Origin of the sequence: Campylobacter sp. 2457A, assembly GCF_020135895.1 — a bacterium.
Taxonomy (GTDB): Bacteria; Campylobacterota; Campylobacteria; order Campylobacterales; family Campylobacteraceae; genus Campylobacter_D; species Campylobacter_D taeniopygiae.
In genome coordinates this window covers 1-57671 of the sequence record NZ_JACHTO010000002.1, presented here as the reverse complement: position 1 = coordinate 57671, position 57671 = coordinate 1, and the positions used below count along the sequence as shown (strand labels likewise).

58 protein-coding genes and 3 pseudogenes (1 of these 61 running past the window's edge) are annotated in these 57671 nt (G+C 30.3%); 49 read left to right on the top strand and 12 right to left on the bottom strand.

Features of this window, described 5'->3' with window-relative positions; all coding sequences use genetic code 11:
• The 12 genes from H2280_RS01120 to H2280_RS01065 form a co-directional block, all read left to right on the top strand.
• Positions 1–185, top strand: the end of a protein-coding gene (locus H2280_RS01120; RefSeq protein WP_337215419.1) for an integral memnbrane protein. 199 nt of this gene lie to the left of the window's left edge; only the last 185 of its 384 coding nucleotides appear in the window; its start codon lies beyond the left edge, outside the window; its stop codon occupies positions 183–185.
• Positions 182–1108, top strand: coding sequence for a hydroxymethylbilane synthase (gene hemC / locus H2280_RS01115; protein WP_337215418.1), 927 nt, complete (start codon positions 182–184; stop codon positions 1106–1108). Before H2280_RS01120 ends, hemC begins: the two co-directional genes overlap by 4 nt.
• Entirely contained in the window at positions 1105–2910 is a 1806-nt protein-coding gene (locus tag H2280_RS01110) for a menaquinone biosynthesis decarboxylase (RefSeq protein ID WP_337215417.1), read from the top strand. Before hemC ends, H2280_RS01110 begins: the two co-directional genes overlap by 4 nt.
• Positions 2911–3065: 155 nt before the next feature.
• Entirely contained in the window at positions 3066–3428 is a 363-nt protein-coding gene (locus tag H2280_RS01105; protein ID WP_137623538.1) for a FlaG family protein, read from the top strand.
• A 2-nt stretch (positions 3429–3430) separates the two neighbouring features.
• Positions 3431–5422 (top strand): flagellar filament capping protein FliD, encoded by a 1992-nt coding sequence (fliD, locus tag H2280_RS01100; RefSeq protein ID WP_337215416.1) that lies wholly within the window; start codon positions 3431–3433, stop codon positions 5420–5422.
• 11 nt (positions 5423–5433) lie between these two features.
• Entirely contained in the window at positions 5434–5817 is a 384-nt protein-coding gene (gene fliS / locus H2280_RS01095) for a flagellar export chaperone FliS (protein WP_137623536.1), read from the top strand.
• A complete protein-coding gene (locus H2280_RS01090; RefSeq protein ID WP_337215415.1) occupies positions 5801–6076 on the top strand; it encodes a hypothetical protein in 276 nt (91 codons plus the stop codon). The genes fliS and H2280_RS01090 overlap by 17 nt, the downstream gene beginning before the upstream one ends.
• Positions 6077–6164: 88 nt before the next feature.
• Positions 6165–6845 (top strand): F0F1 ATP synthase subunit A, encoded by a 681-nt coding sequence (locus H2280_RS01085; protein ID WP_137623534.1) that lies wholly within the window; start codon positions 6165–6167, stop codon positions 6843–6845.
• The gene (locus H2280_RS01080) at positions 6842–7039 is read left to right on the top strand and encodes a hypothetical protein (RefSeq protein WP_337195329.1); all 198 of its coding nucleotides are present in this window, start codon (positions 6842–6844) and stop codon (positions 7037–7039) included. Before H2280_RS01085 ends, H2280_RS01080 begins: the two co-directional genes overlap by 4 nt.
• 92 nt (positions 7040–7131) lie before the next feature.
• A complete protein-coding gene (gene gatB, locus H2280_RS01075; protein WP_337215414.1) occupies positions 7132–8550 on the top strand; it encodes an Asp-tRNA(Asn)/Glu-tRNA(Gln) amidotransferase subunit GatB in 1419 nt (472 codons plus the stop codon).
• Positions 8550–9446 (top strand): NAD(P)H-dependent glycerol-3-phosphate dehydrogenase, encoded by an 897-nt coding sequence (locus H2280_RS01070; RefSeq protein WP_337195328.1) that lies wholly within the window; start codon positions 8550–8552, stop codon positions 9444–9446. The genes gatB and H2280_RS01070 overlap by 1 nt, the downstream gene beginning before the upstream one ends.
• 8 nt (positions 9447–9454) lie before the next feature.
• Positions 9455–10624 (top strand): metal-dependent hydrolase, encoded by a 1170-nt coding sequence (locus H2280_RS01065; protein ID WP_337215413.1) that lies wholly within the window; start codon positions 9455–9457, stop codon positions 10622–10624.
• A 43-nt stretch (positions 10625–10667) separates the two neighbouring features.
• On the opposite strand, the gene H2280_RS01060 is transcribed toward H2280_RS01065, so the two are convergent.
• Positions 10668–12194: an inorganic phosphate transporter gene (locus tag H2280_RS01060; RefSeq protein ID WP_137623529.1), complete on the bottom strand. Its 1527-nt coding sequence runs from the start codon at positions 12192–12194 to the stop codon at positions 10668–10670.
• Between the two features lie 150 nt (positions 12195–12344).
• Here H2280_RS01060 and H2280_RS01055 point away from each other — a divergent pair, with 150 nt between their 5' ends.
• Positions 12345–13124: an inverse autotransporter beta domain-containing protein gene (locus tag H2280_RS01055; protein ID WP_337195325.1), complete on the top strand. Its 780-nt coding sequence runs from the start codon at positions 12345–12347 to the stop codon at positions 13122–13124.
• Here H2280_RS01055 and H2280_RS01050 read toward each other — a convergent pair.
• The gene (locus tag H2280_RS01050; protein ID WP_337195324.1) at positions 13121–14497 is read right to left on the bottom strand and encodes a cation:dicarboxylate symporter family transporter; all 1377 of its coding nucleotides are present in this window, start codon (positions 14495–14497) and stop codon (positions 13121–13123) included. The two genes, H2280_RS01055 and H2280_RS01050, sit on opposite strands and share 4 nt — an antisense overlap.
• Before the next feature lie 244 nt (positions 14498–14741).
• Here H2280_RS01050 and cetC point away from each other — a divergent pair, with 244 nt between their 5' ends.
• From cetC to argS, 17 genes are all read left to right on the top strand, one after another.
• Complete coding sequence (cetC, locus tag H2280_RS01045; protein ID WP_137623526.1) at positions 14742–15236, top strand: energy taxis response protein CetC; 495 nt, start codon at positions 14742–14744, stop codon at positions 15234–15236.
• A 134-nt stretch (positions 15237–15370) separates the two neighbouring features.
• Complete coding sequence (gene cetA, locus H2280_RS01040) at positions 15371–16747, top strand: bipartate energy taxis response protein CetA (protein WP_337195323.1); 1377 nt, start codon at positions 15371–15373, stop codon at positions 16745–16747.
• Between the two features lie 10 nt (positions 16748–16757).
• Positions 16758–17252: a bipartate energy taxis response protein CetB gene (gene cetB, locus H2280_RS01035; protein ID WP_137623524.1), complete on the top strand. Its 495-nt coding sequence runs from the start codon at positions 16758–16760 to the stop codon at positions 17250–17252.
• Positions 17253–17349: 97 nt separating this feature from the next.
• Positions 17350–19209 (top strand): tRNA uridine-5-carboxymethylaminomethyl(34) synthesis enzyme MnmG, encoded by a 1860-nt coding sequence (gene mnmG, locus H2280_RS01030; protein ID WP_137623523.1) that lies wholly within the window; start codon positions 17350–17352, stop codon positions 19207–19209.
• Positions 19209–20474, top strand: coding sequence for an arsenic transporter (locus tag H2280_RS01025; protein ID WP_337215412.1), 1266 nt, complete (start codon positions 19209–19211; stop codon positions 20472–20474). The genes mnmG and H2280_RS01025 overlap by 1 nt, the downstream gene beginning before the upstream one ends.
• A gap of 88 nt (positions 20475–20562) precedes the next feature.
• Positions 20563–21066: a ubiquinol-cytochrome c reductase iron-sulfur subunit gene (gene petA, locus H2280_RS01020; protein ID WP_137623521.1), complete on the top strand. Its 504-nt coding sequence runs from the start codon at positions 20563–20565 to the stop codon at positions 21064–21066.
• A 2-nt stretch (positions 21067–21068) separates the two neighbouring features.
• Positions 21069–22316 carry a cytochrome b gene (locus H2280_RS01015; RefSeq protein WP_337195320.1) on the top strand — a complete coding sequence of 416 codons (1248 nt, stop codon included), beginning with the start codon at positions 21069–21071 and terminating at the stop codon, positions 22314–22316.
• Complete coding sequence (locus H2280_RS01010; protein ID WP_337215411.1) at positions 22316–23428, top strand: c-type cytochrome; 1113 nt, start codon at positions 22316–22318, stop codon at positions 23426–23428. Before H2280_RS01015 ends, H2280_RS01010 begins: the two co-directional genes overlap by 1 nt.
• A 122-nt stretch (positions 23429–23550) precedes the next feature.
• Positions 23551–24714 (top strand): SAM-dependent methyltransferase, encoded by a 1164-nt coding sequence (locus H2280_RS01005; protein ID WP_137623518.1) that lies wholly within the window; start codon positions 23551–23553, stop codon positions 24712–24714.
• 115 nt (positions 24715–24829) lie between these two features.
• A complete protein-coding gene (gene rpsB, locus H2280_RS01000) occupies positions 24830–25621 on the top strand; it encodes a 30S ribosomal protein S2 (RefSeq protein ID WP_137623517.1) in 792 nt (263 codons plus the stop codon).
• On the top strand, positions 25621–26694 hold the full coding sequence (gene tsf / locus H2280_RS00995; RefSeq protein WP_337215410.1) for a translation elongation factor Ts: 1074 nt from the start codon (positions 25621–25623) through the stop codon (positions 26692–26694). The genes rpsB and tsf overlap by 1 nt, the downstream gene beginning before the upstream one ends.
• Before the next feature lie 11 nt (positions 26695–26705).
• Entirely contained in the window at positions 26706–27341 is a 636-nt protein-coding gene (locus tag H2280_RS00990; RefSeq protein ID WP_137623515.1) for an ABC transporter ATP-binding protein, read from the top strand.
• On the top strand, positions 27328–28095 hold the full coding sequence (gene fliR / locus H2280_RS00985; protein WP_137623514.1) for a flagellar biosynthetic protein FliR: 768 nt from the start codon (positions 27328–27330) through the stop codon (positions 28093–28095). Before H2280_RS00990 ends, fliR begins: the two co-directional genes overlap by 14 nt.
• Before the next feature lie 53 nt (positions 28096–28148).
• Entirely contained in the window at positions 28149–29639 is a 1491-nt protein-coding gene (locus tag H2280_RS00980) for a hypothetical protein (RefSeq protein WP_337215409.1), read from the top strand.
• A gap of 3 nt (positions 29640–29642) precedes the next feature.
• Positions 29643–30260, top strand: a complete 618-nt coding sequence (gene gmk / locus H2280_RS00975; protein WP_137623512.1) for a guanylate kinase — start codon at positions 29643–29645, stop codon at positions 30258–30260.
• Position 30261: 1 nt separating this feature from the next.
• A complete protein-coding gene (locus tag H2280_RS00970) occupies positions 30262–30501 on the top strand; it encodes a Sec-independent protein translocase subunit TatA/TatB (RefSeq protein WP_337195317.1) in 240 nt (79 codons plus the stop codon).
• Positions 30502–30510: 9 nt separating this feature from the next.
• A complete protein-coding gene (gene argS, locus H2280_RS00965; protein ID WP_137623510.1) occupies positions 30511–32103 on the top strand; it encodes an arginine--tRNA ligase in 1593 nt (530 codons plus the stop codon).
• 7 nt (positions 32104–32110) lie between these two features.
• Here the strand turns inward: argS and H2280_RS00960 are convergent, their stop codons facing one another.
• Both H2280_RS00960 and H2280_RS00955 read right to left on the bottom strand, forming a co-directional pair.
• Positions 32111–32425, bottom strand: a complete 315-nt coding sequence (locus H2280_RS00960) for a DMT family transporter (RefSeq protein WP_442862333.1) — start codon at positions 32423–32425, stop codon at positions 32111–32113.
• Positions 32422–32763, bottom strand: a complete 342-nt coding sequence (locus H2280_RS00955) for a DMT family transporter (RefSeq protein ID WP_337195315.1) — start codon at positions 32761–32763, stop codon at positions 32422–32424. Before H2280_RS00955 ends, H2280_RS00960 begins: the two co-directional genes overlap by 4 nt.
• Before the next feature lie 108 nt (positions 32764–32871).
• Between H2280_RS00955 and H2280_RS00950 the strand changes: the two genes are divergently transcribed.
• The 9 genes from H2280_RS00950 (at position 32872) to H2280_RS00910 (ending at position 40536) form a co-directional block, all read left to right on the top strand.
• Entirely contained in the window at positions 32872–33579 is a 708-nt protein-coding gene (locus H2280_RS00950; RefSeq protein ID WP_337195314.1) for a YebC/PmpR family DNA-binding transcriptional regulator, read from the top strand.
• A gap of 9 nt (positions 33580–33588) precedes the next feature.
• Positions 33589–34071: a peptidylprolyl isomerase gene (locus H2280_RS00945; RefSeq protein ID WP_337195313.1), complete on the top strand. Its 483-nt coding sequence runs from the start codon at positions 33589–33591 to the stop codon at positions 34069–34071.
• Between the two features lie 81 nt (positions 34072–34152).
• On the top strand, positions 34153–35574 hold the full coding sequence (gene omp50, locus H2280_RS00940) for an outer membrane tyrosine kinase (protein WP_337215408.1): 1422 nt from the start codon (positions 34153–34155) through the stop codon (positions 35572–35574).
• A gap of 12 nt (positions 35575–35586) precedes the next feature.
• Complete coding sequence (locus tag H2280_RS00935) at positions 35587–35814, top strand: hypothetical protein (protein WP_137623505.1); 228 nt, start codon at positions 35587–35589, stop codon at positions 35812–35814.
• 128 nt (positions 35815–35942) lie between these two features.
• The gene (locus tag H2280_RS00930) at positions 35943–36719 is read left to right on the top strand and encodes a threonine/serine ThrE exporter family protein (RefSeq protein WP_137623504.1); all 777 of its coding nucleotides are present in this window, start codon (positions 35943–35945) and stop codon (positions 36717–36719) included.
• On the top strand, positions 36716–37210 hold the full coding sequence (locus H2280_RS00925; protein ID WP_137623503.1) for a threonine/serine exporter family protein: 495 nt from the start codon (positions 36716–36718) through the stop codon (positions 37208–37210). The genes H2280_RS00930 and H2280_RS00925 overlap by 4 nt, the downstream gene beginning before the upstream one ends.
• 82 nt (positions 37211–37292) lie before the next feature.
• Positions 37293–38237, top strand: a complete 945-nt coding sequence (locus H2280_RS00920; RefSeq protein WP_337215407.1) for a cation diffusion facilitator family transporter — start codon at positions 37293–37295, stop codon at positions 38235–38237.
• Positions 38234–38428, top strand: coding sequence for a heavy-metal-associated domain-containing protein (locus H2280_RS00915; RefSeq protein WP_337215406.1), 195 nt, complete (start codon positions 38234–38236; stop codon positions 38426–38428). Before H2280_RS00920 ends, H2280_RS00915 begins: the two co-directional genes overlap by 4 nt.
• 2 nt (positions 38429–38430) lie before the next feature.
• Positions 38431–40536: a heavy metal translocating P-type ATPase gene (locus tag H2280_RS00910; RefSeq protein WP_337215405.1), complete on the top strand. Its 2106-nt coding sequence runs from the start codon at positions 38431–38433 to the stop codon at positions 40534–40536.
• Here H2280_RS00910 and H2280_RS00905 read toward each other — a convergent pair whose 3' ends face one another.
• Positions 40537–42066 carry a DNA polymerase III subunit gamma/tau gene (locus tag H2280_RS00905; RefSeq protein ID WP_337215404.1) on the bottom strand — a complete coding sequence of 510 codons (1530 nt, stop codon included), beginning with the start codon at positions 42064–42066 and terminating at the stop codon, positions 40537–40539.
• 2 nt (positions 42067–42068) lie between these two features.
• Positions 42069–43367, bottom strand: a complete 1299-nt coding sequence (gene rho, locus H2280_RS00900) for a transcription termination factor Rho (RefSeq protein WP_137623498.1) — start codon at positions 43365–43367, stop codon at positions 42069–42071.
• A 137-nt stretch (positions 43368–43504) separates the two neighbouring features.
• On the opposite strand from rho, the gene H2280_RS00895 reads away from it, so the two are divergent.
• Complete coding sequence (locus tag H2280_RS00895) at positions 43505–45865, top strand: heavy metal translocating P-type ATPase (protein ID WP_337215403.1); 2361 nt, start codon at positions 43505–43507, stop codon at positions 45863–45865.
• The gene (locus H2280_RS00890) at positions 45858–46061 is read left to right on the top strand and encodes a cbb3-type cytochrome oxidase assembly protein (RefSeq protein WP_137623496.1); all 204 of its coding nucleotides are present in this window, start codon (positions 45858–45860) and stop codon (positions 46059–46061) included. The genes H2280_RS00895 and H2280_RS00890 overlap by 8 nt, the downstream gene beginning before the upstream one ends.
• Positions 46062–46091: 30 nt before the next feature.
• Here H2280_RS00890 and H2280_RS00885 read toward each other — a convergent pair whose 3' ends face one another.
• Complete coding sequence (locus H2280_RS00885) at positions 46092–46394, bottom strand: c-type cytochrome (RefSeq protein ID WP_137623495.1); 303 nt, start codon at positions 46392–46394, stop codon at positions 46092–46094.
• 137 nt (positions 46395–46531) lie between these two features.
• Between H2280_RS00885 and H2280_RS00880 the strand changes: the two are divergent.
• The 5 genes and pseudogenes from H2280_RS00880 to H2280_RS00860 all read left to right on the top strand — a co-directional run bounded on the left by H2280_RS00880 (position 46532) and on the right by H2280_RS00860 (position 50717).
• Positions 46532–47066 (top strand): annotated as a pseudogene (locus tag H2280_RS00880) (D-glycero-alpha-D-manno-heptose-1,7-bisphosphate 7-phosphatase).
• On the top strand, positions 47067–48017 hold the full coding sequence (gene rfaD, locus H2280_RS00875) for an ADP-glyceromanno-heptose 6-epimerase (RefSeq protein ID WP_337195305.1): 951 nt from the start codon (positions 47067–47069) through the stop codon (positions 48015–48017). It begins immediately after the preceding pseudogene.
• A complete protein-coding gene (gene rfaE1 / locus H2280_RS00870) occupies positions 48010–49389 on the top strand; it encodes a D-glycero-beta-D-manno-heptose-7-phosphate kinase (protein WP_337215401.1) in 1380 nt (459 codons plus the stop codon). The genes rfaD and rfaE1 overlap by 8 nt, the downstream gene beginning before the upstream one ends.
• A gap of 1 nt (position 49390) precedes the next feature.
• Entirely contained in the window at positions 49391–49951 is a 561-nt protein-coding gene (gene gmhA, locus H2280_RS00865) for a D-sedoheptulose 7-phosphate isomerase (RefSeq protein ID WP_137623491.1), read from the top strand.
• Positions 49951–50717, top strand: a pseudogene (locus H2280_RS00860) (glycosyltransferase family 25 protein). The gene gmhA and the pseudogene H2280_RS00860 overlap by 1 nt, the downstream one beginning before the upstream one ends.
• On the opposite strand, the gene waaF reads toward H2280_RS00860, so the two are convergent.
• Positions 50707–51645, bottom strand: a complete 939-nt coding sequence (gene waaF / locus H2280_RS00855) for a lipopolysaccharide heptosyltransferase II (protein WP_337215400.1) — start codon at positions 51643–51645, stop codon at positions 50707–50709. The pseudogene H2280_RS00860 and the gene waaF sit on opposite strands and share 11 nt — an antisense overlap.
• Before the next feature lie 58 nt (positions 51646–51703).
• Here waaF and H2280_RS00850 point away from each other — a divergent pair, with 58 nt between their 5' ends.
• Positions 51704–52507: a glycosyltransferase family 2 protein gene (locus H2280_RS00850; protein WP_337215399.1), complete on the top strand. Its 804-nt coding sequence runs from the start codon at positions 51704–51706 to the stop codon at positions 52505–52507.
• Here H2280_RS00850 and H2280_RS00845 read toward each other — a convergent pair.
• From H2280_RS00845 to H2280_RS00830, 4 genes are read right to left on the bottom strand one after another with little or no spacing between them, the layout of a single operon-like run.
• The gene (locus H2280_RS00845) at positions 52490–53161 is read right to left on the bottom strand and encodes an acylneuraminate cytidylyltransferase family protein (RefSeq protein ID WP_337215398.1); all 672 of its coding nucleotides are present in this window, start codon (positions 53159–53161) and stop codon (positions 52490–52492) included. The two genes, H2280_RS00850 and H2280_RS00845, sit on opposite strands and share 18 nt — an antisense overlap.
• The gene (gene neuC / locus H2280_RS00840; protein ID WP_337215397.1) at positions 53158–54273 is read right to left on the bottom strand and encodes a UDP-N-acetylglucosamine 2-epimerase; all 1116 of its coding nucleotides are present in this window, start codon (positions 54271–54273) and stop codon (positions 53158–53160) included. The genes H2280_RS00845 and neuC overlap by 4 nt, the downstream gene beginning before the upstream one ends.
• Positions 54270–55301 (bottom strand): N-acetylneuraminate synthase, encoded by a 1032-nt coding sequence (neuB, locus tag H2280_RS00835; protein ID WP_337215396.1) that lies wholly within the window; start codon positions 55299–55301, stop codon positions 54270–54272. Before neuB ends, neuC begins: the two co-directional genes overlap by 4 nt.
• Positions 55282–56556, bottom strand: a complete 1275-nt coding sequence (locus H2280_RS00830) for an alpha-2,3-sialyltransferase (protein ID WP_337215395.1) — start codon at positions 56554–56556, stop codon at positions 55282–55284. Before H2280_RS00830 ends, neuB begins: the two co-directional genes overlap by 20 nt.
• An 82-nt stretch (positions 56557–56638) precedes the next feature.
• Between H2280_RS00830 and H2280_RS00825 the strand changes: the two are divergent.
• A pseudogene (locus H2280_RS00825) lies at positions 56639–57419 on the top strand (glycosyltransferase).
• An 18-nt stretch (positions 57420–57437) separates the two neighbouring features.
• Positions 57438–57671: glycosyltransferase family 2 protein (locus H2280_RS00820; RefSeq protein ID WP_337215394.1), on the top strand; the 234-nt coding region annotated here is incomplete at its 3' end.

The following is a 57671-nucleotide window of genomic DNA, read 5'->3' as shown; positions in this document are numbered from 1 at the left end:
TTTCTTTTGTTATTGCTGGATTTTTGCTTGTTTTTCCAGGAGTTTTAACAAGTTTTTTAGGGTTTTTAGTTTTTTTATTTGGTATTTTTTTAAAAATAGTTACTAAAACAAAATACACCCATAAACAAAATCGAAATTCGAGTGAAGAAATCATTGATGTTGAAATTATAGAGGATGAAAAATGAATCAATTAATCATAGCCACAAGAAAAAGCGCTTTAGCTCTTTGGCAAAGTGAGCACATCGCACAAATTTTAAAAAATCAACACAATATAGATGTTGTATTGCAAGGGTTTAAAACAAAAGGGGATATTTTGCTTGATTCTCCTTTGGCTAAGATTGGTGGTAAGGGGCTTTTTACAAAAGAACTTGAAGAGAGTATGCTTAGAAATGAAGCGCATTTAGCGGTACATAGTTTAAAAGATGTCCCGAGTTTTTTTCCAAAAGGTTTAGTTTTAGCAGCAGTTAGCAAAAGAGAAAAAAGTAATGATGCCATGTTGAGTCAAAAATATGAAAATTTTCTCTCTTTACCTAAAGGAGCAAAAATAGGCACTACAAGTCTTAGGCGAAAAATGCAACTTTTGTTATTAAGACCTGATTTAGAGATTATTTCTTTACGTGGAAATGTAAATTCTCGCATAGAAAAATTAAAAAAAGGTGATTTTGATGCTATTATACTTGCTTTAGCAGGTATTAAACGTTTGGAATTAGACAAAGAGGTTAATTTTATCTATGAATTTAGCAAAGATGAACTCATTCCTGCAGCCTCTCAAGGCGCTTTAGGTATAGAGAGTATTGAAAATGTAAAAATTTTAAATTTATTAAAATGTTTAAATGATGAAAATACTTTAATAGAAACGACTATAGAGAGAGAATTTATCGCTACTTTAGAGGGTGGATGTCAAGTTCCTATAGGGATCAATGCTGAACTTAACGAAGATATGATTTGTGTCCGTGCTATACTTGGTTTGCCTGATGGGAGTGAAATTTTAAAAGATAAGAGAATGATCAAAAAAAATGAATTTAAAGGATTTGGTGAAATTTTAGCTAAAGAATTTATAAGCAAAGGAGCTAAAGAACTATTAAAAAAAGCAGAGGATATGATATGAAAAATTTTATCCAAGTTTTAAAGGAAAATAATTTATTAAAAATTATCGAAGAGCCTGTGGATGTAGATCTTGAAATCGCACATTTAGCTTATATTGAGGCAAAAAAAGAAGAAAATGGTAAGGCTTTGCTTTTTAAAAATCCTGTTGATAAAAAATTAGAAAAAAAATACAAATTTCCGGTTTTAATGAATACTTTTTGCAATCAAAAAGCTTTAAATTTAGCCTTTGGAAGAGATTTTAATGAAGTGGCTGATGAAATTTCAAAATTAACCAAACTTCATATTCCTACTAATTTTAGAGCCAAAATTGATTTTTTTATGAATTTATTGAGTTTTAAAAATGTCCCACCTAAAAGATTAGGCGTAAATAAGGCACTTTATAATTATGAAATTTTAAATTCTCTTAAAGAGCTTCCTATACTTAAAACTTGGGAGGATGATGCAGGTAAATTTATCACTATGGGGCAAGTTTATACTCATAATTTAGATAAAACTCAAAACAATCTTGGAATGTATCGTTTGCAAGTAAGCGGTGACAATGAACTTTTAATGCATTGGCAAATCCATAAAGATGGCGCTAATTTTTATCATGAGTATAAAAAAGCAGGTTTTAAAAAAATGCCTGTTAGTGTAGCTATTGGTGGAGATCCACTTTATATCTGGTGCTCTCAAGCTCCACTACCAAAAGGAATTTTTGAACTTTTACTTTATGGTTTTATCAAAAAAACTCCCGCTAAATTGACACCTTGCGATAATGGTGTTTTTGTCCCTTTTGATAGTGATATTGTTATAGAGGGTTATGTGGATTTGGAGGAATTTAAAATAGAAGGTCCTTTTGGCGATCATACGGGTTTTTATACTCCTGCAGAACTTTTTCCAGTCATGAAAGTTGAAAAAATTTATGCTAAAAAAGACGCGATTTATCAAGCAACCGTTGTAGGAAAACCTCCTTTAGAAGATAGGATTATGGGGCTTGGAACTGAACGTATTTTCTTGCCTCTTTTGCAAACTTCTGTTCCGGATTTGATCGATTATAAAATGCCTGAAAATGGAGTTTTTCACAATCTAATTTTAGCTAAAATTGATACAAAATACCCCGCACATGCACAGCAGATCATGCATGCTTTTTGGGGCGTGGGGCAAATGAGTTTTGTTAAACATGCGATTTTTGTTGATAAAGATGCACCTAGTTTAGATGATTATGATGCGCTAATTCCTTATATTCTCAATCGTTTTTGCGTGCAAAAATTACTTATAAGCGAAGGAATTTGTGATCAGCTTGATCATGCGTCGCCTAATTCTTGTTTTGGTGGAAAAGCAGGACTTGATGCTTGTGATAAAAATGAGATAGAAGAGCTTGAAATTTTAGAGGATGAAAAATTATTTGAACTTTTTAATTCTGAAGTAGAGCTTTTTGCTTTAAAGCAGTTTTATAAAGAATGTAAAAGTCCTATAGTTTGTATTTTACTTGATAAAAAAGAAAGAAATTCTCAAGTTTTTGAAAGATTATTGAAATTTAAAAAGCATTTTAGAATTTTAGTCTTTTTAGATACAAACAATAAATTAGAAAATCCATACATGTTAGTGTGGCGAGTAGTAAATAATATCGATGCAAAAAGAGATTTATTTATAAAAGAGGATAGATTAGCTATTGATGCGAGTGCTAAAAATGAAACTGAAGGTTATACAAGAGCTTGGCCTCGGCAAACTGATTGCAATGAAAATGTTATAAAAGATCTAATTTTGCGTAATATTTTAGATAATGATCCGCAGTTATTTAAAAAATTTGAAATTATGGGTTAAGAAAAATAAGTTTGTTTTTTACTTGGCACACTTTTTGCTTATAAAAAATTAAGTAAAAATTTTAAAATTTTTATTAAAAAAGTATTCATAAAATTATTTTTTTGCCGATGTAGAGTTTAACTAGCAATAGAAGAAATTTTAAAAAGGATTTTAAAATGGAAATTTCGAAGGCAAATGAAAAAATGGATATGGTTTTGACTCAAATGAGTCAAAGAACAGATAAGGCGCAAAAAGCTAGTTCGGATATTCACGCTGAAAAACAAAGCCAAGGAGGCGATGATAATCAGCAAAATTTGAATGATAAATTAGCAGATGTTACGAAAAAATTAAATGAACAAATGGATTCTTTGGATACCAATGTTCGTTTTGGTTATAGTGATAAAACCGGTTCTATGTATATCAGCGTAACTGAAAAAAGCACAGGAAGAGAAATTCGTAAAATTCCTAGTGAAGAGGCTATGAGATTAGCAGAATATTTTAAAGATGTAATCGGTATGATTTTTGATAAGGAGAGTTGAAAATGGCGTTCGGTAGTTTATCAAGTTTGGGTTTTGGATCTGGAGTTTTAACTCAAGATACTTTGGATAAGTTAAAACAGGCAGAGGAAAAAGCTAGAGTAGATCCTTATACAAAAAAAATCGAAGAAAATACAACTAAACAAAAAGATTTAACTGAAATAAAAACAAAATTGCTTACATTCCAAACCGCAGTTTCTTCTTTGGCGGATGCAACAGCTTTTGCAAAGAGAAAAGTAAGTGCGAGTGTAACTACAAATCCTCCAGCAAGTTTAACTGCTGATAGTGGGGTATCTTTACAAAGTATGAAGATCAATGTAACTCAACTCGCACAAAAAGATGTTTATCAAAGTAAAGGTTTGGCAAACGATGGAGGTTATGTTGATCCTAACTTAGAGGGTGATGCCTCTTTTACTCTTATGCAAAATGGAAAGCAATATACTATTACTTATAATAAAAACACAACCTATAGAGACTTAGCCGATAAGATCAATGAAGCTACGGGTGGTGAGATCGTTGCAAAGATTGTAAATACGGGAGAAAAAGATGCTCCTTATCGTTTAACCTTAACCAGTAAAGAAACCGGAGAAGATAGTGCTATTAGTTTCTTTGATGGATATAAAGATGATAAAGGAAGATATGTAGTTGATCAAAATGCCTCTAAACTTTTTTCAAATCTTGGATGGGAGTTAGATAAACCTTTATCAGATACTGCGGGTAGAGATGGTGAAAACTATGTTCTTACTCTTGATCCAGAAACTTTCAAAGGATATGGCATTAAGGATGATAAAGATAATCCTTTACATATACAAAAAGCACAAAATGCTGAATTTACCCTTGATGGAATCAAAATGATACGTCAAAGCAATACCGTAACCGATCTAGGCGTTGGTTTAACTTTGACTTTAAATAAAACAGGAGAAATTGATTTTGATGTTCAGCAAGATAATGAAGCTGTAACTAAAGCTATGCAAGAATTAGTTGATGCTTATAATGATTTAGTAACCAATCTTAATGCTGCAACAGATTATAATGCTGAAACAGGAACTAAAGGAACTTTACAAGGTGTAACTGAAGTTAACTCTATACGCTCAAGTATCATTTCAGCTTTATTTGATTCTCAATCAGTTAGTGGAACTGTTGAAGATGAAAATGGTAATAAAGTTAGCACTACGGTTATGCTTTCTATGCAAGATTTTGGTTTAACTTTAAATGATGCTGGAACTTTAAGTTTTGATTCCTCTAAATTTGAAAGCAAGGTAAAAGAAAATCCTGATTTTGCGGAAAGCTTTTTTTCAGGTATCACGCAATATCAAGATATTTCTCATACTGGAGATTTGATTAAAAAAGGTAGTTTAGATAAATATTTAACTAAAGAAGATGCTAAAACAAGAGATGGAGAAGAAAATCAAGGGATTAAATTCGAATCTGGAAAATTTAGCATAGTTTATAATGGTCAAACCTATGATCTATCAAAAACAACAGATGGGACAAATTTTGTACTTACAGGTAAAACTGAAGAAGAAATGCTTAAAAATTTGGCCAGTCATATCAATAGTCTTAATATTGATGGATTAAAAGTTAAAGTTGAAGAATATGATAAAAATAATGAAAAAGGTTTTAAACTTAATTTTAGCGGCGATGGTGGATCTGATTTTGCTATCAAAGGAGATAAAGATTTTCTTAAGATGTTTGGTTTAAGTGAGACAACGATTGCTGCAAAGCCTATAGAAGGTAAGGGTATTTTTTCTCAACTTAAGGCAACTCTTCAAGGAATGACAGGAACAAATGGTTCATTAACTAAATATGATGAAAGTTTGACTAATGATACTAAATCTCTAAATGAGTCAAAAAAATCAGCTCAAGATATGATTGATGCAAGATATGATACTATGGCAAATCAGTGGTTGCAATATGAAAGTATCTTAAATAAACTTAATCAGCAATTAACCACAGTTACAAATATGATTAATGCTGCAAATAATTCAAATAATTAAGGAAAAGATCGATGCAAAATAGTTTAGCTTATAATGCTTATTCCCAAAATCAAGTAGGGATAGAATCTTCTCAAAAATTGATTGAAATGCTCTATGAGGGCATTTTACGTTTTTGTGCTAGAGCTAAAGTAGCTATTAAAAATGAAGATATAGAGCAAAGAGTTTATTTTATTAAAAGAACTACAGCTATCTTTATAGAACTAATCAACACCTTAGATTATGAAAAAGGCGGAGAAGTGGCACATTATTTAAGTGGGCTTTATACGAGAGAAATTCAACTTCTATCTTTGGCAAATTTAGAAAATAATGAAGCAAGAATCGATGAGGTTATCAATGTAACCAAAGGCTTATTGGAAGCTTGGAGAGATGTGCATAGCAATGAAGAAATGGCTTGATGATTTTAAACTCGCTTTAATACAAGAAAATATAGAAAATTTAGAAAGCCTTTTAGATGATTTAGATCTAAAAGACTTTGCAATCAACGCAGCAAAAAAATCCAAAAATGATGACGAGCTTAGAGAAAATATAAATGATACTTTAATTCAAATTCAAGCTTTGTTACAAGAAGCTACAAATTTAATCATAGCAAAAAAAGACAATAAAGCTCATGATATTCAAAAATTTCAAAAAGCTTTAAAATATTTTAATTCTTAATTTTAAGGATTAAAATAAAATTTATTTTCATTAAATTATAAGCAAGACAGTGCTAGAATAAGCTTTTATAAAAAATTCTGAGGAAATTATGAAAGATTTATTTTTATTCAGTTCTTTATTTGATTCAAGTCATACTTTTTCTTATTTTTTTCATTTAGGCTTAGTGGCTTTTATCGCAGTAATCATTGCTTATAGAGCTACTAGTTCTATGCAATTTATCCCTCGTGGTTTGCAAAATTTAGGAGAAGCTTTTTTAGAAGGCGTTCTTTCTATGGGGCGTGATACTTTAGGAGATGAAAAAAGTGCTAGAAAATACCTTCCTTTAGTGGCTACTTTGGGTATTATTATATTTTTTAGTAATGTTATAGGTATTATCCCTGGTTTTCATTCACCAACAGCAAGTTTAAATTTAACTTTATCTTTGGCTATTATTGTTTTTGTTTATTATCATTTTGAAGGAATAAGAACTCAAGGCGTGGTGAAATATTTTTCTCATTTCATGGGACCTATTAAATTTTTAGCTCCTTTGATGTTTCCAATTGAAATTGTTTCGCATTTTTCTCGTGTGATTTCTTTATCTTTTCGTCTTTTTGGTAATATCAAAGGCGATGATTTATTTTTAATGGTTATCTTAGCTCTTGTTCCTTATGTGGCACCACTTCCTGCTTACGTACTTTTAACTTTTATGGCATTTTTACAAGCCTTTATTTTTATGATTTTAACCTATGTGTATTTAGCAGGTGCTGTTAAGATAGAGGAAGATCATTGATTTATATTTTAGAATTTTTCAAAGGTGCATCCTTGGCTTTAATGCTTTTTGGTGCATTTTTGATGTTTCTTAAATTTAATTCTTATGTATATTTATGCCTAGGGCTTACTCCGGGTTTGCTTTTAACTCTAATTTTTATTTTACTGATAGAAAATTACCAACTTAAAAATAAGTTAAATAATACTTCTCATTAATATTTAATCTTACTTTTTATTTTTTAAAGTCATTTTGAAAGAAAATAATGTTAAAATAATGCCAAAGATAATTTAAGTATCAAGGAAATTTAATGTTTGAAGTAGTTATAGGACTTGAAGTTCATACCCAACTTAATACTAAAACAAAGATTTTTTGCTCTTGTGCAACTTCTTTTGGGGAAACTCCTAATACTAATGTTTGTCCTACTTGCTTAGCTTTGCCAGGTGCTTTACCTGTTTTAAATGAAGAAGCAGTTAAAAAAGCGATTTTTTTTGGAAAAGCTGTAAATGCCACTATCAATAAAAAAAGTGTTTTTAATCGTAAAAATTATTTTTATCCTGATTTACCTAAGGCTTATCAAATTTCTCAATTTGATATTCCTATAGTGGAAAATGGGGAACTTTTTATTAATGTAAATGGAGAAAATAAACGTATAGGTATTACTAGGGTACATTTGGAAGAAGATGCAGGAAAAAACATCCATGAAAGCAATTTTTCAAAAGTGGATTTAAATCGTGCAGGAACTCCTTTGCTTGAGATTGTAAGCGAACCTGAATTAAGAAGCAGTGATGAAGCGGTCGCTTATCTTAAAAAACTTCATTCTATCATACGTTTTTTAGATATTTCAGATGCAAATATGCAAGAAGGAAGTTTTAGATGTGATGCAAACGTGAGTATTCGTCCTAAAGGAGATACTAAACTTTATACAAGGGTTGAAATTAAAAATCTTAACTCTTTTCGTTTTATACAAAAAGCGATCGATTATGAAGTGAAGCGTCAAAGTGAGGCTTGGGAAGATGGAACCTATGAAAAAGAAGTTGTTCAAGAAACAAGACTTTTTGATACAAGTAGTTTAACCACTCGCTCAATGAGAGGAAAAGAAGAAGCTGCAGAATACCGTTATTTTCCAGATCCTGATCTTTTGCCAGTCTTGCTTAAAGATGAATTTTTAGAACTTAAAATTCCAGAATTGCCTGATGAAAAGAAAAAACGTTATATGCAAGAATTAGGCATTAAAGAGAGTGATGCAGAAGTTCTTATTAGTTCGCTTGAGATGAGTCGTTTTTTTGAAAATTTAATTACTCAAAAATTAAATCCTAAACTTTGTGTTAATTGGCTAAATACAGAACTAATGGGACTCTTAAAGGGAGAATTAACTATAGAAAATTCTCCAGTAGATGCACAAAAACTTGGAAATCTAATAAAACGCATAGAAGAAGGCGTTATTAGTGCTAAAGCAGGTAAAGAGGTTTTAGCCTATGTGTTTGAAAATACTCAAATAAACATTGATGAAGCCATTGATAAATTAGGCTTAAAACAAGTAAGTGATGATTCTGCAATTGAAGCAGTGATTGAAAAAATTTTAAAAGAAAATGATGATAAAGTTGCAGAATATAAAAGCGGTAAAGATAAGCTTTTTGGGTTTTTTGTAGGTCAAGTGATGAAAGAGGGTAAAGGAGCCTTTAATCCTTCAAAAGTGAATGAAATCTTAAAATCAAAGCTAGGTTAATGAGTAAAATTGCAGTTATTGGAGCGGGAAAATGGGGCAGTGCTTTATACCATGCTTTCAATGTTAAAAATACTTGCCTAATCACTTCTCGTTCGCAGCGAAATTTAACTCATTTTGTTGATTTAGATACTGCTTTAAAATGTGATTATCTCGTTTTTGCTTTAAGTTCTCAAGGAATTCATAAGTGGCTTAAAGAACATTTTAAAAATCAAGGCCAAAAAATTTTAATCGCTTCCAAAGGGATAGAAACTTCAACTTGTAAATTTTTAGATGAAATTTTTTTAGAATTTGTCAGTCAAGATCAAGTATGCGTTTTAAGTGGCCCTTCATTTGCAGCAGAGGTTGAGGAGAAATTGCCTTGTGCTTTAGTCATTAGTGGTTTTAATCTTAAAATTTGTGAAGAATTTGCAGCTTTTTTCCCTGATTTTATAAAAACTTATGTAGGCAATGATGTAAGGGGTGCAGAAATTTGTGGAGCTTATAAGAATGTTTTAGCTATTGCTAGTGGGGTGAGCGATGGTTTAAACTTGGGTAATAATGCAAGAGCATCACTTATTTCAAGGGGACTTATAGAAATGCATCGTTTTGGAAATTTTTTTGGAGCGAAAGAAGAAACTTTTTTAGGGCTTAGCGGCGCAGGAGATTTGTTTTTAACTGCTTCAAGTCAGCTTTCTAGAAATTATCGCGTAGGTTTAGCACTTGCTAAAAATCAAAAATTAGATGATATTTTAAAAGATCTAGGCGAAGTCGCTGAAGGAGTTAAAACAGCTTATGCTATAGAAAAAATAGCTTTAAAAAATCAGATTTATACGCCTATAGTGCGTGAAGTTGTACAAATTTTACAAGGAAAAGATGTAAAAAAAGCAGTGCAGGAACTATTAAAAGCTAAAAAATAGGAGTTAAAATGCTTATTAAAAATGCTAAAATTTATGGTCAAGAATTACAGGATGTTTTAATTCAAAATGGAAAAATCGCAAAAATAGATACTAACTTAGAAGGCGATGAAATTTTAGACGCTAAAGGAATGACTTTATTACCTTCTTTTGTAGATTTAGGCGTTAGTTTAAAAGACGATAAATTTTCCTTAGATCATTTATCATCTTTAGAACAAGAGTGTATAGAAAATGGTTTTAGCGCTGTTGTCTTGCGTGATTGTATGGATTTTGATGAAGAGATTTTTTCACTTTTTTTACAAAATCTAAATTCTAAAAAAATAAAAATTTTTCCAAATATACGTGCTTTAGATTCTCAAGGAAAAATTAAAAATTTAGCCACACTTTTAAATAAAGGAGCTAATGCTTTAGAGCTTAAAAGTTCTAGCGATACGAATATTTTACGCGTAGTTATGCAATATGCTTTAATGAAAGATAGTTTCGTTTTTACTCGTTGCAATGATAGTGATTTTGATGATAGAGGGGTAATGAATGATTGCGAAACTAGCTTTAATTTAGGTCTTATAGGAATGAGTTTAGTTGCTGAAACAAGCGAAGTGGCAAAGATGAAGGAAATTGCTCAATTTTATGGAGTTAAGATTGTTTTTGATTTATTGAGTCTTAAAAGATCTATTGAAATTTTAGATAAAGATGATCTTAAGCTAGTGAGTATTCATCATTTGATCAAAGATGATAGCGCTTGTGAAAATTTTAATACAGCAGCTAAACTAAACCCTCCTTTAAGAAGTACTCAAGATAAAGAATCTTTAAGAACTTTTTTAAAAGAGGGAAAAATTCAATTTTTAACTTCCATGCATAGCCCTAAATCTTCTTCTTTGAAAGATTTGGCTTTTGATGAAGCGGCTTTTGGAATTGATGGAATATCTGATTTTATAAGTCTTTGTTATACTTTTTTCATCAAAAATGGTTTTTTAACTTGGAAAGAACTTTGTAATTTTACCAGTAAAAATCCTAGTGAATTGTTAGGTTTAAATGCTGGAGTTATTGAAGTAGGAAAAGATGCTAATTTGATACTTGTTGATGAAAACGAAGAAATTTCTACTCCAAAGAGTCCTCTTTATAATAATGATAAATTATTTGCAAAAGTTAAAATGCATATAATTAAAGGTGTAAAACTTTAATCAATATTAGTTTTAAATAATAAATTTTTATTTTAGCAATTTATTAAATTGCTAAAATAAATTTAAATCCTAAGAATATAATTGCAGCCATAATTCCTGCAGCCGGTAAAGTGATAATCCATGCTAAGCCTATCGGTTTCATTAAAGCCCAATTTGCATTTTTATTATACACACCAATGCCTAAGATCGCACCAATTAAAATATGAGTAGAACTTACCGGAATTCCAAATTGAGTCGCTAAAAGTATAACGATACTAGCACCAAGTTCTGCACTAAAGCCTGTAGTTGGCTTAATGGTGGCTAATTTTGATCCTACTGTAGCGATCACTTCTTTTCCTAAAAACCAAAGACCAGCAACTAAAGCAACTCCAAACATAGCCATTGCTGCAAAAGGTATAGGTGAATTAGCATTAATGGTAGCATTTTTAAGAACATCTAAAATTGCCGCAAAAGGCCCAATGGCATTAGCTATATCATTGGCTCCATGAGAGAAAGCAAAACTTGAAGCGGTAAAAATTTGAAACCATGAAAAAAGTCTATCGGTTGTTTTGTTTAACTCATTTTTCTTGACAATTTTTACAATAGCAAATGTTATAACATAGCTAATTATTCCTAAAATTCCCATAATCCAAAAATTTTGTAAAATATCTAAAGTACTTACATTATTCAAGCCTTTAAATAAAAACATCGCTGCAATGATTGCTGCACTGATACATGCAACTATAGGCATGTGAGTTTTTAAGACAGAATATATATCTATATTCTTTTCTCTTTCTTTAAATTCTTTAATTTTATTTTTGTAAAAATTATTTTCTTGCTCTTCATCATCTAGAGCAATTGCTGAGAGCTCTTTGATTTGTTCTTCAGTTGATTTATTTTTAAGATTTAGAAAATAATTTTCTTTAAATTTTCTTTTTTCTTTTTTTATATTTTTTAAATCTTCACTTAGTTTTTCAGAAGGTTTGAGTATTTTTTTATCAATGTAAGAATAAATCAAATAAGCAACCAATCCTCCAAGCAAAGGAGAGGCAATCCAAGATATAACAATTCTTACAATTTCACTCCATTTAACCATAGAAAGAGTTTGAGAACCATCGAATTTTAAAAGCCCCATCATGATACTTGCGCCAACAATTCCACCTACTATGCTATGCGTGGTTGATACTGGCAAACCTTTTTTAGTGGCTATAAAGATCCAAAGTCCAGAGCTAAGAAGAGCGGCTAGCATAATGGAAACAAAAAGCATAGGATTAAATTCTTTAGGAAAAACTACAATCCCGCTACGTATGGTTTGAGTAACCTCTGCACCTGCAAAAATAGCTCCGCTTAATTCAAAAACTGCAGCAATAAGAAGAGCTTGTTTTATAGTAACTGTTTTAGCTCCAACGCTTGTCCCAAAAGAGTTAGCAACATCATTACCACCAATATTGAAAGCCATAAATATACCAAAAATCGAGGCGAGTATAAAAAGTATTAATTGGTGTTGAGATATATAACCAAACCCCCAAATAATAAAAGCCGCAACGCTTATGATAAATATAACAAAAGCTATAATATTATCTTTTTGCATAAAAACCCTTTTTTAAATTTTTAAGTTTGCTTTTAATTATACCTTATAATTTTAAAATTGCAAATATTTTATCTTGAGTTGATATAGTATTTATTTTATTTTTTTATAATATTTTTAAACTTAAATATGTAGTTAGGAAAAGCTGATTTAATGAAAAATGCTTTTTGTATATTTCTCTTATTTTCTTTACTTAATGCAAGTGAAACAAATTGTTCATGGCATCAATTTGATTTTCAAGCTGTTAAAAAGGCTCCTAAAATTCAAGAGGAAAATTTAGATTTTCAAAAAGCTTTAAATAGTTTATTATCAAATACTTTAGAAAATGAAAATGGTATTGATACAACCGATGGTGTTTTAGATTTTCAAAATGAAAATATCCGCGTTAAAAATTTAAGTTCAATTTACGAAGGAGAAAATGATTCCTTATTATTTCAAAAAGAACTTTTTATCGCTCAAGATGGGTATAATTATTCTAGCGGCTTAATCAATCGTTATAAAAAAGATAATTTTTTATTTGGTTTTAATGGGTTTGTAGATAAACAAGAAGAGCAAAAAAATGCTAAAAGTTTTGGAGCCGAATTTGGTTATGGTGACTTTGTTAAAGCTTATAGTAATTATTATGTTTTAGATGAAATTAATAAAAGTTTTCAATTAGGAATTAGTTTTATTGATCCTGCTTATAATAAATTTACATTTGATGTGATCAAAGATGAAGAAAAAACTAATTACCAGTTAATTTATTCTCCTTATAGTATTTTAAATTTGAATATATCTCGTCGCATTTTTAATGCTAATACAAATGAAAATGATATCGCAGTTCAAATCGGATTTAATTTTAGTTTTGATAAAAGTTTCTCAAGACAACTTCATAAACAAGATAATATTTTCCAAGAAATCAATCGTTATGATTTCTTGGAGAGAATTTATTAATTCATCCCTGCATTATGGAATTTTTCCGGATTATCCATAGCATAACGGAATTTTTCCCAATCAATTTGTTTATCCCAAATGGAAACAATTAAGGCTGCAACGCTATTTCCACAAAGATTTCCCACAGCTCTCATTTCTGACATAAATTTATCAACGCCTAGAAGTATTCCTATGGCTGCAACAGGTAGAACTTCTGCTAAGGTAGCATTTGCTTCAGATATTTCCATATTTCCTAAAGCAGCTAGGGTGCTACCTAAAACTATAAATCCTGATCCTGTTACTCCAACAGCACCTTTTGAGGCTATCATAAGAACGATTAAAATACTGATTTCATGTGCTAGACTTAGATTAACATTGAAGGCCTGTGCTAAAAAAATCAAACTCATAGCTAGATAAATATTAGTGCAATCAAGATTAAAACTATAGCCTGTTGGTAAAACAAGTCCAACGGTAGCTTTAGAAAGACCCGCTTTTTCTAATTTTCTCATCAAAGGAGCGAGTGCAGATTCGCTTGAACTTGTTGCAAAGACGATTAAAACTTCACGAGCTATAAATCTCATAAATTTAAATATATTAACCTTAGCAAAATAACAAATTATTCCTAAAATACCAAATATAAATACTAAACAAGAAATTAGCATAACTAAAAGCAAATAAGCAAGGTTAATCAAAGAACCAATGCCATATTGTGCAATTAAAACAGCCATAGCTGAAAAAGCGGCAATAGGGCTAAAATACATTATAATTTGTAGAATTTTAAAAACAAAATTTTGAAGAACTTCTAAAACTCTTTGAATGGCTTGTTTATCTTCTGTTCTCATTAAAGAAATAATTAAAGCCGTAACAATAGCAATCACTAAAACTTGTATGGTTTTTCCTTCGGTAAAAGGAGTAATAATATCGGTTGGCATAGCATCTTTTAAAATATGCATAATCTCTGAACCAGCGCTAATTTCTGTTGTTTGTGAAATATATTTTTGCACACTTTGAGTATCTAATTGATCCGGATTTAGATTCATCCCGTGGCCTGGTTGCATTACATTAGCCATAAAAATACCTATAGCTAAAGCCAAGGTGCTTACAACTTCAAAATATATCACAGCCTTAGCTCCTATACTTCCAACCTTTTTTAAGCTTTCAAGGCTAATAATTCCTAAAACTAAAGTTACAAATATAATAGGTCCAATTAAAACTTTTAAAGATTTTATAAAATATTCCACACCTGGCTTACTTGCAATTGCCCATTCTTTATCAATATATCCAAGTGTAACACCGGCAATAATTCCTATAATTACCCAAAAACCTAAACTTTTTAGGATTCTTTTGTATAAGGGAGGTTTTATCTCTGCAAAAGTTTGACTTAAAGTTTCCAAAAAAACTCCTTAATTTTATTTCAATTGGTAACATCTTAACAAACAAAGAATAAAATAGAAATTAAATATTTTAATTCTTGGCTTTTATAAAAAATCATTTGGGTTACAATGTTACGTAATTTCTCATTTTATAATAAATTAAATATATTTATGTTAGCATAGATTAAATAATGCTTTGGTGGTTATTTTAAAATCCCAATGCTGTTTTTAAGTTTTTTAAAAGTGATAGAAAGAGTTTAGGGTCATGGAAGAAATAATAGTAGATAATAATGCTTTAATTACTTCAAAAACAGATCTTAGAGGGAATATTATTTATGCAAATAATGATTTTGCTAAATATGCAGGATATACAATTGATGAGTTATTAAATCGACCCCATAGTATCGTAAGACATGAAGATATGCCAAGAACAGTATTTAAATGTCTATGGGACTATATACAAAGAGGCGATGAAATTTTTGCTTTTGTTAAAAATAAAGCTAAAGATGGAAGGTATTATTGGGTTTTTACTAATGTAACTCCTTCTTATGGCATACATGGTAATATTATTAATTATTATTCAGTTCGCAGAGCTCCAAATCGTAAAATTTTACCTATGATAGAAGAAATTTATAAAATTTTAAGAGAAAAAGAACAAAAAGGTGGAATTCAAGCAGGTGTAAAAGCTTTAATGGAAATTGTTAATTCTTATAAAATAAGTTATAATGAACTTATTTTTAATTTACAGCATGAAATTTAAAGACAAATTAATATTAATAATTGTAGAATATATCAGATCTTTGTAATTTATCTTACAAAGGTTAGTTCTATCTTTTTTTTGATTTAAAATCATAAAAAATAAATATTTATTGTAAGAAAGGGAGACCTAATTCAATGAAAAATGGATTATTTTTGGCTATTTTTCTGGGTATTTTAAGTATCTTTGGAACGATTTTTGTTCATGCTTATGTTGGAGCAGTGATTATATTACTTGCTATTGCGCTTATGATTTATCTTTTTATATATTACAAAGATGAACAAATAATGATAGATAAGCTATATGATCTTTGCAAGGAGTTAAGAGAAGGAAATTTCGAAAATAGGGTTGTTTATATAAAAACCAAAAGTCAAAAATTCGCAGAAATTTCAGATAATCTTAATAATACTTTAGACAATCTTGAAGCTTATTTAAGAGAGATCAGCACTTCTATAGCTTGTTCGCAAAAAGGAGAATTTTATCGTAAAGCTTTACCTGAAGGTCTTAAGGGTATTTTTGCTCATAATATTGAATTTATCAATAAAGCTTTAGCTAATGTGGAAAATACTTCAAAATCTGTCTTTAAAAATGCTTTATCAAGAGCTTTGATGGATCTTAGCCTTGGAAATCAAAATAAAGATATGTCACAAATTTCAGTCTCTTTAAATAAAGATATTGATGTTATGAAAGATGTGCATGATGTGGTTAATTCTATCACTCATACAGCAACAGAAAATGGTAGCGAGGTTGATTCTTTACAAAATGCTATGGCTTCTTTAATGGAAGTGGTTAATTCAAGCAAAGAAACCGTTCAAACTTTTGTTGCTAATTCTCAAAATATTACTTCTGTAGTTGAGGTAATTAGAGATATTGCTGATCAAACAAATTTACTTGCACTCAATGCAGCAATAGAAGCCGCACGTGCAGGAGAGCATGGGCGAGGATTTGCGGTGGTTGCTGATGAAGTTAGAAAATTAGCCGAAAGAACTCAAAGATCTACAAGTGAAATTTCTATAGCAATTCAAACTATGCAACAAGATTTTATCAATATTCAAAATGGCAGTGAGCAAGTTTTTAATATCGTAAGCCAATCAGAAGAAAGAATCCAAAAATTCTCTCAAGCTTTTAGAGGCTTAGAGGAAAATAGTTCTACTTTGGGTAAAGATTTTTCAGAACTTGCTAATAGATTAGCATTATCAGTTATAAAACTTGATCATATTTTATATAAATCAAATATATATTTAAATCTCAATGGAGCACAAGAATTTGATTTATCTAGCGTGGATCCAATTTCTAATTTATGTCTTGATGATAGAATCAAAAATATTATCAATCATTTTGTATCGGATGAAGAATTAGATTCTACGAAGCAACTAATCAAATCAAATGCGAAAAAAGCTATAGAGGAATCAAAAGCAAGTTATATTGATCAAAGAGTATATGATACTATTGTCAATGATATAAAAGTTTTAGAACACAAAAGTACTGAGATTTTAGATAAATTAAAAATTTAAGGAAGTTTAAATGTCAAAAGAAATTTTTTTACAAAAAGATAGTTTGATAACTTCAAAAACAGATTTAAAAGGTTTAATAGTTTATGCAAATGATGATTTTTTAAAATATGCGGATTATACCATGAAAGAAGTATTATATCAACCGCATAATATAGTAAGACATCAAGATATGCCAAAAACTGTTTTCAAATTTTTATGGGATTACATGAAAGAAGGCAAAGAAATCTTCGCTTATGTAAAGAATAAAACTAAAAATAATGATTATTATTGGGTTTTTGCTAATGTAACACCTTCTTTAGATACTAGAAATAATATTATCGGATATTATTCTGTTAGGCGTATGCCAAATCGTAAAGCGTTAGAAACTATAGAAAATCTTTACAACGACTTATTAAGAGCTGAAAAACAGAGCATTCATAAAGGTGTGGAAATGTTAAAAGATTTCTGTAAAAGCATGGGTAAAAGCTACAATGAATTAATATTCTCTCTTCAAGAAGACAAATAAAAATTTATAGACTTAAAACAATCTTTGTTTTAAGTCTTGATGTTATATAATCTCTATTCATTGTTTTTAAAAAACTTCATTTATTATAGGAAAAAATATGTTCGATATTATTGTCATAGGTGGCGGACATGCTGGTATCGAAGCGAGTGCTGTTGCTGCTAAAATGGGCAAAAAAACTTTACTTTTAACAACCCTTATAGAACAAATCGGTGCGGCAAGTTGCAACCCCGCTATTGGAGGACTTGCTAAGGGACATTTGGTTAAAGAACTTGATGCCATGGGTGGTTTAATGGGTGAAATTACCGATAGCGCAGGCATACAATTTCGTATTTTAAATGAAAGCAAAGGTGTAGCAGTAAGGGGCAGTAGAGCACAAATTGATATGGATAAATACCGTATTGTTGCACGTAACAAACTTTTAAAGCTTGAAAATTTAGAAATTTCACAAGAACAAGTTTGCGAGTTGATATTTGACAAAGATAGAGTTATTGGAGTAAAAACTAACTTAAATAATGAATACAAAGCTCAAAAAATTATTTTAACAACAGGAACTTTTTTAAATGGACTTATTCATATAGGAGAAAATAAACTTGAAGCAGGGAGGGTTGGAGAACTTGCTTCTGTAAAATTAGGAAAAAATTTATCTCATACTAATTTGAAAATGGGACGTTTAAAAACAGGAACTTGTCCTAGAGTGGATGCAAAAACTATCGATTTTAATGCCCTTGAAATTCAATACGGAGATGAAAACCCTAAGGCTTTTAGTTTTAAAACTAGAGATTTTAATCCCACTCAATTACCATGTTATATAGCAAGAACCAATTTAAAAACTCATGAAATTATTAAAAATAATTTTTATCGTGCTCCACTTTTTACGGGACAAATTGAAGGAGTGGGGCCAAGATATTGTCCATCTATAGAAGATAAAATCAATCGTTTTGCAGAGAAAGAAAGCCATCATCTTTTTATAGAACCTCAAACCATTGATGCTACTGAGTATTATATCAATGGATTTTCTACTTCTTTACCTTACGAAGTTCAACAAGAAATGCTTTCTTCTATAAAAGGATTTGAAAAAGCTAAAATTACACGTTTTGGTTATGCAATCGAGTATGATTATATTGATCCAACAGAACTTTACCATACTTTAGAAACTAAAAAGATTAAAAATCTTTATTGCGCTGGACAGATTAATGGAACGACAGGTTATGAAGAAGCGGCAGCACAAGGCTTTATGGCAGGTATTAATGCTGTTTTAGCTCTTGATGAAAAAGAACCATTTATTTTAAGACGAGATGAGGCTTATATAGGCGTTTTAATCGATGATTTAGTAGTTAAAGGAACAAAAGAACCTTATAGAATGTTTACCTCAAGGGCTGAATTTAGATTACTTTTAAGAGAAGAAAATGCCATAATTAGACTTGGAAAATATGGTAAGGAATTTGGACTTTTAGGGGATGAGGATTATAAATTCATTGAAAATATTAAAGAAAATTTAGATAAAGGATTGAAATTTCTTTTGGAAAAAGAATTGACACCTAATAATCAAAATAATGAATTTTTGACTCATTTGGGTGAAGAAAAAATCAGTTCTATTGTTAATTTGCAAAAAATAGTTGCACGATCTAGCTTTAATATAGAAAAATTAAAAAAACTAGATCCTATTTTTGAAACTATGGATGAATATTCCTTAAGAGAAATTTTAAATGAAGCTAAATATTATCATTATATCATCATGCAAAAAGCACAAGTTGAAAAAATGAAAAATTTAATTGATATGCGTATTCCTAAAGATTTTGATTTTAAAAGTGTGAGTGGTTTAAGCAATGAGGTAATTGAAAAACTTGAACTTAATAGACCCTTAACCTTGTTTGCTGCTAGTCAGATTAGCGGTATCACTCCTGCGGCTTTAGATATTTTACAAATTTATATAAAAATCCAAAAGAAACAAAATTAATGTTTCTTGCGGTTTTATTTTTTTTAATCACTTTAGTTTTTATTTTTTTAAGGCCTTGGAATTTATCTTTATGGATAATTTCTTTAATCGGGGCTTTTTTTGTTTATTTTTTTAAACTTGTAAATTGGAATGATATTGTTTTTATTTTTGATCTTGTTTGGGGAAGTTCTTTAACCCTTTTAGCACTCATGATACTTTCTTTTGCTTTGGAAATTTTAGGTTTTTTTGACTTCATAGCTAGAAAAATTTTGGATTATTCTAAAAATAAAAATGAAAAAATTTCGACTAAGAAATTAATGCTTTTTTTACTTGTTTTTGTATTTTTTATCACTGCCTTTTTAGGAAATGATGGTGCTATTTTGATCATCACTCCTATTGTTATTGCGATTTTTAGCACTTTTAAAAATTTAAAAGATAGTATCATTATAAATACTTTTTTATTGAGTGTTTCTTTTTTATGTGATGCAAGTTCTAATACTTTGGTTATTTCTAATTTAACTAATTTAATCACGGCTAATTATTTTAATCTTGATTTTTTAGAATTTGCAAAAAATATGTTTTTACCAAGTTTGTTTGTTTTATTTTCTACCCTTTTTATTGTTTGTTTTGTTTTTTTAAGATCCCTACCATGCTATCTTGAAATAAAACTATCCAAAGAGGTAAAATTTTCTACTTCTTTTTTTCTTTTTTGTATTTGTTATTTGATTTTATTTGTACTTAGTTTTTTTATCGCTCAAATATATCAATGGGATAAAAGCTTGATCGCTTTATGCGAATCTTTGTTTTTTTGGTTTATAGCTTATAGGATTAAAAAAAGAGAGGCTTTAAGAGTAATTAAACATGCGCCTTGGGGTATTTTTATTTTTAGCTTTGGACTTTATATCGTTGTTTTTGCTTTGCATAAATGTGGAGTAGGTGAAATTTTATCCAATTTATATCAGAATTTGAAATACAATGAAATCAATTCTATTTTTGGCACAGGTTTTATTTCAGCTTTATTATCTTCAATTTTTAATAATTTACCTATGACTTTAATCGGTGATTTAGCATTGAAAGATTTTCCAAAAGATATGGTATATGCACATCTTTTAGGAGTTAATATCGGTTCAAAGCTTACCCCTATAGGATCTTTAGCAACTTTATTTTGGTTAGAACTTTTGGCAAAAAGAGGTATTAAAATTTCTTTTTTAAAGTATTGCAAATTTAGCTTTTTTATCACTTTGCCTGTTCTTTTTTTCTCTTTTTTGGGGCTTATTTTGAAATAAGTAAACAAGAGATTAATAAGCAAAGAAAAAATTTATTTTATTTTAGATAAACTAATGATTTGTTTAAATAAAAATGAAAGGACGAGTTATGGCTACATCTGAAAGCAGAAGAAGCTTTATGGGAGTTGCATTTGGAACCGTAGCTGCTGTAGGCGGTGTTTTTTCGCTTGTTGCAATGAAAAAAACTTGGGATCCACTTCCAAGTGTTAAAGCTGCAGGTTTTACTACAGTAGATTTATCAGGAATGCAAGCCGGAGAGCTTAGGACGATAGAGTGGAGAAAAAAACCTATTTTTATTTTAAAAAAAGATGCTAGTATGGCGAAAGATCCAAAGCGTGATGTTGTTGTTGATAATGCGGCATATACTGTTGTTATAGGACTTTGTACCCATTTAGGCTGTATTCCTGCATATCATCCAAGTGAGCAAATTTTTAAATGTGCTTGTCATGGTGGGGAATTCGATACAAGTGGAAAAAATATCTTTGGACCTCCTCCAAGACCTCTTGATATCCCTCCTTTTAAAATTGAAGGAACTAAACTTGTTTTAGGCGAAGAGGGTCCAGAATATAAACAAATGACCAAGGAGGCTTAATTATGGCACATATTAGAAAAGCAAATGGCTTAATAGATTGGCTTGATCAGAGATTAGCTGTCAATAAATTATTTGATGTTTTGATGGCAAAATACTGGATCCCAAAACAAATTAATTTTCTTTGGGCGATGGGTGTTATTTTAACAACGCTTTTTGCAGTACTTTTTGTAACAGGTCTTTTACTTGTAATGTATTATAAGCCTGATACTGCTCTTGCTTTTAATAGTGTAAATAAAACAATTATGCAAGAGGTTGATTATGGTTGGTTATGGCGTCATATGCACGGTGTAGCTGCTTCTGTAATCTTTTTAATCATTTATATTCATATGTTTACTGGAATTTATTATGGTTCTTATAAACGTGGCAGAGAGATGATTTGGGTAAGCGGTATGCTTCTTTTTGTTGTATTTTCAGCTGAAGCTTTTAGTGGTTATATGCTTCCTTGGGGACAAATGAGTTATTGGGCTGCACAAGTTATCACTAATCTTTTTGGAGGAATTCCTTTTATAGGTCCTGAACTTGTAATTTGGATTCGTGGGGATTATGCTGTTTCTGATCCAACTTTAACAAGATTTTTTATGCTTCATGTATGTTTGCTTCCTATTGTGATTATTTCAATCATTGCTTTCCATTTTTATTCTTTAAGAATTCCACATGTAAATAATGAAATTTCTGAAGAATTAGATTTTGATTTAGAAGCTGAAAAATATATGGCAGGCGATACTAAAAATTCAAAAGTAATTCCTTTTTGGCCAGGATTTTTATCTAAAGACTTTATGTATATTTGTTTATTCATGATTTTCTTTTTTTATTTGGTTTGTTTTAAATTCGAATTTGCTATGGATCCTATCAATTTTGATCCAGCGGATGCGCTTAAAACTCCACCTCATATTTATCCAGAATGGTATTTCTTATGGAGTTATGAGGTTTTAAGAGGATTTTTCTTTGATATAGCAGGTATCAAAGCTTTTAGTATCGGTTTAGCGGCTTTTGGTGTGGCTCAAGTGATCTTTTTCCTACTTCCTTGGCTTGATAGAAGTGAAGTGGTAAAACCAGCTCATGAAAGACCTTTATTTTTTATTTGGTTTTGGATTTTACTTGTAGATATGATCGTCTTGACTATTTATGGCAAGTTGCCTCCAACGGGTGTAAATGCTTGGGTAGGATTTTATGCTTCTGTTGTATTTTTATTATTACTTCTAGTCATCTTACCTATAATTACTATTATGGAAAGAAAAGGAGCTAGATAATGAGAGAAATTAAAATATTTTTAATAGTAGTAATTTTTGCAGGAATTGTGTATTGGGGTGTTGAACCTTATGCTCATTCTGTAATGAAACCGCATGTTGCTCCTGCTAATTTTGATTTTTCTGCAGAAGATATCAATTATGCTAAGAATATTTTAGCTCAAAAAGAAACAGCTTTAAATGATGCTAAAAAGGCAAATGATGCTAAAAGAATAGAAAGTGCTCAAAAAGAACTTGACAAAGCAAAAGAGGATTTAAATCAAGTTACAACTCTTTGGGATAATGTTGCAAAAATAGATCTTAGCAAAGGTAATGCGGCTAAGGGTAAAGAATTTTTTGCTGGAAATTGTGCAGGTTGTCATGGCTTAAAAGAAGACAATATCACATCACCAGTTGCTGATTCGTCTACTTTTGGAGTTATTCCTCCTGATTTAAGTTCTGCTGGGGCTATTTTTGATGATAAATTTTTAGCAGCTTTGGTGATGAATCCATCTGTAACTTTAAAGGTATATCATAAATTTGGAGATGCCTTCCCAATGCCTCCTTATCAAGATACTCCAGAAGTTATGAATGCTAATGTGGCTAATGTGGTTGCTTATCTTAAAGAAATGGGAACTAAATTTGAAGCCAATGAAAATGCTGCAATTAAAAAAGAAATAGAAGCTAAATATCAAAAAATAGCAAATAGTCCTGAAAAAACTGCTTTAATAGATAAAGACATTGCATTTGCTAAAGATAAGGCTACTTTTATAGAAGCTTGTGGTCGTTGTCATGATGTAAAATATGACAATTTCTTCACTCCTTCAAAACATAGTGATTTGAAAACTTATTTAGGCTCAATACCGCCTGATCTTTCTATGATGATTAGATCTCGTGGGGAGCAATATCTACACGACTTTATCAATGATACCCAAAAACTACTTCCAGGAACTGCTATGCCAAGAGTTGGTTTAACAGAATCTGCTCAAGCGAAGGTTATTTCTTATATTGAAAAAGTAGGTGATAGCAAAAAAGAAGAAAGAGAAAAAACAGGAATTTATATCATGATATTCTTCGCGATTTTAAGCGTATTTGCTATAGGCTGGAAACGTTCAGTTTGGTCTAAACTTCATTAAACCTTTTTTAGATTTTCATCAGGCTTTGATGAAAATCTTTTAATTTATCTTCAATTTTATTAGATTTTAAACTTAAAAGAGAAATACTGCTGTTTAATAATTTTTATTAAATTGGAGTATTTATGTTTGAAAAAAAATTAATTAAAAAGATTCTTTCAAAATGGAATTATGGTGATTTTAAAGTTATATTTTGGGATAACGAGGAATTGATCATTGGAAAAAAACCTTCTCAATTTACCTTAATTTTTAAAGAGAAAATACCTTTATTTGATTTATTTAACGATACAAGTTTAGTTTTTGCAAAACATTATATGGAATCTAAGCTTGATATAGAAGGAAATTATGATGAGATAGCTAGGGTATTATATTATTTTTCAAATAAACATTTTTTAAAAAATAAGGAAGATGCTTTAAGCAAAATTACACAAAAACAAGAGAGCAAAAATATCAAAAGCCACTATGATTTGGGAAATGACTTTTATAAATTATGGCTTGATGAAACTATGAGTTATTCTTGTGCCTATTTTAAAAATCCAAATGATACTCTTTATCAAGCACAAATTAACAAAATCAATCATACTTTAAAAAAACTTGATTTAAAAAAAGGAGAAAAGCTTTTAGATATAGGTTGTGGTTGGGGATGGCTTTCCATTATGGCTGCACAGCAATATGGTGTTAATGTTGTTGGAGTTACAATTTCTGAAGAGCAATATAAAAAAGCAAAAGAAAGAGTGAAAGAATTTAATCTTGAAGATAAAGTTGAAATAAGATTGCAAAACTACCAAGATTTAGAATTTGAAAATTATTTCGATAAGGTTGTCTCTGTGGGTATGTTTGAGCATGTAGGTAAAGAAAACTTAGGGCTTTATTTTATGAAAGTTAAACAAGTGTTGAAACCAGGGGGAATGATGCTTTTGCATTCTATTTTATCTATGTTTGAGGGAAAAACTAATGCTTGGATTGATCAATATATTTTCCCAGGGGGATATTTACCTTCTTTAAGAGAGGTTATTAGTATTATGAGTGAATGGGATTTTCATCTTCTTTTAGCAGAAAGTTTAAGAATACATTATGCTAAAACTTTAGATATGTGGAGTCAAAATTTCAATCAAGTTTTGCCACAAGTGAGAGAAAAATATGATGAAAAATTTATCAGAATGTGGGATTTATATCTAAGATCCTGTGCTTCAGCTTTTCGTGTGGGCAGTGTGGATTTGTTTCAATTTCTAATTACAAAAGAAATCAATAATGAATTAAGCCTAACCAAAGAGTATATTTATAAGTAAAAACTAAACTTAATTTTGGTAAAATCGAAACTTCATTTCGCACGCACCAACTTCCTTTTTAGCTTGTTTAGTTAAGGGGTGCGGAGGAATAAAGCTAAATTTATAAGGAGAAATCATGGTTAGCATGAGAGATTTATTAGAATGCGGTGTTCATTTTGGACATCAAACAAGAAGATGGAATCCAAAAATGAAGAAATTTATTTTTGGTGAAAGAAAAGGTATCTATGTTATAGATCTACAAAAAACTTTGAGATATTTTAGATACACTTACAATATCGTTCGCGATGCTGCAGCTGAAGGAAAAACTATACTTTTTGTTGGAACAAAAAAACAAGCCGGCGGAGCGATTAAAGAATACGCTGAAAAATGCGGTATGCCTTATGTAAATCACAGATGGTTAGGCGGTATGATGACCAATTTTGGCACTATTCGTCAATCAATTAGAAAATTAGAAGTTATAGAAAAAATGGAAGAAGATGGAAGTATCAAACTTTTAACTAAAAAAGAAGCTTTGATGCTTACAAGAAAAAAAGAAAAATTATTAGCTTATCTTGGAGGAATTCGTCATTTAAAAACTCAACCAGATATGATTTTTGTTATCGATACAGTTAAAGAAAAAATTGCTGTTCAAGAAGCAAATAAATTAAGAATTCCTGTTGTAGCACCTCTTGATACAAATTGTGATCCTGATTTAGTAACTTATCCTATTCCAGGTAATGATGATGCAATTCGTTCTGTTCAACTTTTCTGCCAAGAAATAGCTGAAGCTATCAATGAAGGAAAAAATTTAAGAGAACAAGATGGTGAAGTTCCAGCTACACAAGAGCAAGAAATCACAGAAGAAGAAAAAAAAGAAGTTTTAGATGAAGCTATGAGTGAAGAAGATTTTAAAGAGGAGCAAGAATAATGGCTGAAATTACTGCTGCAATGGTAAAAGAACTCCGCGAAAGTACAGGCGCGGGGATGATGGATTGTAAAAATGCTTTGAGTGAAACCGATGGAGATTTTGACAAAGCAGTTCAGCTTTTAAGAGAAAAAGGATTAGGCAAGGCTGCAAAAAAAGCTGATAGACTTGCTGCTGAAGGTTTAGTGAGTGTTAAAGTTAATGATGATTTTTCAAGTGTAACCATCACTGAGATCAATTCAGAAACTGATTTTGTAGCTAAGAATGATCAATTTATTTCTTTAACTAAAGATACAACAGCACATATTCAAAACAATAGCTTACAAAGTGTTGAAGAACTTCATTCAAGTATGATCAATGGGGTAAAATTTGAAGAATATTTAAAAAGTCAAATTGCAACCATTGGTGAAAACTTGGTTGTAAGAAGATTTGCAACTCTAAAATCAAGTGCTAATGGCGTTGTTAATGGTTACATCCATACAAATGGACGTATAGGTGTTATCATTGCTGCTGCTTGTGATAGTGCTGAAATCGCTTCTAAATCAAGAGATTTTTTAAAACAAATTTGTATGCATATAGCAGCGATGAAACCAAGCTATTTAAGTTATGAAGAATTAGATCTTTCTTTTGTTGAGAGTGAATATAAAGCTTTGGTGTCTGAACTTGAAAAAGAAAATGAAGAAAGACGCAGATTAAAAGATCCAAATAAGCCAGAGCTTAAAATACCTAAATTTGCAAGTAGAAAACAACTTAGTGAAGAAATTTTAAAACAAGCAGAAGAAGATATTAAAGCTGAGCTTAAAGCACAAGGAAAACCTGAAAAAATTTGGGACAATATCATTCCTGGAAAAATGAACAGCTTTATAGCGGATAATTCTCAACTTGATAGTAAATTAACCCTAATGGGACAATTTTATGTTATGGACGATAAAAAAACTATAGAGCAAGTTATCGCTGAAAAGGAAAAAGAATTAGGCGGTAAAATTAAAATCGTGGAATTTATCCGTTTTGAGGTTGGCGAAGGTTTAGAAAAGAAAACTGAAGATTTTGCTGCTGAAGTAGCTGCGCAACTTTAAAAGCGATTATAATGGAACTTTTAAGAGCGGAGAATTTAAGTCATAGCTTTGATTATCCGCTCTTTGAAAATTTAAATTTAACTTTAAAAACTCAAGATTGTATTGCTATAGAGGGGAGTAGTGGTTGTGGAAAATCCACTCTTTTGCATATCCTTTCTTCTTTACTTCAGCCAAATAAAGGCGATGTTTTTTACAAAAATAAGAACCTCTATCATTTAAATGAAAATGAAAGATTAAAAATTCGTCGTTATGATTTTGGTATTATTTTTCAAACACATTATTTATTTAAGGGTTTTTCTGCTTTAGAAAATATAGAACTTGCTAGTGTTTTATCGCACCAAAAATTGGATGAAAAAATTTTAGAAAAACTAGGCATTGATAAGCTTTTAAATCAAAAAATAGGGAAATTAAGCGGTGGGCAACAACAGCGTGTAAGCATAGCTAGAGTGCTTTGTAAAAAACCTAAAATTATTTTTGCAGATGAAGCGACTGGAAATTTAGATTTTGATAATGCTAAAAATGTTATAGAACTTTTAATTAGTTATGTTAAAGAAAATGAAGCGGCTTTATTTTTTGTTACTCATGATCACAATCTTGCAAAATTTTGCGATCAAATTTATACTTTAAAATCAAATGGAATTTGTTAATTATCTAGGCGATAAAAATGTAGCCACTTTTATGCTTCTTTTTGCTAGAATGAGTGGGCTTATAGTTTTTTTTCCTTTTTTTTCTCATAATTCTATTCCTATAGTTATTAAAACAACTTTAGCTTTATTTTTAACTATGTATTTATATCCTTTAGCAAAGCTTGAAAATTTGCATTTGGATGCTTTTTTTGTGATCCAACTTTTAAGCGAAGTGATTTTTGGAATGATCGCAGGTTTGATACTGCAAATTATTTTTGCTATTATTATGATGGCTGGTGAGCAAGTCGCTTTTATCATGGGATTTACAATGGCTAATGTCTTAGATCCAAGCTCGGGTACAAATATGCCAATCACATCTCAAATTTTGCATCTAATTGCTTTGTTGTTTTTTCTAGCTTTTAATGGACATCATTTGATACTTTTATTTTTAAGTTATTCTTTGGGTTATATTGATTTGGGGGCTTTTTATCCTCAAGAAAATTTAATGCATTATTTAAATTCGGGTATTTTAAATATTTTTATTATAGGTTTTACCATGAGTTTTCCTATACTTGGAATTTCTTTGCTTACTGATACTATTTTTGGACTTTTGATGAAAACTATGCCACAATTTAATCTTTTGGTTATTGGTTATCCTATTAAAATCGCTTTAGGGATTATTGTTTTAATAGTTATTTTAATTGTGATGATGGAGTATTTTAAGGATTTGATATTAGAAGCAATCACTCATATGCAAACTCTCTTTTTTGTCTAAGCAAAGGATAAATGAAAATTTTGTAGAATAGTGATTATTTTTAAGGATAAGCGATGAAAATTTTACTTTTAAATGAGAATTCTGTAGTTTCAAGATTGATAAGTCTGAGTGCTAAAAAAATGTCTTATGAATTTGAAGAGCTTAATACTTATAGTGAAGATTTAGGTCATTATGATGTTATTGTAGTTGATAGTGATATTCCAGCTCCCTTAAAGGTTTTAAAAGAAAAATGTGATAAATTGATATTTTTAGCACCACGTAATCAAAATGTTGATATTGATGCGCAAATTTTATACAAGCCTTTTTTACCTACGGATTTTTTAAATTTATTAAATGGAGAAAATTTAAAAATCGACGATACCATTACTACAACAGCTATTGAAGATTCTGATGATGAAACTAGCAAAAACGAACTTGATATAGGCGATTTAAATTTAGATTCTCATAGTGAATCTAGTGAAGATGAAATTAAAATCGATGATTTGAATTTTGATGAGGAAAATTTAGGTGAGGAAAATTTAAATCTTGAAGAAGCAAAGGAAGAAAATTCTATAAACGAAGAAGAATTAGGAAATTTTGATGATCTTGAAGAAGTTAAAGATCAAGAAAATTCTTCAAATGAAGAATTAGAAAATTTTGAAAATCTTGAAGAAAATGAAATTGCAGAATCAAGCGAAAAAACAGAAGAGATTAAAGAGGATTCTCAAGTATCGCAAGAAAATCAAGATGAGTTAGAAATCGATAATGATTTTAAACTCGAAGAAAATATCGATGAACTAGATGAAGAAGAAAAGACATCAGAAGAAAGTGACATTGATGATAATGAAATTTTAGATCATGATGAAAATTTACAAGATGATGATCTTTCATCGCAAGAAGAAAATTTAGATGAAGAATCAGAACAAACCAATATTCAAGAAGAATCTTTTGAGGATGAATTGCCTATAGTTGAAGAACAAGAAAAAGAAGTCGATTTTGATGATATTCCAGAAGATGCGGAATTTTTAGGACAAAGCAAAGAAGACGCAGAAGAATCAGAAGAGGAAATTTTACCTGTAATTGAAGAGGAAGAAACTTCAGAAGAAGATTTAATCAATGATTTTGGAAATTTAAGTACTCAAGATCAGATAAAAGAAGAATTAGCCCAGCTTGATGAGCTTGAATATGAGATTGATGAAGATGATAGCCCTCAAATTTTAGAGGATTTTAAAGACAAACCTGTTTTTGATGAAAAAGAATTACAAATTGATGAGGAAGAAGTCGTGGTTCCAAATTTAGCAGTGAGTGAATTAGATAGTATTAAAGAAAGCGATATACAACAAGCTTTAGGTGAAGCAATAACGCAAGAAGAAACGATCGAAGAATTAGCATCTAATGATCAAGATACTAAGATGTCAGAAACGGACAGTGAAGAAATTGTCAATGAATTGAGTCAAAGTATTGCAGGAGCGATTACTTCAAGTATTAAAGATAATACCTTAAAAGCAGCTCTTAAGGGTATGAATATGAACATCAACATTAATGTTACGTTTAATGAGGAATAATATTTGAAAAATTTCATTTTATTAGTGTCAGGACCTAGCGGAGCGGGTAAATCCACACTTTTAAAAAAGCTTTTTGAAGAATTTAAGTCAGATTTATATTTTTCAATTTCATCTACAACTAGATCTCCAAGAGAGGGTGAAAGACACGGAGAGCATTATTATTTTGTTAGTCATGAAGAATTTCAAGAAGATATAAAAAATGACTATTTTTTAGAATGGGCTAAGGTGCATGAAAATTTTTATGGAACTTCATTGCGATACACGCAAGAAGCGCTTAATAATGGAAAAATAGTCGTTCTTGATATAGATGTGCAAGGATATAAAATAGCCAAAAAAAAGTTGCAAGATAAAATTGTTTCCGTTTTTATCACAACAAAGGATAAAGAAGAATTAAAAAAAAGACTTATTAAGCGAAATACTGATACAATAATACAACTAGAAAAAAGATTAGAGAATGCAAGCGATGAAATGAAAGAGCTTTGCGAGTATGATTATTTGATCATCAATGATAAACTCGATCAAAGTTATGAAGCATTGCGAGCAATTTTAGTCGCCCATAGGTTAAGAACAAAGGGGCAAGATCTAGATCAAATTCAAAATACTTGGAATAAAGGAGAATAAAATGGGTGGTTGGTCAAGTCCTAGTCATTGGTTGATTATTTTATTAATTGTTGTATTGCTTTTTGGAGCGAAAAAAATTCCAGAACTTGCAAAGGGTTTAGGCAAGGGTATAAAAACCTTTAAAGATGAGATGAATAGCGATGATGAAACAGCTAAAAATACTCAAAAAATCGAAGAAAAGCAAAATAAAGAAAATAATACAAGCATTGATGCAAATATAGACGAAACGAAAAAAGCTTAAGGTTTTTTCTTGAAAAGTATTATTTTTAACGAAATTAAAAAAGTTTTAGGATGTGATTTTATTCTTGAAAATCCTAAGGATAAAAACTTAGCACATTTTGCCACTCCTTTAGCTTTTTCTTTAGCTAAAGAGTTAAAAAAATCTCCTATGATTATAGCTAATGATTTGGCACAAAAATTTCAAAATCATCATTGTTTTGAAAAAGTTGAAGCCATCAATGGTTATCTTAATTTTAGAATTTCAAAAAACTTTTTAAATGAGCTTGTAACTCAAGCTTTAAAAAATCCAAATGAATTTGCCAAAGATGAGGGTAAAACTCAAACTTTTTTACTTGAATACGTGAGTGCAAATCCTACAGGTCCTTTGCATATAGGCCATGCAAGAGGAGCTATCTTTGGTGATACTTTAGCGAGAGTAGCAAGGCATTTAGGTTATAAATTTGATACAGAGTATTATGTCAATGATGCGGGAAATCAAATTTATCTTCTTGGACTTTCTGTTTTATTGAGTGTAAAAGAGAAAATTTTAAAAGAAGAAGTAGAGTATCCAGAGCAATATTACAAGGGCGATTATATCAGCGATTTGGCTGAAGAGGCTTATAAAGAATTTGGAAAAGAATTCTTTAAAGAAGAAAATATCCCTTCTTTATCAGATTGGGCAAAAGATAAAATGCTGATTCTAATCAAGCAAAATTTAGATCAAGCAAAAATCAAAATCGATAATTATGTAAGCGAAAGATCTTATTATGATGCTTTAAATGCGACTTTAGAGGCCTTAAAAGAGCATCAAGGTATTTATGAAAAAGAGGGAAAAATTTGGTTAGCTTCTTCTTTAAAAGGAGATGAAAAAGATCGTGTGATTATCCGCGAGGATGGTCGTGGAACTTATTTAGCTGCTGATATAGTGTATCATAAAGATAAAATGAGTCGATCTTATGATAAGTGTATCAATATTTGGGGAGCTGATCATCACGGATACATTCCTAGAATGAAAGCTGCTATGGATTATTTAGGTTTTAATCCAGATGATCTTGAAATCATTTTAGCACAGATGGTTTCCTTGCTTAAAGATGGTGAGCCTTACAAGATGAGTAAAAGAGCAGGAAATTTCATCTTAATGAGTGATGTTTTAAATGAAATTGGCGCAGATGCATTGCGTTATATATTCTTAAGTAAAAGATGTGATACTCATTTAGAATTTGATGTGAGTGATCTACAAAAGGAAGATAATTCCAATCCTGTTTTTTATATCAATTATGCCCATGCAAGAATTCATCAAGTTTTTGCAAAGGCAAATAAAAGCGTCGCAGATGTGATTGAGGCTGATTTGGAAAGTTTAAACCAAGATGGGACTAATTTGCTTTTTGAAGCTTTAAATTTGAAAGCGATTTTAAATGATGCTTTTGAGAGTCGATCTTTGCAAAAAATTCCAGATTATCTAAAAAATTTAGCAGCAAGTTTTCATAAATTTTACAATGAAAATAAAGTAGTGGGCACTGAAAATGAGAAAAGTTTATTAAAATTATTTGCTATGGTTGCCTTAAGCATAAGAACTGCTTTTGCTTTGATGGGGATTGAAGCAAAAAATAGAATGGATCATTAAATCCATTCTAAAAATTGAGCAAAATCACAGCCGCTATAGTTAAAAAAACGCCACAAATTCCTATTTTATTTAATTTTTCTTTATATAAAATCCACCCTCCAGCACACGTTCCGATAATCCCTATAGCACCCCAAGTCGAATAAGCAATACTTAAAGGCACGTATTTTAAAGCAAAAGAGAGTAGAAAAAAGGCTAAGATAGCACTAAAAATAGCAGCAACTCCCCAAAATTTATGTTTAAAGCCATTAGATTTTTTAAGTAATAAATTTGCAAAGATGTCTAAAAATGCAGATAAAATAATAATTAAAAAATAAAATTTCACTCTTTAATTTCTCCGATATTAATCATAATAATCCCAGCAATAGAACAAACAATGCCTAAAATTTGAGTCAAGGTTAAATTCTCTTTAAAAACGATAAAAGAAACTAAAAGGATAAGAATCACGCCTAGTAATTCCCAAATCGCATAAGCGATCCCAATTTGAATTTTTGTGATGGCTTTGCTTAGAAAAAAATAAGAAAAACCGATAAACATAGCCATAAAAAAATAACCCAAAATCACGTTTTCCATTTTTAAAAAACTTGTGCCCAAAACTTCAAAAACAATAGCACATATTAAAAAAAACCAAGCTTTTAAAAGTCCCTTTTTTTCTGCAATCACTCCAATCCTTTTTAAAATTAAGTGCTGAAATCATATCATTTAAAGCTTTAATCAGCCTTTTTGTTTTATACTTTCAAGCGTAAAAATCTTTAAGAAAGTGAGAAACTTATGGGACGAGCGTTCGAATACCGAAGAGCTTCTAAGGAGGCTAGATGGGATAAGATGAGTAAGCTTTTTCCTAAGCTTGCTAAGGCTATACAAGTAGCAGCCAAAGAAGGCGGGCCTGATCCTGATATGAATCCAAAATTAAGAAGTGCTATAGCGACTGCTAAAGCTAATAATATGCCTAAAGATAACATTGATGCGGCGATTAAACGTGCGAGTGGTAAAGATAGTGTGGATATAAAAAATATCCATTATGAAGGAAAAGCAGCGCATGGGGTTTTAGTGATCGTTGAATGCATGACAGATAATCCTACTAGAACAGTGGCAAATGTAAAAGCAATTTTCAGTAAAAATGGTGGAGAAATTTTGCAAAATGGATCCTTAGGCTTTATGTTTAATCGAAAAGCGGTTTTTCATCTTGAAAAATTTACAGGAGATTTAGAGGAATTAGAACTTGATCTAATCGATGCTGGTCTTGAAGAATTAGAACAAAATGAAGAAGAATTAGTTATCAGTGGAGATTATACTGCCTTTGGAGAATTAAGCTCGGCTATAGAGGCTAAAGGTTTGGTGCTTAAAAAAGCCGGACTTGAATACATCGCTAACAATCCTTTAAGTTTTAGCGAAGAGCAACTTAACGATATAGAAAAGCTTTTAGATAAACTTGAAGAAGACGATGACGTTCAAGCTGTTTATACCAATATAGAATAAGGAGAAAAAATGCTTAAGCAAATCGATACTACTAATGCAGACAAATATAAATTTGCTTTAATCAAAACAGAAAAAGGCACAATGAAACTCGAGCTTTTTGCAGATGAAGCTCCTCAAACGGTTTGCAATTTTGCTAATCTAGCCAATGAAGGATTTTACAAAGATCTAACCTTTCATAGAGTGATTCCAAATTTTGTTGTGCAAGGAGGCTGTCCTTATGGTAATGGCATAGGCGGGCCTGGTTATGAAATTCCTTGCGAATGCGATGATCAAAAGCATAAGCATTTACGCGGAACTTTATCAATGGCACACGCAGGAAGAGATACCGGTGGATCGCAATTTTTTATTTGTCATAGCCCACAACCTCACTTAGATGGAGTGCATACTGTGTTTGGACAAATTGACTTAGAAGATGAAGAAAGTTTAGAGGTGCTAGACTCAATACGCCAAGGCGATAAAATTTTAGATATAGAAATTACTAGCAAAAAATGATTAATATAATCTAAATTAAAGCTTTTTTTTCTTAAAATAACCCTTTTTATTTCAATGAAATATTTACAAGGAGTTATTATTATGAAAACTAAGTTTTCAATTATTTTGAGTGCTTGTATTCTTTCATCATCACTTTTTGCACAAACTACAGATGATGAAATCACTAAGCTTCAAAAACAGCTTGCAAAAATTCAAGCCGAATTAAAAGAAATCAGAAAAGAAAGAGAAGCACAAGCTAAGCAAAACAAAGAAGTTAATGCTGAACTTGCTGATCTTAACGATAGAGCAGATGATAATGAATTCCAAGCTGCTTTAAGCAAAGTTAAATTCGGACTTGAATTCTCAAATGCCGTTTCAAACACAAACTACAAACTTCCTACCACAAGTTATCATGCAAATAACAAGTGGATGATGGAACTTCATTTAAATATGAATGCAGATATCAATGAAAAAACTAAATTCTATGGTCGCTTGTCTATGGCTAAAAACTGGTCTCAAATGGGATGGGGTGGAACTCCTTATGATTTAGATGCAGGAAGAAACACAAGAACAAGTGGTCCTATCCTTTATGTAGATAGAGCTTATCTTGATTATTACATCACACCTGAGTGGATTGCAACTATAGGAAGACAACCTGGAACTGATGGTCCTGGAACAAATCTTAGAAACAATGCTTTAAGACAATCAACCTATCCAGCTTTAGCGATCAATGCCTTAGGTGATGCTGCGGTTATCACTTACAAACCTGAAAGCTTACAAGATTATAAAGTAGCTATCCGTGCTGCTTATGGTAAGACTTATCAATGGGATGAAGAAGGAAAAGTAAGAGATTGGATGAGTGATCAACAAGATGCGGATGCAAATCTTTACTATGCAGCTGTAGAAGGAGAACTTCCTTTAGGTAGTATGGGAAATAACTTGATTATTTTCAATATAGCACGTATGACTGATTTCTCTTTACCGATTGATCTTGGTAATTCTGCGATGAATAGTTTAATCGGTGGAGCAGGTGTTAAAAATCTAGGTGATGCAACTATTGCCAATATCCATTTTGAAAACTACAATACTTTCGGAACCGACTTTAACTGGTTTGCGTCTTTAGGGTATTACAATGGAAGTAATGCGAATGCTTATTGGTCGCCATTAGCTAATGGCAGAGCTAGTTCTTTAGCATTTAACGAAAAAGATGGTTATGCGGTGCATGTAGGCGGACGCTATGACTTTACTAAAGCTTTAAAAGTAGGTTATGAGTTCTTCTGGGGTAGCAGATACTGGTATACTATGAGTCGTCCAAGCATCAACGATCCACTTAATATAAGAATGACTAGAGGTATAGCAAATGATTTCTACGTGATTTATCAGCTTGATAGATATCAATTCTTAAGATTAAGCTATACCAATATCCAAAACAAATGGGGAAATCGTGGATTGCCACTTGGTGGAGCTAAGAAAGAAAAATCAAGAGCTGATAATGTTATGTTAATGTATAATGTGAAATTTTAAGGGGTGAGTGATATGAAAAAATTACTTTTTTTGGGTTTATTGCCTATCATTGCTTTAGCTGATTGTGCTAGTTTAATGGCAAAGTATGAAGCTCCAGAACCAGAATCAAAAACAATGAAACAAATTGAACGTTGGATCAATAAAAAAGTTAAAGACGCAAACGACGCTGCTGTTTTAAAAGAGTGCATGGTTGCTCGTGCAGCAGATAATCCAAATCAAGTTTCAGTTGCTGGTAAATAATAAAAGCGGTTTAAAGCCGCTTTTATCTTTTTTTAACTTCTTTAAATTTTAGAAATTTTCCTACAATTTATATTTTTTATTTTAAAAATTTGTTATAATAGATCAATTTTAATCACAAAGAAATATATATGCAAAAGCCTGATATACAAAGTTTAACTAACTTTCTTATAGTCTATACTAAAACTTTATTAGGAGCTGGAACTTATACATCTAGGGTAGCTAAATGTGTAGGAAGGATCGCTGAAGTTTATGGTTATGAGATCAATATCAATTTCTTTTTTCACCACATCACTTTAAATATTGTTGATAAAAGTGATAATTCTTTGCATAGAACTTATGTTATCCCTAATCATCATGCTTATATTAATTTCAAAATCATTTTGGATTTGAGTGCTTTAAGTTGGGCTATATATGATCATAAATATGATCTTGAAAAAGCAAAAGCTATATTTGATCAAGTTACTCATCAAGAAAAGCGTTCTTTTATAGTTACTCTTATTTTGGTTTCTATTGCAAATTCGGCTTTTTGTAGGCTTTTTGGAGGGGATTTTGGTTCGGGTGTTTTGGTGTGTTTTGGAACTTTTTTGGGTTTAATTTTAAGATTTTTATTGACAAAAATCAAAATAGATTTAAGAATTCAATACATCATTTGCTCTTTTGTTTCTTCGGGTTTTGTTTTTTTAGGGCTTAATATGGGCTATACTAATACATCTGATGTGGCTTTAGGTTCTAGTATTTTGTATCTTATCCCTGGTGTTTTTTTTATTAATTCAGTTATTGATATACTTAAAGATCATATTTTAATGGGTGTAAGTCGTATTATTAGCGTTGCGATTTTGATTTCTTGTATCGCTCTTGGAATTTACATGACACTTAGTTTATCAAATTTTGGAATTTTAAAATGATAGAATTTGTTTTAAAAGATATGTTTTTTGCTGCTTTGGCTGGTTTTGGATTTGCCTATGCTTGTAATCCTCCTTTAAAAACGTTGATCGCTTCTGCGTTCTTAGCGGCTATTGCCCATGGCTTTCGTTTTGTTTTAACAGAATACTTTCACTTTCAAACTTTAGCAATAGCAACTTTTATGGCCTCTTTTTGTATAGGTTGTTTGGGTATAATTTTGGCTAAGATTATGAAAACTCCTGCAGAAATTATCGCATTTCCTGCACTTATACCGATGATCCCAGGAATTTATGCTTATAAGGCGATTTTGCATCTGATTTCTTTTATACGCAGTGAAGATCTTCAAGCTAAAACTGATTTTTTGGTGCAATTTTTTGATTATTTTTTAACTACTGTTTCTGTAACTTTAGCTTTGGCTATAGGGGTGAGTGTGACTTTGCTTATCTTTTTTGAGCAAAGTTTCATGATGACAAGACACGCAAATCAGGATTAAATTTTAAAAAATAATTGCAAAAAGCTTGTTTTTTCTTAAATTTTTATTCTTTTATTATACAATAAAAATAAAAAGGATAAAAATGCAAAAGTATCTATCGCACAAACCTCTAGTTAAAAAATGCCACGATCATCATCACGATCACTACCATCATCATGATCATTCGGATGCGCGTAATGTGGATAAGAAAATTTTAAAAATATCCCTTATTATGACTTTTTTAATGATGCTTGTGCAATTTGTGTATTCTATACTTTCAAATTCTTTAGCATTATTAAGCGATACTTTGCATATGTTTTCCGATGTTTTTGCCTTAGCCCTTAGTTTTTTTGCGATCATTGCGATTGAAAAATTTAAAGACAAGCAAAAAACCTTTGGTTATTTTAGATTAGAAATTTTAGTGGCTTTTATCAATGCTTTAACGATTATATTATCTGCAATTTTTATCATCTATGAAAGCATAGAAAAATTATTTTATCCAGTAAATATAGATGCAAAAACTATGATTGTAGTTGCAATTTTAGGTTTTTTAGTCAATGCTTTTAATACTTTTTTGATGTTTAAGGGTGCAAATTTAGATAATGTCAATATGAAGTCCGCTTTTTTGCACATGATGAGTGATTTGCTTGGATCTTTAGTTGTGATTATAGGTGGAGTCGTTGTTTATTATACTCAAATTGTTTATATTGATACGATTTTAGCTTTGATTTTATCTCTTTTACTTTTAAGGTGGTCGATTAAGTTATTAAGAAAAAGTATCAATATTTTATTAGAAACTTCACCTGTGGATGTAAAAAGTGTTGAAGAGTTGATTTTAAAGCACCATCAAGTGAGTAAAATTTTGGATTTACATATCGTAGAAATTACAAATAAAATGTTTGTGGCAACTTTACATATCGAAGTGGATATTAAAGAATTGTTAGAATTTGAAAAGCTTTATCAAGAGCTTTCAAGTGAGCTTTTAGAGCATTTTAATATAGGACATATTACAATACAACCAAGTATCATAAGAAAGGAAGACTCATGAAATTTAAAGTAAAAAATGTCAATTGTATAAATTGTGTCAATTTGATAAAAAATTCCTTGCAAGATGAATATGGTTTAATCGATATAGATTTGGAGAATAAAATTTTAAGTGTAAATTTACAAGAAGAGAATTTGGAAAATTTTAAAAATGAATTTCAAGAATTAGGATTTGAGATCGTAGAGCGTATGTAAAAATGCAAGAATTTCGTGTCAAAATAGGAAAGATGACTTGTGTCAATTGCTCTAATGCCATAGAAAGAGCATGCAAAAAAATAGAAGGCGTTGAAGAAGCTAGTGTTTCTTATGTGAATTCGAGTGGAATTTTTCTCATCCAAAAGGATGAAAAACGCAAAGAAATTTTAGCAAAAATAAAAAATTTGGGCTTTGAAATTTTAGAAGATGAGCAAAGCTTGGAAGAGTATAAAATAAAAAAACACATCGAGCTTAGAAAAAATTTACTTTTAAGCATAGTTTTAAGTGTTGTTGTGATGTATTTTGAAATGTTTGATCAAAGTTTTTTTTCACAAAATATGCAAATGTTTTTAAGCTTTTTTGGGATTTTTTATTGCGGGAGAGATTTTTTTTCTCATGCTTTTTTGGGATTGAAAAATAAAAATTTAGATATGAACACTCTTATTGTTTTAGGGGTGATGAGTGCTTTTGTGTATTCTTGTTTGATTTATTTTAGAATTTTTGATGAAAAGCATTTGTATTTTAGCGGTGCTATGATGATTATCTCCTTTGTGCTTTTAGGAAAATATCTTGAAAATAAAATCAAACTCAAGGCTGAAAGCTATCAAAAAAATCTTGAAAAAATTGATACAAAAAAGGCAAGAATTTTACTTGAAAACGATGAAGTTAAGGAAATTTCTAGTGCCTTTGTTAAGGCCGGAGATGTTATTTTAGTCAAAGAAGGTGAAAGTATCGTTGCTGATGGGGCGATTTTAAGCGGAAGTGCTGAAGTAGATATGAGCTTTTTAAATGGAGAATTTTTTCCTGTTTTAAAAAAAGAAAACGATGAGGTGCAAGCAGGTGGTATTGTTTTAAATGGTATGCTAAAAATTAAAGCAAATAAAAAAGCAATGGATAGCACTTTAGAACAAATTAAAAATTTAGTTTTTTATGCAGGAAATATAAAAACTCCATTGGCAACTTTAGCGGATAAAATTTCTAAATATTTTGTTGCATCTATCATCATTTTAGCTTTGTGTGTATTTTTATTTTGGCTTTTTAGAGCAAATTTAAATACAGCTTTTTTGCGTGCTTGTGCTGTGCTTTTAATCTCTTGTCCTTGCGCTTTAGGGCTTGCAACGCCTATTGCTTTAGTTGTAGCAAGTTCAAATGCAGCTAAAAATTTTATTTTGCTTAAAAATCCTGCCGCTTTAGAAAAGTTAAGCCAAATCAAACTTGCTTATTTTGATAAAACCGGAACTTTAACTAAAGAAGAATTAGAGATCATTAAGCACAATCTAAATCAAGATGATTTTCAAAAACTTTGTGAGATAGAGACTTTAAGTTCTCATCCTATTGCAAAAAGTTTGAGTAAAAATACCCATGTTGAGTTAAAAGGCGAGGGTGAGATTGTCGTTGGTGCAGGTATAATTTATAAAGAAAATGATGATACGTATTTTATAGGAAGTCGGTATTTTTTAGATAGCAAAGGCCTAGATACTAAAGAATGCGATCATTTTTTTAATCAATTTAAAAATTTAAGCAGTATCAAGGTGTATTTCGCAAAAAATTCTCATTGTTTAGGGGGAGTTTTGCTTGATAGTTCTTTAAAAGAGGGTGCAAGAGAACTCATAGTAGGATTAAAAAAACAAGGGATTAAAAGTGTTATTTTAAGTGGAGACAATCAAGAAAGTGTTGAAAAAATAGCCAAAGAATTAGATATTGATGATTTTTATGCGCAATTAAAGCCAGAAGAAAAATTGCAAATCATTAAAAATTCTAAAGAAGCTTTGTTTATAGGAGATGGTTTAAATGACGCAGCGGGATTATCTTTAGCAAGTGTGAGTATGAGTTTTTCAAAGGCTAATGAATTGGCTAAAAAAACAGGGGATTTTATTTTGATTAAGGAAAATTTAGCAAATATTTTATATTGTTTTTCTCTTTCTAAAAAAACAAGAAAAATAATCAAATTAAATCTTTTTTGGGCTTTTATCTATAATACACTTTGTATTCCTATCGCAGCGGGTTTTGTGCCTTTCATAGCTTTAAGTCCGCATTTTGCAGCTTTGGCTATGTGTTTTAGTTCTATAACAGTTGTGCTTAATTCTTTGCGGTTAAAAAATATTTGATTATTCTTGAATTTGAGGCTCTCCAAAGCAATCTTTTAAAGCCTCTTTAACATCTTCTTCGGGATTAAATTTTTTAGCACCTTGCTTGAGTTCATTAAAAGATGAATTAAGATCGAGTTTTGAATTTGAAAGAGTGCTAGGTTCTTGAGTGATGGATTGGAGTTTGCTTTCATCAATGACTATTTCTTTTTGCACAGCAATTTTTGCATTTTGTCCTAATTTATCTTTTAAAAGCTCTTGTATGAGTTTAAAGCCTTTATTAAGTTGGGTACGATTTTCCCCTGTTGCATTAGAACTTATCGTTAAAATCTCATCTTCATAACTGATAAATCGAGTGCTTTTTTCAAAACATTCCCCAAGTTCATAATCTCTATCGTATATAGCTTCTAAAAGCAATTCATAGGCATTTTTTGCTTTTGGTTTTTCCTCAATTTTTTGTTCTAAAATCGGTGTGATTTTTGGAGTGATATTTTCAGCTTTTTTTTGCTCCATTTCATTGATTTGTGTATCAATTTCTTTAAGATAACTTGCTTCCATCATCATAAAAGCCATCACACAAAGCGTAAAGCCATCATCATCGCAAATCATATTTTTAGCACGAGCTAAAATACGGAAAAATCTTTCATAAATTAGAGTTGAAAATTCAGTGCTTCTAGCAAAAAAACTTTCTTTAAGATAAAATAGCATCTCATCTATAACGCTAGAGGCTTCATATTCTTTAAGCTCATCTAAAAACTCAAAAACTTTTTCTTTGTTTTTAGTCAAAATAGCATGGTAAAATTCTTTGATTTTATTTGGATCTAAAAAGCCTAACATATCAGTGATTTTAAGTACGCTAATATCATTTTGACAAAAAATAATAGCTTGATCAAGCAAAGTCAGCGTATCTCTTAAAGATCCATTGCCACTTCTTGCAAGAAATTTTAAAGCTTCTTCTTCAAAACGAACATTTTCTTTGATGAGAATCTCTTTAAGATGATTTTGAATTTCGCTTTGTGGAATTTGCTTAAAGCGAAAATGTTGAGTCCTTGATAAAACCGTAGCGGGAAGTTTTAAAGGGTCGGTGGTTGCAAGTATAAATTTTACATAACTTGGCGGTTCTTCTAAGGTTTTTAAAAGTGCGTTTGCAGCTTGAGGGGTAAGCATATGCACTTCATCGATAATGAAAATTTTAAAACGAGCCATAGAAGGAGCGTATTTAGTTTGTTCGATCAAAGCTTGTATATCTTCAAGACCACGATTGCTTGCCGCATCCATTTCTATGATATCAATGTGTTTTCCCTCTAAAGCCGCGATACACTGCCTACAAGTTCCACAAGGAGTATCGCTAGGCCCTTGATCGCAAACCAAAGCTCGAGAAAAAATTCTAGCACTAGAGGTTTTTCCACTACCTCTTAAACCTGAAAAAAGATAAGCATGGGCTAGGCGGTTGTTATTGAGTGCGTATTTTAAACTTGTGCTAACAGTTTTTTGCCCTATAAGCTCATCAAAGGTTTTTGGTCTATATTTAACGGCTAGTGCTTGAAGCATTTTTACTCATTCATTATAGATAAAAGTTCGACATTGTCTTTAGTTTTTAGCATTTTAGAATATAAAAATTTAAGTGCTTCAACATCATCCATTTGAGAAATAGCCGAGCGTATTGCCCAAATTTTTTGAAGTTCCCCAACACCTTGTAAAAGTTCTTCTTTTCTTGTTCCTGATTTGATGATATTGATTGCAGGATAAATTCTTCTATCAGAAATATTTCTATCAAGTACGATTTCACTATTTCCCGTTCCTTTGAATTCTTCAAAAATCACATCATCCATTCTAGAACCGGTGTCGATTAATGCTGTAGCTATGATGGTTAAAGATCCACCATTTTCTATATTTCTAGCGGCACCAAAAAAGCGTTTTGGTTTATGGAGTGCGTTTGCATCTACACCACCACTTAAAACTTTTCCGCTGCTAGGAGTTGCTGTATTGTAAGCTCTAGCAAGTCTTGTGATGCTATCAAGTAAAATGATGACATCCTTGCCTGTTTCAACCATTCTTTTTGCTTTTTCTATAACAAGTTCTGCAACGCGAACGTGATTATAAGCAGGTAAATCAAAAGTGGAGCTAAAAACTTCACCCTTAACGCAACGTTGCATATCGGTTACTTCCTCAGGTCTTTCATCAACCAAAAGAACGATTAAATGCATTTCTGGGTGATTTCTAGCAATTGCAGCTGCTAATTCTTTCATGAGTTCTGTTTTACCCGTTCTAGGTGGTGCTACGATAAGCCCACGTTGCCCTTTTCCTATAGGGGTAAAAAGATCTAAAACGCGTCCTGTTAATTTCATAGGATCGTATTCGAGTTTGATTTTTTCAGTAGGGAAAATCGGAGTTAGATTGTCAAATAATGGCCTTTCTTTAGCTTCTTGTAAAGGCATATAATTGATCGCTTCGATTTTTAAAAGCGCGTAATACTTTTCTTGATCTTTAGGTTCTCTAACTTGTCCTGTGACGATATCGCCTACACGCAATGCAAATTTACGGATTTGAGAATTAGAAACATAAGCATCATTAACACTATCGCTTAAGTTAGAATCCATACCTCTTAAAAAGCCATAACCTTCACTTGAAATTTCTAAAATTCCGGTAAAAAGTATAAAGCCGCCTTTTTTAGTTTGTGCTTTTAAAATCTCAAAAATAAGTTCTTGGCGACGAAATTCGCGTGGATTTTCTATTTCGCATTCGTTTGCAATTTTGACTAAATTTTCTAAATCAAGTAATTTTAAGTCTTCTATTTTATAACCCTCAACTGGAATATGGGTTCTTTGATGTTGTTTTTTTTCTTTTTCCATAAGCCCTCGCAAGAAATTATGCAGTCATTTGCAGTAGTAAATTAAAATTGTGATTTTAATAAAAAAATATACTTTTTGTCAAATAATTTGCATATATTTGTTTATAATTATAAAAAAATATTTTTTAAAGATTAATTATGAAATGTGAACATTGTAGATTAAGTTATCAAAAATCCCAAATGATTCTTTATAAAGATAAATTTTTTTGTTGTAAAGGATGTGAGAGTGTTTGGAAAATCTTGCATGAAACGGGCTTGGATGAATTTTATGAAAGATTAGGAGATCGATCTTTAAAGCCTGTAAATTTAGAATTTTCAAATAAAAATTATGATGAATTTATCACTCAAACTAAGGAAGGTTTTAGTGAAATTTATCTTATGATTCATGGTATTGAATGTTCAGCTTGTGTGTGGCTTAATGAAAAGATTTTAATCAAACAGCAAGGAATTTTAGAACTAGATATCAATCATTTAAGCCATAAAGCAAGGATAGTTTTCGATAAAGAAAGCATTTCTTTGAGTCAAATTTTAAATTTAATCGAAAGCATAGGCTATAAAGCAAGTGCGTATAATCCTGCTAAAAGCTCGAAAAAAGCTGATTTGATGAAAAGGGAATTTTATTCTAAGCTTGTAGTGGGTATTGCTTGTGTGATGAATATCATGTGGATTGCAGTGGCAAAATATGCTGGTTTTTTTAGCGGTATGGATAGAGATACAAAGGATATTTTGAATTTTTTTGAATTCATTCTTTGCTCTCCTGTTCTTTTTTATACCGGATCTAATTTTTATAAAAGTGCTTTGAGATCTTTAAAACTTAAAAGCCTTAATATGGATACTTTAGTCATTAGCGGCGCTACTTTGGCGTATAGCTATTCTTTATGGGCTATGTTTTCAAGATCTTCTGAGGTTTATTTTGATTCGGTTGCGATGATTATTTGCTTTGTATTTATAGGAAAATATCTTGAAATGTTTAGCAAAAAACGCGCTCTAGACACTATAGACGGTTTGAATGATTTTTTGCAAAATGAGGTTATGGTTTTTAATGGAAAAGATTTTAGTCCTAAAGAAGTGCAAAAAGTGTGTGTGGGGGATAGGATTTTACTCAAAAGTGGAGATAAAATTTTAATCGATGGAATTTGTAAAAAAGGTGAAGCAAGTATTGATACTTCATCCTTAAGTGGAGAAAACGAGCCTTGTTTGGTTAAGCAAGGAGATGTGATCAATTCTGCTTGTATTGTTTTAGATGGAAGTATTGAATATGAGGCGAGTAAAATTTATAATGATTCTAAATTAAGTCAAATCATAAAGCTTTTGGAATTTGCAAGTATGAAAAAAGCAAAACTTGAAAGTTTGGTTTCTCAAATTTCTTCTTATTTTTCTCGCGTGGTTTTAAGTTTTGCTTTGATATGCTTTTTGGTGTGGTTTTTTTATTATAAGGCTGGAATTGAAATTTCTTTAATCAATGCCATTTCAGTTTTAATCATAGCTTGTCCTTGTGCTTTAGCTTTGGCTACTCCAGTTAGCAATCTTGTAGCACTTGGTAGAGCACTAAAAAAAGCAATTTTATTTAAGAGTTCAAGTGTGGTTGAAGATCTTTCAAAATGCAATATGGTTGTGTTTGATAAAACAGGAGTTTTAACTAAGCCTAATTTAGAGGTGAAAGATTTTTTCTTGCATGAAAAATTAAATATTGATGAAATTTATACCTTTGTTTCGCTTTCAAATCATCCGATTTCAAAAAGTGTCGCGCAATTTTTAAGTAAAAATAAAAACGCTAAACGTTTAAATTTGGATTTTAAAGAAGTGAGTAATATACAAGCAAAGGGCATTAAGGCTGTAATAAGCGATAAAGTTTTTTTAGGTGGAAATTTGAAATTTTTACAAGAAAATAACATAGTTTTTGATAAAGAATTTAATAATTCTCATTTTATTTTTGCTAAAAATGATGAGGTTTTGGCTTATTTTGAATTTTCAAGTGTTTTAAGAGAAGGGGCTAAAGACTTGATCACTTATCTTAAATCTATAAAAACTCAAGTGATGATTTTAAGCGGCGATAATTATAAAGCAGTTGAAAAAATTGCTAATGAGCTTGAAATTTCAGATTTTAAAGCTGCTTGTTTGCCTGAAGAAAAAATGCAAACCATAGAGCAACTAAGTCAAAATAAAAAAGTTTTGTTTGTGGGTGATGGGGTTAATGATGCTTTGGCATTAAAATACGCTGCTGTTTCTGTAAGTTTGCGTGAAGGAAGTGATTTGGCGATCGAAAATAGTGATATTTTGCTTTTAAAAAATGATTTAAATTCTTTAAAAAATGCTATACAAATTTCAAAAAATACTTATAAAATCATCAAGCAAAATTTAGCTCTTTCTTTACTTTATAATGCCTGTACTATACCTTTGGCTTTTTTAGGACTTATCAATCCTTTAATTGCAGCGATTTCTATGTCTTTTAGTAGTATAATGGTGGTTTTAAATGCTTTAAGGATAAAAAATGAATAGTGTGATTACGATGATGATAGCTGTTTCAATTCTTGGTTTTTGTGTGATTTTAGCTATCTTGCTTTGGGGAATAAAAACTAAACAATTTGATGATGATTACAAATTTGTTACTTTAAATGATGATGAAGAGTCTTTACGTGATGCTATAGAGCTTGAAAATCGTAAAAAAAAGGCTTTAAAAGATAAAAAAGATTGAGCTTTCATTATAAAAATGAAAGCCTTGAAATTATTTTAAAGTTTCAATATATTTATCAACAGCTTCTAAATCAGCTTCGCTTAAGCTATTTAATTGAACTTTCATAATAGCACCTTGGCCAAATTTGTTTCTTGTGCCTGCTTTATATTCTTTAAGTGCTTGTGCTCTTTCTTCAAAGCTTAAAGTTTTAAGAGCTGGAACTTTATTTAAATAAACTTTATCTGCTTTTGCACCGTGGCATACCGCACATTTTTTAAATATAGTTGCACCATCAGCAGCAAAAGCTGAAACACCGATACATGCTAATGCAGAGATTACTAACATTTTTTTCATTTGACACTTCTCCTTAATTTAATTTAATGTCAAAGCTATTATATATCTTATATTTTTATAATCTCCTTAATCATTTCAAAGAATATATTTTTATTTTTTGCAATATTTTTTATTTTAAAAGCTGATATTTTTTTAAAATATACTATAATATTTTTTATGAAAAAAGCGTTATTTTTAGATAGAGATGGTGTTATAAATATCGACAAAAAATATGTTTATAAAATTGAAGATTTTGAATTTTGTGAAGGTATTTTTGATTTGTGTCGTTATTTTTTAAAAAAGGATTATTTGCTTTTTATCATTACAAATCAATCAGGTATCGCAAGAGGGTATTATAGCGAGGAAGATTTTTCTAAGCTTTGTGATTTTTTCTTGAAAGAATTTGAAAAGGAAAAAATTCATTTTTCTAAAATTTATCATTGTCCGCATTTGCAAGATTGTGATTGCAGAAAGCCTAAGCCTGGTATGCTTTTAAAGGCTAAAAAAGAATTTGATATAGATATGGAAAATTCTGTATTTATAGGGGATAATTTAAGCGATATGCAAGCGGGTTTTAATGCAAACATCAAAACTTTGATTTTGGTTAGTCAAGAAAAAAAAGAAGGAAATTTTTTTAAGCAATTTGAAAATTTAAAAGAAGTTTTAAGTTTTTTTGAGAAAGGAAAAAAATAAATGAAAATAGCCATTACAGGTGGAGCAGGTTTTATAGGATCTGGACTTGCTTTAGAATTGCAAAAAGATCATGAAATTTTAATCATTGATAAAATGTCAAGCAATGAACTTTTAGATAATGGAAATTTAGAATGTTTTGGACATTTTAAAAATTTGCTTGATTTTGATGGTGAGCTTTACGTTGGGGATATTAAAGATGAAAAAACTTTACAAAAGATTAAAAACTTTAAGCCCGATGTGATTTTTCATAAAGCAGCTATTTCAGATACTACAGTTTATAATCAAAATAAAGTTTTAACAACAAATTTAAATACTTTTAAAGATTTTATAGAATTGAGTATAGATATCAATGCAAAATTGATTTATGCAAGTTCTGCTTCAGTTTATGGCAATCAGCCAAGTCCTCAAAAAGTTGGGGTTGAAGATCCTAAAAACCCTTATGCATTTTCAAAACTTATGATGGATAAAATCGCAAGAAAATATTATGATAAAGCCCATCTTGTCGGACTTAGATATTTTAATGTATATGGAAAAGGTGAATTTTATAAAAATAAAACCGCATCTATGGTAGTGCAATTTGGCCATCAAATTTTAGCAGGTAAAAATCCTCGTTTGTTTGAAAAGAGTGATCAAATTTATAGAGATTTTGTGTATATTAAAGATGCTATTGATGCGAATTTGGTTGCACTTGATTCTAAATGCGGTGTTTATAACGTAGGTAGTGGTGTAGCAAGGACTTTTCAAGATATAGTTGATATTTTGCAAAAAGAACTAGGCACAAATTTACCTTGCGAGTATATCCCAAATCCTTATGTTAAAGCTTATCAATTCCATACTCAAGCTGATCTTTCTAAGGATTGGGCTTATCAGCCAAAATTTAGTCTTGAGGCGGGAATTAAAGATTATTTAGATGAAATTAAACGACTTTTTGAAAAGGAAGTGAATGCTTGAATTTTTAAGTCAGCAAAGACCTAAAATTCTTATTATCGGAGATTTTATGGTGGATAATTACACTTGGTGTGATTGTTCGCGTATTAGTCCTGAAGCCCCTGTTTTAGTGGCAAAAACTTTAAAGCAAGATCAAAGACTTGGTGGAGCTGCAAATGTTTATGCGAATTTAAAAAGCTTGGGAGCGGATGTTTTTGCATTGGGCGTTATAGGAGATGATAGAAATAGTGAGTTTTTAAAAGAGAATTTAAAAGGTGAGTTTTTGATCGAAACGGGGCGTAAAACTCCTTTTAAAAATCGTATTATGGCACATAATCAGCAAGTATTAAGACTTGATGAAGAAGATGTAAATGATATAGTTTTAGAAGAAGAACTCATCACTTTATTTTGCAAATACATTAAAGATTTTCAAGCGGTAATTTTGAGTGATTATGCTAAAGGGGTTTTAACCTCTAAGGTATGCAAAGCATTTATACAAAAGGCTAATGAATTAAGCATTCCTATTTTAATCGATCCAAAGGGGAGTGATTTTAGCAAATATAGTGGTGCAACTTTACTCACTCCAAACAAAAAAGAAGCTTTAGAGGCTTTAAAATTTGAAAATTTAGATGGAGAGAATTTAGAAAAAGGCATTAAAAAATTAAAAGATAATTTTAATTTAAAATATTCCATGATCACTCTTTCAGAAGCGGGAATTGCTGTTTATGATCAAAAATTACACATTGCACCAGCTAAGGCTTTAGAAGTATATGATGTTACCGGAGCAGGGGATAGCGTGATCGCGGTTTTAGCTTTTTGTTTGGCAAATAAAGTGGATATTTTTAAAGCTTGTGAAATTGCCAATGAAGCGGCAGCGGTTGTTGTGAGTAAAGTGGGTAGTGTGAGTGTGAGTTTTGATGAGATAAAAAGCTTTAAAAGAAGTGATTTGGAGAAAAAAATTGTTAGTAAAAATGAGCTTATGAAAATTTTAAGCGATAAAAATAAAAAAGTCGTTTTTACTAATGGATGTTTTGATATAGTGCATTTTGGGCATATAAAGTATCTTCAAAAAGCGAAAAAACTAGGTGATGTGTTAATAGTAGGGCTAAATTCTGATGAGAGTGTGTGCCGCTTAAAGGGAAGTGAAAGACCTATAAATTCAGAGTTTCAAAGAGCTTGTATGTTGGCGGCTTTTTATTTTGTGGATTTTGTTGTGATTTTTAATGAAGATACACCTTTAAAATTAATCGCGGACTTAAAGCCTGATATCTTGGTTAAGGGTGCTGATTATCAAGGTAAGGAAGTTGTAGGGGCTGATCTTGTTTCAAGGGTTGAATTGATCGAATTTGAAGAGGGTTTTAGCACGAGTAAAATTATAGAAAAAATTAGGAAATAAAATGATTGATCTTATAGAAAAAGAATGGCAAGAGCATCAAGAAGTATTAAAAGCGAGTGAAATTCTTAAAGGACAAATTGCAAAAGTAGGTGAATTGATATGTCAGTGCTTAAAAGAGCACGGCAAAATTCTTATTTGTGGAAATGGTGGAAGTGCTGCAGATTCTCAGCATTTTGCCGCTGAACTTAGCGGTCGTTATAAAAAAGAACGCAAGGCTTTAGCGGGTATAGCTTTAACTACTGATACTTCAGCACTTAGCGCTATAGGCAATGATTACGGATTTGAGTTTGTATTTTCAAGACAGCTTGAGGCTTTGGCAAATGAAAAAGATATCTTAGTGGGAATATCAACAAGTGGAAATAGTCCTAATGTTTTAGAGGCTTTTAAAAAAGCAAAAGAACTCAAAATGCTTTGCATAGGACTAAGTGGAAAAAGTGGTGGCAAAATGAATGAAATTTGTGATTACAATCTTGTTGTGCCAAGTAATGATACAGCAAGAATTCAAGAAATGCATATTTTAATCATCCATGCACTTTGTCAAATGGTTGATGAGAAGTTTTGATGAAAGTTTTTATTATCAACTTAGAACGCTCCAAGAATAGAAAGGAACATATGCGAAATGAAATCAATAAGCTTTTTGCATACAATCCTGAGTTAAAAGAAAAATTAGAGTTTATATTTTTTAAAGCTGTTGATGCAAAAAATAATGATCATTTAGAATTTAAAGAACATTTTCCTTGGTGGGCTTCTTGGGTGATGGGTAGAGAGCTTAGTGATGGTGAAAAAGCTTGTTTTGCTAGTCATCATAAATTATGGCAAGAATGCATTAAGCTTGATGAACCTATTATCATCTTAGAAGATGATGTGGAATTTAGTGATGAGTTTTTAAATAGCGGGGGGGGGGGTATTTAGACGATTTAATACAAAGTCGTTATGAATATATAAGGTTTTGCTATATAACGAAAACAAAAATGACTTCATTGAAAGATAATTTTTCATTTACAATACAAAGTATTGGTGGAACTCAAGGATATTTTCTAAAACCTAGTGCTGCTTTAAAATTAATCTCTCGTTTAAGATTTTGGTTTAAGCCTGTAGATAATCTTATAGATATGTATTATCATTCTAGAGTTTTTACTATAGTATATACGCCATCTTTGATAAAATTTACTAATATACCTACTACTATAATAGAAAGGGATAGAAAGATATGTGTTTTCAAAAAAATAATAAGAGAGGTCTGTAGATTATATTTTATATTTTTAAAAATGTCTTACAAGAAAAAGATTAATAAAATTATAAAGTATAAAAGTATTTTTAATTGCTAATGATTTTTTTTAAAACCAATTCAGGTTTTAAATCTTTCATGCATTTATGATGTTTTAAAGGGCAAGTTTTTTGCATACAAGGCATACAGCCTAGATTTAAATGCGCTAATTTTGCGTTAGGATTTTGCCAAGGCGAGGTTTGAGTAAATTTGGTAGGACCAAAGATAGCTATGGTTTTGATTTTATAAGCAGCTGCTATGTGCATAGGGCCGCTATCGTTTGTGATAAAAAGATCACAAAAAGCTATATTTTGACATAAGGTTTGAATGCTTGTTTTATTGCAAAGATTTTTAGCTTTAATGTTTGATTTTTTTAAAAGCTTTTCGATCTCATCGCAAAGAATTTGTTCGCCATTACCTGCACCAAAAATTAAAATTTCATGGCTTTTTGAAAATTCTTTTGCTACCTCGGCAAAATACTTAGCATCCCAACGCTTAGCACTTCCAAAAGTAGCTCCTGGATTGATCCCTAGAATTTTTTTACCATTTTTAAGTATCAATGGATGTGGAAATCTTGCTTTGATTGGGAGTCGCAGTTCTTTAGAATGAATTTTGAAATTAAAAGAATTTTCTACAAAATAAAGGTATTTTAAAACTTGATGCTCTTCTTTAAAATTACGCTTGTTAAAAAAATATCTTTTTTTCGCTCTTAATATATTTAAAATGATTTTAGAAGATAAGGCTGATCTAAAAGAGATGGCAAAGTCTATTTTAAATTCTTTGCGTAGTTTTAAGGCTTGTTTATAGCGTTTTTTTCTATCCTCTATGATGATTTTAGAATGAGAAAAATTTTTAAAAAGCTGAGTAGATGCAAAAGATCCATAAAGGATGAACTCAGCGTCTTTAAAATATTCTTTTATGCCGTATAAAGCTACTGAAGCCATCACAGCATCGCCTAACCAAGTGGGAAGATGGATGAAAATTTTCATGAAAACCTTAAAATTTAGATAAAATTTTTTATAATTTTAACAAAAAATTAGGAAAATTATGCCAAAAATCAGTCTTATTATCCCTGTATGCAATGCTCAAAATTTTCTTTCAAGAGCTTTACAAAGTTGCATCAACCAAACTTTTAAAGACATAGAAATTATAATTATTGATGATAAAAGCGAAGATAAAAGCTTAAAAATAGCCTTAGAATTTGCAAAAAAAGATCAAAGAATAAAAATTTTTAAAAATGATAAAAATTTAGGTACTTTTGCAAGTAGAAATTTAGGAGTTTTAAAATCAAGTGCTGATTTTGTGATGTTTTTAGATGCGGATGATTTTTTGCCTTTAAAAGCTTGTGAGGTGGCTTTTTGTAGCATTAAGTCTGAGTTAGATTTGCTTTGTTTTGATGCTTTTGTTCATAGGGTAAAAACTAAGCAATTTTATCGTTTTAAAAAAGATGAAATTTTTACCAAAAAGCAATTTTTAGAGTTTTTAACCAATCAAAAGCATTATTGTTGGTCGGTTTGGGCAAAGGTTTTTAAAAAAGATCTGATCCTTAAAATTTTTGAAAAAATTGATATTTTTGAAAGACTTTGTTATGGAGAGGATGTACTTTTTTGCTATTTTTATTTTATGTTGTGTGAAAAAATAGCTGTTTTCAAAGAATGCCTTTATCATTATGAATTTAATGAAAAAGGTAGGTATGAAAATAAAAATAAAGAAATTTTATGGCAAAATTATCAAGATAAAAAGAAAAGCTTAGAGATCTTAAAAACAATCAAAAATGATTTTTGGGAATTTAACGAAAAGTTTTTTTTGAATTTGGAAAAAGAAATTAAGGGTTTAGAAGGAAGGTTGTAAAATATTATTTGCTTTTTCCAAATCTTTAGCATTGTCTATATCCAAACTTGATTTTTCATCCATGATGTAATAATTTGTTTTTTCTTGTAAAAAAGTCGGATTTTTTAAAAATAGATCAGTTTTTATAATATAAATTGCACCATTACTCATATAAGTTTTTGGTAATTTTTGTCTGGGCATAAAAGGGTATTTATCATTACATATACCTTGCAAATGGCCTTTTTTGTCCACCATAAAAGCTTTTAAAATTTTATTATCATATTCTGTAACGCTAATGAGTGCATTTGATCGTTCTTCTTGAAATTTTAAAAAAGCCTCATCAATGTGTTTATAAGTTCTAAAAGGGGAGGTGGGTTGTAAAAAAACAATATTTTCATAATGTTTATAAAATTCTAGAGTATGCAAAATAACCTTATCGCTAGTTGTATCATCTTGTGCTAATTTATTCGGTCTTTTTAGGGTGTCAATATCTTGAGTTTTTCCGTATTCTAAAATTTCATCCCCATCACTATTTAAAACAATTTTATCTATAAAATGAGAATTTTTAGCAGCATGTATCGTGTAATAAAGTAAAGGTTTATTGTTTAGAAGTGCTAAGTTTTTGTTCTTTATCCCTTTTGATCCGGCGCGAGCTGGAATGATTGCTAAATTCATATTATATCCATAAATTTCTTTTGTTTATTAATCCTAAAGAATTTTTCATCTTTCAAAAGTTTAAAAAATTCTTCCGAGCTTTTTAAGGCTTTGATCTCATGTTTTTTATTTTTAGAGTTGAAAGGTTTTTCAATGAGTTTTAAAATTTCTTTTTCGTTTGCTTGTGTTTTTAAAACATCTTTTATATTTGTTCTTGCGTCTTGTCTTGAGCCAACTAAAATTCCATTGATGCCAAGATATAAAGCTTCTTTTAAAATACAGCTTGAATTTCCGATGATAAAATCAGCATGTTTTAATAAAATAATAAAATATTCAAATCTTAATGAGGGAAAAATTTTAAAGCGTTTTAAATCTTTTAATTTTTCATAAGATTGCATAATGGATTCAAAACCTAAATCATTGTTTGGATAAATAACAATATAATTTTTTTTGCTTTTAATTAAAGCATTTACAAATTCTTCACTTTGTTCTTTCATAGAATTAAATTCTGTTGTAACAGGGTGAAAAATAGCTATGGCATAGTTTTCATAGTTGATATCGTAATATTTTTTTACTTCTTCAATACTAATATTATTAGCATTGAGTAATTCTAAATCAGGAGAACCTATAATAAAAATAGAATTTTCATCTTCTCCCATTTGCATAAGCCTTTTTTTTGCGGTTTTATCATTGACTAAATGTATATGTGCAAGTTTGCTTATAGCGTGTCTTAAGCTCTCATCTATAGTTCCTGATAATTCTCCACCTTCTATATGTGCTACTAAGATATTATTTAAACTTCCAACAATAGCAGCTGCTAAAGGTTCGATTCTATCTCCATGCACAACGATTAAATCAGGTTCAATTTCATGTATAAATTTTGAAAAACCATCAATAGTAGCAGATAAGGCTTTATCCATTTGATAATATTTATCATGATTTATAAATTTATGCATATTTTTAAAACCACATTTTTCTATTTCTTTAACAGTTAATCCAAATTTTTTGCTCATATGCATACCGGTAGCAAATATAAATAATTCGAATTCATTAGAATTTTCTATTTTAAGCATTAAAGATTTTATTTTAGAAAAATCAGCTCTTGTACCACTTACAAAGACTATTTTTTTCATTCAAAATCATCCCAAGTAAGTTGTGTATCGATTTTGATGTCTTTTTTTGCTTTTTTACCTAAAATATTTTCAAATTCAGCTGCAGCAATTCCACCGATACCAGGACGCTTAACCCAGATATTTTCTTCACTAAGTATTTGTCCTTTTTTGATCTCTTTTATGCTTACTATACTTGCAAAAGCAAAATCGATAGTTACTTGCTCTTCTTTTAAAGCGTTTTTATTGCTATCTCCTCTTAAAAGAACCATTTGCTCACTTTGGGTAATAAGTTCTTTTAAGGCTTTTTCATCCATTGAACATACTATATCAGGACCTTCTCTATCCATTTTGTCTGTAAAATGTCTTTCTAAAACACTAGCCCCTAAAGCAACAGCACCTAAACAGGCAAGATTACTCGTTGTGTGATCGCTTAGCCCATAAAGACAATGAAATTCTTTGTAAAGCTCTAGCATAGCTTGCAGTCTTACTAAATGCATCGGGGTTGGATATAGATTGGTTGTATGAAGTAAAACAAAAGGAATTTTAAAATCTCTTAAAATCTTTACCGTAGGTTTTATGCTTTCTATACTATTCATTCCTGTGCTTATGATCATTGGTTTTTTAAATTGTGCTATGTGTTTGATCAAGGGATAATTATTACATTCTCCAGAACCTATTTTATAAGCATGCACTCCCATATCTTCTAAGCGATTGGCAGCTGCACGAGAAAAAGGTGTGCTAAGATACGTTAAACCTAGGCTTTCTGTATATTCTTTTAAAGCTAATTCATCTTTATAATCAAGAGCACATTTTTTCATAATCTCATAAATGCTGATTTTTGCATTTCCTGGGATAACTTTTTTTGCAGCCTCGCTCATCTCATCTTCAACGATATGCGTTTGATGTTTAATAATTTTAGCTCCTGCTCTTTTAGCTGCATCAACCATAAGTTTTGCAAGCTCTAAACTTCCATTGTGATTGATGCCTATTTCAGGAACGATTAAAGGAGAATTTTGAGATATGATTAAATTATCGATTTTTATTTGCATATTTTTCCTTTTTATTTCTAAATTCTTTTTTTAGTTTCCTTATCTCAAACCATAATTTGATATATCCACCTCTATACCATTCTTTATCAGCTTGTATTAAAGCTTGTCCTAATTTATAAGTTAAACATTGTTTTTCTTTTAAAGCTTCCTCATAATCAGGATAAGATTCTAAAGGAGGTAATTTTAAAGAAGGATCTTTTTTGATTTTTTCCTCATAAACTTTTTGTTCTTGTTTGTGCTTATGTTTTATATAAGATAAAACATAAGGCATTCTTATATAACCTAGTATGCTTTTTAAATTTTCTATCATAGCTTGTCCTAGTTTATAAGAAAGTTGGTTTTGAATTCTTTGTTTAGCAGTGTCGTATAGAGAGTAGAAATTTTTTAAATTATTATCTTGATTATATTCTTTTAATTGCAAACGCTTTTGAATGGTTTGGGAGTTAAAAATTTTATGATAATAAATTTGAATCATTGGGGTTTCTTTCGGTATTAATATATCTTGGATACTTTCCTTGTTTTTTTCGAGAACTTTAAAATCGCAATGGTTGACAAGTGGAGCTAATGGAAAATTTTTAGCTAAAATAGAATCAGGATTTAAAGAAAAAAAAGATACTTGATACTTTTTTTCGAGAAATTTTAAAGCTTTTAGATCAATTTCTTTGCCATGAAAATAAGAAGGCTTAACATCTCCTAAAATTGCTTGAATGTTGTATTTTTGATCTAAGTTATAAGCATAAATGTTTTCACCTGTGTTAAAATTGATATTTTTATTTTTATAAAAATCAATTCCTGTTAAATAAATATTTTTATATCCCAAAGCGATAGCGATTGCACACATGTAAATTCCGCTTGTGATGCGTTGATCATGGTAAATTTCATTGAAATAGATATAAGAACTAAATTCTTTTAAAGAATCTAATATTTTATATCCCAATAAACATTCAGGAAAAAAAGTATCAAAGTGTTGAAAAAAATTATCATAAAATTTGTGAATTTTAAAAGTTGAACAGATGATATTTTCTATAAAGTATTCTTGATTCTCAATTAATTTTTTAGCGGTATAGTATTGCTCTAAAAAAACACCTTGATTAAAAAAAGCATATTTTATATTTTTACCAAGATAGTATTTATCTTCAAAATAAAATTGATTACATCTAAAAACATCGTATTCTTTTGGAAGTCTTTTATAGTCTATTTCTTTTAAACTAGGACCATTACCACAGATTATGGCATTACCCCCCCCATATATCATCCTTAAATCCTTTTTTTGAATTATTTGTATTTAATTTTTTATATGATAAAATTTTAAAATAAAAAACTTAAAGGTTTAATTAATGAAACAAGAAGTGAGTAGTTTTTGGTATACCCCCCCCTATAAAGGGTATAGGCTTAATGGAATTATTATCTATAAAATCTTTTTTGGATAATAACTATAAGTTTATACTCTATACTTACAATCTTGATGATAAAATTTTTAATAAACTCAATGAAATATTTGATGATTTTGAGCTTAGAGATGCTAATGAAATCGTTTTTTTTGATGAATATTTTAGTGATGATAGAGGAGCTGGTGTAGCTGCCTTTAGTGATTATTTTAGATATAAAATGCTTTACATCAAAGGAGGAGTTTGGGTTGATCTTGATATGATTTGTTTAAAAAATATTGATTTAGATCAAGAGTATATCTTTTCTCAAGAGATTGATGAGGATGAAAATTTTCCAAGAATTACAACCTCTTTTTTAAAATTTCCTCAAAATTGTGAATTTGGGAAAATTCTTATAAATGAAGCAGAAAAAATTATAGATTATAAAAAACAAATTCCTTGGGGAGTTATAGGTCCTTCATTTTTAGCAGAGCAAGTTGAAAAAAATCAGCTAAAAAATCATGCTTGGGATTATAAAAAAACATGTCAAATTCCTTGGATAAGAGCTAGGGAGTTTATCCAAGAAAAGGTTGTTTTAGATACAAACCAACCTTTTATCCATCTTTTTTCAGAGATGTGGAGAGTGTATGAGATGAATAAAAATTATTTTTATGAAAATGGGATCTATTCGGATTTATTAAAAAAGTATAAAATAAAAGATTTGAGTAAGAATGTTGAAGTACAAATATAAAAAGAGGTTTATTTGCAATTGGAAAGCAAAACAGTTGGTGTAGTCATACCAATATATAATGTACAAGATTATTTAAAAGAATGTTTAGACAGTGTTATCAATCAAACTTATAAAAACTTACAAGTTGTTTTAGTTAATGATGGAAGTACTGATGAAAATTCATTAAACATTGCTAAAGAATACACTTTAAAAGATGAAAGATTCATTTTATTTGATAAGAAAAATGGGGGACAAAGCACAGCAAGAAATTTA

Bases quoted from the DNA above. Each gene is read 5' to 3' on its own strand.
- hemC (WP_337215418.1), top strand. From the start codon at position 182: ATGAATCAATTAATCATAGCCACAAGAAAAAGCGCTTTAGCTCTTTGG.
- H2280_RS01110 (WP_337215417.1), top strand. From the start codon at position 1,105: ATGAAAAATTTTATCCAAGTTTTAAAGGAAAATAATTTATTAAAAATT.
- H2280_RS01105 (WP_137623538.1), top strand. From the start codon at position 3,066: ATGGAAATTTCGAAGGCAAATGAAAAAATGGATATGGTTTTGACTCAA.
- fliD (WP_337215416.1), top strand. From the start codon at position 3,431: ATGGCGTTCGGTAGTTTATCAAGTTTGGGTTTTGGATCTGGAGTTTTA.
- fliS (WP_137623536.1), top strand. From the start codon at position 5,434: ATGCAAAATAGTTTAGCTTATAATGCTTATTCCCAAAATCAAGTAGGG.
- H2280_RS01090 (WP_337215415.1), top strand. From the start codon at position 5,801: ATGAAGAAATGGCTTGATGATTTTAAACTCGCTTTAATACAAGAAAAT.
- H2280_RS01085 (WP_137623534.1), top strand. From the start codon at position 6,165: ATGAAAGATTTATTTTTATTCAGTTCTTTATTTGATTCAAGTCATACT.
- gatB (WP_337215414.1), top strand. From the start codon at position 7,132: ATGTTTGAAGTAGTTATAGGACTTGAAGTTCATACCCAACTTAATACT.
- H2280_RS01070 (WP_337195328.1), top strand. From the start codon at position 8,550: ATGAGTAAAATTGCAGTTATTGGAGCGGGAAAATGGGGCAGTGCTTTA.
- H2280_RS01065 (WP_337215413.1), top strand. From the start codon at position 9,455: ATGCTTATTAAAAATGCTAAAATTTATGGTCAAGAATTACAGGATGTT.
- H2280_RS01060 (WP_137623529.1), bottom strand. From the start codon at position 12,194: ATGCAAAAAGATAATATTATAGCTTTTGTTATATTTATCATAAGCGTT.
- H2280_RS01055 (WP_337195325.1), top strand. From the start codon at position 12,345: ATGAAAAATGCTTTTTGTATATTTCTCTTATTTTCTTTACTTAATGCA.
- cetC (WP_137623526.1), top strand. From the start codon at position 14,742: ATGGAAGAAATAATAGTAGATAATAATGCTTTAATTACTTCAAAAACA.
- cetA (WP_337195323.1), top strand. From the start codon at position 15,371: ATGAAAAATGGATTATTTTTGGCTATTTTTCTGGGTATTTTAAGTATC.
- cetB (WP_137623524.1), top strand. From the start codon at position 16,758: ATGTCAAAAGAAATTTTTTTACAAAAAGATAGTTTGATAACTTCAAAA.
- mnmG (WP_137623523.1), top strand. From the start codon at position 17,350: ATGTTCGATATTATTGTCATAGGTGGCGGACATGCTGGTATCGAAGCG.
- H2280_RS01025 (WP_337215412.1), top strand. From the start codon at position 19,209: ATGTTTCTTGCGGTTTTATTTTTTTTAATCACTTTAGTTTTTATTTTT.
- petA (WP_137623521.1), top strand. From the start codon at position 20,563: ATGGCTACATCTGAAAGCAGAAGAAGCTTTATGGGAGTTGCATTTGGA.
- H2280_RS01015 (WP_337195320.1), top strand. From the start codon at position 21,069: ATGGCACATATTAGAAAAGCAAATGGCTTAATAGATTGGCTTGATCAG.
- H2280_RS01010 (WP_337215411.1), top strand. From the start codon at position 22,316: ATGAGAGAAATTAAAATATTTTTAATAGTAGTAATTTTTGCAGGAATT.
- H2280_RS01005 (WP_137623518.1), top strand. From the start codon at position 23,551: ATGTTTGAAAAAAAATTAATTAAAAAGATTCTTTCAAAATGGAATTAT.
- rpsB (WP_137623517.1), top strand. From the start codon at position 24,830: ATGGTTAGCATGAGAGATTTATTAGAATGCGGTGTTCATTTTGGACAT.
- tsf (WP_337215410.1), top strand. From the start codon at position 25,621: ATGGCTGAAATTACTGCTGCAATGGTAAAAGAACTCCGCGAAAGTACA.
- H2280_RS00990 (WP_137623515.1), top strand. From the start codon at position 26,706: ATGGAACTTTTAAGAGCGGAGAATTTAAGTCATAGCTTTGATTATCCG.
- fliR (WP_137623514.1), top strand. From the start codon at position 27,328: ATGGAATTTGTTAATTATCTAGGCGATAAAAATGTAGCCACTTTTATG.
- H2280_RS00980 (WP_337215409.1), top strand. From the start codon at position 28,149: ATGAAAATTTTACTTTTAAATGAGAATTCTGTAGTTTCAAGATTGATA.
- H2280_RS00970 (WP_337195317.1), top strand. From the start codon at position 30,262: ATGGGTGGTTGGTCAAGTCCTAGTCATTGGTTGATTATTTTATTAATT.
- H2280_RS00950 (WP_337195314.1), top strand. From the start codon at position 32,872: ATGGGACGAGCGTTCGAATACCGAAGAGCTTCTAAGGAGGCTAGATGG.
- H2280_RS00945 (WP_337195313.1), top strand. From the start codon at position 33,589: ATGCTTAAGCAAATCGATACTACTAATGCAGACAAATATAAATTTGCT.
- omp50 (WP_337215408.1), top strand. From the start codon at position 34,153: ATGAAAACTAAGTTTTCAATTATTTTGAGTGCTTGTATTCTTTCATCA.
- H2280_RS00935 (WP_137623505.1), top strand. From the start codon at position 35,587: ATGAAAAAATTACTTTTTTTGGGTTTATTGCCTATCATTGCTTTAGCT.
- H2280_RS00930 (WP_137623504.1), top strand. From the start codon at position 35,943: ATGCAAAAGCCTGATATACAAAGTTTAACTAACTTTCTTATAGTCTAT.
- H2280_RS00925 (WP_137623503.1), top strand. From the start codon at position 36,716: ATGATAGAATTTGTTTTAAAAGATATGTTTTTTGCTGCTTTGGCTGGT.
- H2280_RS00920 (WP_337215407.1), top strand. From the start codon at position 37,293: ATGCAAAAGTATCTATCGCACAAACCTCTAGTTAAAAAATGCCACGAT.
- H2280_RS00915 (WP_337215406.1), top strand. From the start codon at position 38,234: ATGAAATTTAAAGTAAAAAATGTCAATTGTATAAATTGTGTCAATTTG.
- H2280_RS00910 (WP_337215405.1), top strand. From the start codon at position 38,431: ATGCAAGAATTTCGTGTCAAAATAGGAAAGATGACTTGTGTCAATTGC.
- H2280_RS00905 (WP_337215404.1), bottom strand. From the start codon at position 42,066: ATGCTTCAAGCACTAGCCGTTAAATATAGACCAAAAACCTTTGATGAG.
- rho (WP_137623498.1), bottom strand. From the start codon at position 43,367: ATGGAAAAAGAAAAAAAACAACATCAAAGAACCCATATTCCAGTTGAG.
- H2280_RS00895 (WP_337215403.1), top strand. From the start codon at position 43,505: ATGAAATGTGAACATTGTAGATTAAGTTATCAAAAATCCCAAATGATT.
- H2280_RS00890 (WP_137623496.1), top strand. From the start codon at position 45,858: ATGAATAGTGTGATTACGATGATGATAGCTGTTTCAATTCTTGGTTTT.
- H2280_RS00885 (WP_137623495.1), bottom strand. From the start codon at position 46,394: ATGAAAAAAATGTTAGTAATCTCTGCATTAGCATGTATCGGTGTTTCA.
- rfaD (WP_337195305.1), top strand. From the start codon at position 47,067: ATGAAAATAGCCATTACAGGTGGAGCAGGTTTTATAGGATCTGGACTT.
- rfaE1 (WP_337215401.1), top strand. From the start codon at position 48,010: ATGCTTGAATTTTTAAGTCAGCAAAGACCTAAAATTCTTATTATCGGA.
- gmhA (WP_137623491.1), top strand. From the start codon at position 49,391: ATGATTGATCTTATAGAAAAAGAATGGCAAGAGCATCAAGAAGTATTA.
- waaF (WP_337215400.1), bottom strand. From the start codon at position 51,645: ATGAAAATTTTCATCCATCTTCCCACTTGGTTAGGCGATGCTGTGATG.
- H2280_RS00850 (WP_337215399.1), top strand. From the start codon at position 51,704: ATGCCAAAAATCAGTCTTATTATCCCTGTATGCAATGCTCAAAATTTT.
- H2280_RS00845 (WP_337215398.1), bottom strand. From the start codon at position 53,161: ATGAATTTAGCAATCATTCCAGCTCGCGCCGGATCAAAAGGGATAAAG.
- neuC (WP_337215397.1), bottom strand. From the start codon at position 54,273: ATGAAAAAAATAGTCTTTGTAAGTGGTACAAGAGCTGATTTTTCTAAA.
- neuB (WP_337215396.1), bottom strand. From the start codon at position 55,301: ATGCAAATAAAAATCGATAATTTAATCATATCTCAAAATTCTCCTTTA.
- H2280_RS00830 (WP_337215395.1), bottom strand. From the start codon at position 56,556: ATGATATATGGGGGGGGTAATGCCATAATCTGTGGTAATGGTCCTAGT.